The sequence below is a fragment of the Mucilaginibacter sp. 22184 genome (assembly GCF_052045695.1).
Lineage (GTDB): Bacteria > Bacteroidota > Bacteroidia > Sphingobacteriales > Sphingobacteriaceae > Mucilaginibacter.
The window spans coordinates 230,687-288,357 of sequence record NZ_JBQEPI010000002.1 but is presented as its reverse complement, the minus strand read 5'-3'; the positions used below and the strand labels follow the sequence as shown (position 1 = coordinate 288,357).

The window sequence follows — 57,671 nt, the reverse complement described above, 5'->3', positions numbered from 1 at the left end:
ACGCAATGGTCGCTAATCAGGTATGTGGGGCGCTTTAGGTATAACTATGATTCTAAATACCTGTTGGAGCTGGCCTATAGCCGGGATGGTTCGTCAAAATTCGGCCCGAATAACAAGTATGGTAATTTTCCTTCCGTATCAGTAGGTTGGGTTATATCTGACGAGAGCTTTTTGAAAAACATTAAGGACATCAGCTTTTTAAAAGTAAGGGCCAATTATGGTAAAGTAGGTAACAATAACATTGGCGATTACAGTTACCTGGCCTCTGTTAATACCAGTAACTACGTTTTTAGCAACCAGGTGGTACCGGGCAAAACACTTAGCGGTATTGGCAACAATAACCTGACCTGGGAAACCACCACAAGCTACGATCTTGGGCTCGACCTGGAAATGTTTAACAGTCGTCTTACTTTTACTTATGATTATTATTGGAAAAAAACTGATGGTCTGCTATACGGCATTGACATTCCGGTACAATCAGGATTTTCTACCATCACCTCAAACGTTGGGCGATTTGACTTTTGGGGACATGAGTTTACCATTGGCTCCAAAAACCTGGTAGGTGCGTTTAAATGGAATACCAATTTCAATATATCCTTTGATCGAAATATTGTTAAAAGCCTGGGCACCAATAATGCACCCATTGGCGGCTACAACGAATATTGGGATGATAACAGAACCGCGGTAGGGCACCCAATAGGTTTGTTTTACGGTTACATCAACACGGGTGTTTACATGACCCAACAACAGTTTGATACCGAACCGCATGATGCAACCGCTATGGTTGGTACCGCGCGCTTTAAAGATGTAAGCGGCCCAAATGGTGTGCCAGACGGTAAAATTGATAGCTACGACCGTACATTTATAGGCAACCCAAACCCCAAGTTTGTATATGGTATCACCAATAGTTTTTCTTATAAAAGTTTCGATTTAAGTATAGTAGCTGCCGGGTCGGTGGGGAATGATATCGCTGACGATGCGTTTCAATCAACAGAAAACCTGGATGGTGTATTCAACGTAAGGAAAGGAGTGGCTAACCGCTGGCGGTCAGAACAGGATCCAGGCGATGGCGTATATCCCAGAACAAGAGCCGGTACCACTGCCGATTTCAGGAATTTTACCAGTCGCCAAGTATTTAAAGCCGATTATATCGCTATAAAAAATATCACCCTGGGATACACTTTCCCTGTAAAAAGCAACAAATATTTAAAAAGCCTGCGTGCAAATATAAGCGCACAAAACCTATTTATTTTCACCAAATACCCCGGTCTTAACCCGGAAGCAGGTTTTGCGGGTCTGAACGGATTAAACCAAGGCCGCGACTTTACAGGCTACCCAATTCCCAGAACCATATCCTTTGGTTTAAATGCAGGTTTTTGATATTGATTACTTTAATAACAAACAAAATGAAAAAAACAGCTATCATCATATTAAGCGTACTCAGTTTGGCATCCTGTAAAAAAGAAACGCTAAACCTTGTACCTCAAACCAGTCTTAGTTCGGCATCGTTTTTTAAAGATGCTGCCCAGTACAACCAAGCTCTTACCGGCGCATACAACAATTTACGTACGGTAGCATTTACCGGCATTTATATGGACGAAATGCGATCTGACAATACATTTTTTACGCTTTACTCTGCCGATAGAGGAACTTCAACCAGTGCCGAGGCTATGGCCGAGTTTATTGATAATAATATCAGCAGCCAGGAACCCAATAATCCTGGTAACCGCTATGGTAATGATTATTCGGGAATAGCCCAGGTAAATACAATATTGACACGGCTTGATAAATCAACATTAGCAAAAGCCGATAAAGACCAGATCTCGGGCGAAGCTTTGTTTTTAAGGGCCTTTTATTATTACGATCTGGTACAGCATTACGGCGGTGTGCCTTTGCAATTAACAGAGGTAACCGATGTAAGCGGCGCGTTTTTACCCCGCAATACAGCCGATGAGGTTTACAACCAGATTATCACCGACCTTAATACCGCTATACCAGTGCTGCCAATTGCCAAAACTTTTCCGCAAACAGGCAGGGCAACACAAGGTGCGGCAAAAATGTTACTGGCCTACAGCTATATGTCAAAAGCAACCAAAGAGTATGCAAAAGCCGAATCCGCTTTATTGGATATTACAAAAATGAATTATGGTTTATTGAGCGATTATGCCGCTGTATTTGACCCTGCCAATAAAAACAGTAAGGAATCGATCTTTGAGGTACAATATAAAATGGGTAACGACGGGCAGCAAAGCGATTTTATCTGGCGCTTTATTCCTAAAACAACCAACTCCGAGGTGATATTAGGTTTACGTGGCACCAATGCCCGTGGCGGCCTGGCCAGCGGTGGCTGGAATGTACCCACACAGGAAATGGTTGATTCTTACGAAAAAGGCGACCTGAGACTACCTGCATCGATTGCGGTGGCCGAGGGTACGGTTACCAATGAGGTACTAACAACTACTGCCGTAAAAAGCCCGGTTGATTACAAGCCTACCGTTGGTTTAGCGTATTATTACTTCATAAAAAAATACCTGCACCCACCATTCCAGGTAGAGTATAATACCGATGATAACTGGCCGGTTTACCGTTATTCGGGGGCGCTGCTGTTATTGGCAGAGTGCCTTGTTGCCGAAGGTAAAGCTGCTGATGCTTTGCCGTATTTAAACCAGGTGAGACAAAGGGCTGGCTTAGCTAATCTTACCGCCGCAACCAAGCAAAACGTAGCTGATGAAATGCGCCATGAGCTGGCATTTGAAAATCACCGCTGGACAGACCTTATTCGCAATAACATGGCTATTGATGTACTTACTGCTAAAGGTGTACGGCTTAAAGCATTGTACGGTTGGCTATTGCCAAGTACTTTTAACATTACGCAGAACAGGTTTATTTATGCTATACCTTTCCGCGAGTTACAGATAAATACAAAACTTACTCAAAATCCGGGTTATTAAATTGTACTTTTATTTAATAAGGCAGGTAGTTGATACCTGCCTTATTTGATTTTTAAACATGATCATATGATGAATTATCCGCGTACTTTAATACTGTTGTTAACGATTATGATTACGAGTACTTGTACGGTACCGGCGCAAAAAAGATATATAGATGGCCGTCCCAATGCCACATACCGGTTAAGCTGCGTGGATGAAGGCGTGGTACTAAAGCATGGTGACGGAGCAGATAGCTGCGATACTTATGGTGCCCGTGAGGCCATAGTGAACAAAGATAACGGCAATTATTACTTGTTTTATGACGGCGCTGGTAAGACAGGCTGGCTTGCATGCCTGGCTGTAAGTAAAGATTTAAAGATTTGGACAAAAAAAGGCCCGATCTTAACCTTAGGTGATAGCACAAAGCCAGATTCCAAAAGTGCCTCCGCACCGTGGGTAATTAAAGACAATGGCGTGTGGCATATGTTTTACCTGGGAACGCCTCATACATCGCCAGCCCCGGATCGTATTCCGGCCTTTCCTTATCTAACTATGAAAGCTCGCTCGGCGTCATTGTCGGGGCCGTGGAAAAAACAATATGATGTTACCCCTTTTCCGCAAAAAGAGCATAGTTATTATTCTGTAACGTCAAGCCCTGGGTTTATTGTGAAATATAAGGGGCGGTTTTTGCAGTTTTTCAGCGCGGCCACACAGGATAGTTCGGGCACTAAACGTTCATTAGGTTTGGCCAAAACCAGTGATCTGAACGCCACCTGGCAATTGTCGGCCAAGCCGATTTTTCCACTGACAGAGCAGGTCGAAAATTCCTCATTATATTTTGATGATAGCAGTAAAACCTGGTACCTGTTTACCAATCATATCGGTATCAACGATGCTGGTGACGAATATACCGATGCTATCTGGGTTTACTGGTCAAAAGACCTCGAGAAATGGGATACCCATAACAAGGCAATTGTGCTCGATGCTACCAATTGCAGCTGGGCAAAAGGAGCTATTGGGATGCCAACCGTAATAAAAGCAGGGAGCAAATTAGCCATGTTGTATGACGCATCTGCCGGGAACAGCATTGGTCATATGGGGCGCGATATTGGTTTAGCCTGGATATCTTTGCCTATAAAGGTTAATAAAACCAAGAATACTAAATAGGGGGCTGCACTTAATTTAACAGATTTGTAATTGAAAAAGAGTTATTTTAAATACCTGACTATTAATGCTCTTGAAGAGAGATGGGGGATGTATGTTACCACAGCAGGATATTCAAAAGTAGATGCCAATGAGCATTATCCCAACCAGCAGCATCCGCAAAGTCATGAATTAACCTGGAACAGGGGGCGGATACTGAATGATTTTTACCTCGTTTTTATCTCAAAAGGAAAAGGTGTTTATGCATCAGATTCAACCGAACCTTTTGAGGTAGTAGCAGGCACCTGCTTTTTCCTTTTTCCCGGGGTTTTACACCGCTATAAACCCGATCCGAAAGTGGGATGGGAGGAATATTGGGTTGGCTTTAATGGGTACTACATTCAAAACCTAATGCAGCAGGAATTTTTTGATCGGCAAAACCCATTTGTTTTTTTAGGACTGAATAAAGATATTCTTGTTCTTTTTACGACTTTATTGGAAACCATACAAGTGGCTTTGCCTGGCTATCCTCAACAAATTGCCGGGATCACCATGCAGATCTTGGGCTTGATAAACACCATCATGCTTCATCATGAATCTCCTGACGACCGGATAGGCAAACTCATCGCTAAGGCCAAATTTATTATTCAGGAATCGTTTGAAGATAATCTGGATATGGAGAAACTTGCGCGCGAAATACCGATGGGATATTCATCTTTTCGCAAATCATTTAAAAAGCTCACCGGCGAATCGCCCAATCAATATCATCTTAACCTTCGCCTTGAGCGTGCAAAAAATTTGCTGAACACAACGATATTAAATATCAATGAAGTTGCAGAACAAACCGGCTTCGAATCGGTATTTTATTTTTCCAAGCTCTTCAAAAAAAAGAATGGAGTGTCGCCTAAGCATTATCGTAGTAGTGAGGAGAATAATGTTAAGGATAGTGTTAATATGTCAGATAAGTAATTGTAGGAAGTAAAGAAAATATCCAGACTAATTCATCGGCTCACCCATTCTTGTATAGTAGTTTAGGAATGAATAAAAAAAACCTTGTAAATAATTGATTTACAAGGTTTTTTTAGTGGAGCCGGAGGGAACGCGGAAATTCGCGTAAGAGGCTCACTTTCAATATCAATATTCTGAATTCTGACCCTGCTCACTAGGTGCTCACCGATGGCCACTAATTGACCCTAGAATTATGCTACTATTTTTATATAAAGATACAAAGTGATAATAATCTTCGCAAGTTTTAAAGTCTGATTAGTTTCAGAGTATTGTTCAAGTATTTATCTTTCCAATAGGTCTTTATAAAAAACACCCCTTTGTTACTATCGGAATAATCGTTCAACATACAACTAAATTGTAAGGAATTATTTTCAAGATATTGTTGGCGAGCTCGTAATGTTCAATATTCAAATGTAGCATTTCATGAGGTCTTGATAAAACAGGTCTTAGTGTAAGCTGCTTGTATAGAGAATCTGTATATAATGTAATATACGCAATTCATTTATCTCTACGGTTTCCCGTAAAAAAAAGAATGGCATGTATCATACATTTGAATTTTTAATATTTTAAAAAATAATAGCATCTTTAAATACCTAACCGAAATCTATGCCAATTATAAATTTTCCTAGTATCCGTAATCAGATATTTGCCGAACAACGTAATTTCATTCTTCATCATTTTCAAAAAGCAGCCTTTAGTGCCGATGTAACATTGATTAGTGTCACTCCCTTTGTTGTGCAATATGGTGATGAACAGGTGTTAATAACAAACAAACTGGACGATCAATTAATAGATGAATTTGACCGGGTTGTTTTGGCAGGACGAAAGCCGACTAAAAAGGATATTATAACAGGTAATCTAAGACTATCACACTGGCTTAAACATCCATTAATAATTACGGTTACCCCGCAGGAGGTAATTGATTCATGGACGAATCGGTTCTTTTTTTTAAAAGAAGATCCCATCAACACAATCCCTGGTCTTCGGCCTCCTCAACTGGGTGCTTTGCATTCGATACTTGGCCATACTCAAAATGCAGATGACATCGGTATTGTTGTAATGCCAACAGGTACAGGTAAAACAGAAACCATGCTCTGTACTATGGTTTCCAATAAGTGCGAAAAATTATTGGTTACTGTTCCATCGGATTCCTTGCGGGGACAATTAGCCGGAAAATTTCTGACATTGGGTTTATTAAAGGAATTTGGTATTGTTGGCACCGATGCTTTTAATCCTATTATTGGCATAATTGGTAATAAAATACTTGATCCTGGCCAACTCACGGAATTTATAGATAAAGTAAATGTAGTGGTCACAACTATGAGCATTGCAGCGGGCGGAACAAACGAAATTCAGCAATTAATGGCTGACCGTTTTACGCATTTGTTTGTAGATGAGGCTCATCATTCGGAAGCCAGTACCTGGCAGCAGTTTATAAGGAGATTTAAAAAGGAAAAAGTTTTCTTGTTTACTGCTACGCCGTACAGAAATGACGGAAAAAAACTAAAAGGTAAATACATTTTCAATTTCTCTCTTAAAAAAGCCCAGGAGCAGAAGTATTATAAAAAGATTAATTTTTTACCAATTCGTGAATATGATAAAAATAAGGCGGATGAACTTATAGCTGAAAAAGCTATTGAGCAATTAAGAAAAGATAGGGCTGCTGGTTTCCCTCACATTATCATGGCGAGGTGTATGAACAAAGACCGTGCAAACGAAGTGTTTCCGTTTTACGAAAAGCATGTTGATTTAAATCCAGTAGTTGTGTACACAGGCCGACCCGGATTAAGTGATTTAGTCCGCGCTATAAGACGCAAAGAGCACTCAATTATTGTTTGTGTGGATATGCTGGGTGAAGGGTTTGATTTACCAGAGTTAAAGATAGCTGCGATTCACGATGAGAGACAAAGCCTTCCAATAACATTACAGTTCATTGGACGTTTCACGCGTACGGCTTATGATTTGTTGGGCGAAGCAAGTTTTATTACAAATTCCGCATATCCGCCAATTAAGGCAGAGTTGGATCAATTATACGCTAAAGATGCAGACTGGAATCTATTGTTGCCAGTTCTTAGTGAAGCTGCAACTCAAAAAGAGATAAATTTTAAAGATTTTTTATCGGGATTTGAAGATTTAGAAGACTCTAATATACCATTTCAAAATATCAATCCGGCACTGAGTACAGTGATTTTCAGACATGATGGAGATACGTGGCACCCTGACAATTGGCGGGTAGGAATAAGTAATTTGAATGCTTACGAGCATCAGTATAGTAGCGTTAATTCACACGAAAATACACTAGTTATTATCCTTGGTAAAATCAGCAGGGTAGATTGGGGTGATTTTGACACTGTTCAAAATTTAGAATGGGACATGATCACATTATTTTGGGATCTCCGTCCTAATGTGAATCGCATATTTATTAATACTTCGATTAAAGGTTTACAGACGGAAAAATTAGTTCACTCAATCTTTGAAGGAAATACAACCAAAGTTACCGGAATGGAAGTCTTTCGTATTTTTCATGAGGTCCATCGGTTATCATTATTTAATGTAGGTGGCAGACCTGGTATAGGTCAGGATATAAGTTTCCGGTCCTTTTATGGGAAAGGGGTACAGGATGGGTTAGATATGCTGGAACAAGGCACTCTAATTAAAAATAACATATTCGGAGTCGGTTACAAAGATGGGGAGAAAGTATCCTTGGGCTGCTCTGTAAAAGGGAAAATATGGTCCTACTTGCGTGGCAATCTTGATGAATTAACTAAATGGTGCCGAATAGTGGGAGATATAGTTGAAGACCCGACGATTAATCCGAATACGGTATTAGAACACACATTACAAGTTAAGAAAATCTCATCAAGGCCGCCTCAGAAAGCTGTCGCAGTGGACTGGCATCCGGAAATGTATCAGTTTACAGATAGCCGGTATGAGATTTACCTGAACGGAATTCGCTATTATTTGTGGGACATTGATATAGAGACGGTTGACGATCAGAATAACCCTAGTCTGCTTTTTTCAATCAGTACGCAACAATTTGAAGTAACGTTTGAGTTAGTGTTATCAGAGATTATAATTGACGGGAAACCACAACCAACATTTAAGATTAATAAATTGGGACAGACAGACGCCCGAATTGAATTTGGATCAACTAATCAGCCACTGGACGAGTTTTTTCAAAAATATACACCAGTATTTTGGTTCGCAGATGGTTCGCAATTGCTGCAAAATCAGTACATCAAACAGCGTGAGCAAGCAGCCTTATTTCCCCTTGACCGTATTATTAGCCAAACCTGGCCTGGTGTTGCTTTAAATAAAGAATCACAAGGGGTAACACCATATGTTCAGGACTCAATACAGTATACATTTATACAACAAATTCTTAATGATTATCAAATCGTATATGACGGTGACGGTAAAGGAGAAATAGCAGATATTATTTGCATTAATGATTCGGATCAGCAAATAGATGTTCACTTATTTCATTTGAAATATGCAAAAGGTGGAATTGTAGGAAATGACATTGATAATTTTTATCAGGTCTGTGGACAAACTCAAAAATCGGTTAACTGGAAATATAAGCCAGGTAAAGATTTTTTTGAACAGCTATTCAGGAAACTAGACAAAACCGAAAACGGTGTGACTTGCAGCCGTTTGGTAAAGGGTACAACGGATCAGCTTGAAGCACTTTTGACAGCAGCAAAATGGACTAAAAAAATGAAGTTTCATATGTCCATTGTTCAACCGGGAATGGCTAAAGCCAATGTATCTAATGATATTCGCTTGCTTTTGGGAAATACAGCCCACTATCTACATGTGGTTGCGAACATCGACTTAAAGGTTTACTCCAGTTAATAAAACTGTGAAGCCCATCACAAATTCAAAACCAACTAATAGTGAAAAAGGGAAATACAAATAGCTTATCGACACATGAGTGACCTGAAGCCTGAGATGAAAGAATTTATCTGCCGTTGTAAAGCTGTAATGAATGTTCTTCTACAGCCGATAGCCGATAAAAATGAGATGATGTTTTTTTCGTGCCCAAATTGTGCTGAACGGCACTCTTTAGTTAACGGGACTCCCATCCAAACCGAAGCGATAACCATTGTGAAGGACGGTATCAATATACAACCGCATGATTTAGACCCAAGAAAAATTTATGATATTCTTGTAAAAAAGGGAGCTGGTTTTTTATTTCATGCCAATATGGTTAGAACTTCCTGTACTTATATGGAACAAGGTTCGCTGCTGTCACGACAGCAAGTTGAACAAAGGGGCCTTTTTCAAACAAGCCAGTACACTGACTGGCTGGATAAACAATATCACATTTATAATGATGTGTTTTTGGATTTTGTTGATATACATGCCCGCAAAAGAGATATCAATCATTACGGTCCTATTTTGTTTGAATTCCCGTTGACTCTGCTAATAACCCATCCGTTAAGTTTTGTAAGAATCACAAAAGTAAATCCGGACAGATGGTTACCAAACGATAGTTTGGAACGGCGGTACTTCACTTCAGCAGAAGAATTTGAGCAGCATTATCAACTCGGAAACTTCGGGGCCATGATGCTCTTACCTTATATAGAGGGTGAATTGCAGTTAAGCGGTAATTTAAGCAGATTAATTATTGATGCACCAGGACTTTCCTGGAAAGACACCAAAGCGGGATTATACGATGAAGCATTAGTTTATCTGAAAAGTACCAGGGAAAAAGGAGTTCTGGATGCAGTGATCGCGAAGAAAAGAATTTGTAACCGGAAAACATGTAGTTGTTACGACAGTTATAGCGAACATTTATCTATAAAACGTTTATTCAAAGGACACGCAACTAATTAGTGACTATACAACATAACGAATATTATCGCGTAGGGATATTGAAATACAACAAGCCTGTGGCTTTCTATTCATTTTCAGTTCCCCTGTAAGGATTATTCTGGAAGGGTTTTTAATAAAATATTAGGCTTTCCATGGAGATCCGCCTGATAGGCCATCAAATTCAAATTACCAATAATGGCGCATAAGTATTGATGTCATGCCTAGCTTCGTGATTTCACCCTACCCGAATAAATGTCTAAGTGGAAGTTTCGGAAAAACATTTAAGTATTTGCTCCAATACCTTCTTTAATCGCTTAAAGAACTTTCCCTCTGCATTATTGTGGAAAACGGAATTTCTTATTGACTACTATTAATTTTCTAATCTATAACTATTTACTAATATTTTTAGTTTTTGCATTGTTCCTTTAGTTATCTTTGATAAATAAGTCAAAACCTTGCATCATGTTCAACACTCGGGAGATTGCGTACTTAATTTGGGGCACCCTATTTTTAATAGTTTTTCTTTTCTCAGGAAAGAACCGTTCCTCTCTTATCGATCTAGTTAAGGCTTTCTTCTGTAAGCAATTTATTTACGCTTACGCGCTTGCGTTGAGTTATCTTTTTGTATGCGTTTGGGTACTTTTCAAGGTCAAAATATGGGATGCCTCACTGGTTAAAGACACCGTTATGTGGTTTCTGTTCGTTGCTTTGCCATTGATGTATAATGCCGCGAAGATCAATAGCTTTCAAAAATTTGTCAAGCAGGTGGTTCGACCCTTAGTTGCTTTTGCAATCATATTTGAATACATTTTCGGCTTATATACGTTCGACTGGTGGATTGAACTTTTAATGGTTCCTGTGGCGGTCTTTATTGGCGGAATGCTTGCTTTTAGTGAAAAGAAACCAGAACACCGCCAAGTGCATAAACTGATGAATGGTGTATTTATGTTAATCGGACTGATTTCTTTAGCCGTTGTTGTTATCCATTTGTTTCATCATTATACCGACTATCTTAACCGGTTGACCGCAATGCAGTTCATCATGCCACTGTGCTTATCGCTGATGTTCGTCCCATTTTTGTATGGAATAGCGATGTTTACCCATTACGAAACAGCCTTTGTAGCTTTAAAGCGTCAGTTCAAGCTACCTGGCGTTTATAAATATGCTATGCTAAAAGCGATGCTTCGGTTTAATGGTGACCTTGAGGGAATGGAACGCTGGAAAAGAATGGTTTTCACCAAGAATCTGCAAACCCGTGAGGAGGTAGATAAGGCCATTACTTTAGTTAAAACCTTGCAGGATGCAGAGCAAAACCCGCATACCGTTAACGAGGGACTCGGATGGTCGCCCTATCAGGTTAAAGATTTGCTTGCTTCAAAAGGGATTGAGACTCCCGATTACCGAAACACTATGGATGACGAATTCTGCTCGATTTCTTTTCCTTTTAAGCTGACCGATGACCCGATATTTTCAGATACCATTACTTTTATGGTACTTGGCGAGCAATTGATAGCGACCGAATTACATATTGGGTTGAAAGTTTATAACGGAACTATAGATAATTCAGGTTCCCTGACGCAATTAAGTCAATGCTCGGAAATAGTTTATCAAAATGTATTCGGTGAACCTTTACCGCATAAAATCAAAGATGCAATAGTTAAGGAAAAGAATACCACTTCTGAAAATACGCTTGCCAAATTATCTGTCAAAAAAGACATATGGACAAACCAGACAAAAGGTTACAGTGTGGATTTTAAAATTACTCATAACAGGCACCGATTTTAAAAACCAACAATTTTGCACGCTAAAAATGAAATTGAAATATGGATAGTACAATTGATCATTCCAGGCTTATCGATTCAAGAAACGAAGATCTTTTTGAGAAAGTCCAGTCAAAATTTGAGGTAAGTTTCGAACCATCATATAACGGTGAACATTCAGTATATACTATAGGAAATGCGATTACCTTCTATATTCCCGTAGGCGTTTATTCCGTAGATGCGTTCACCCACGAGTTGTTGCATGCTTATATTGATTACCATGAAGCATATATCGCTGGCAATTTCAAAAACACGATGTGGCAGAGCAATATCTTAAAACAATTGCTTGATCTCCCTTTGGCTGAGCACGTTACCAATAGTATCGCCCATACCTTGATGTTACCCTTATATCTTGAAAGAGGATTCGAGAGGAGTCTGTTTTTGTTCGACTACCACGAATATAAAACGGAACCTGGTTTTATTGGTCAGATAGCCCGTTATTATAAACAGGGTGCCTTATATAACCTTTCAGCGATCAGAAATTTCATTGGTAAATACTTCGCGTTTAAATGTGATCCAAACCCAATATTCAACTACGATGCGGAACTGCTTCAACTAAAAAAGATAGACCCTCAGTTGTATCAAATATTGGAAGCTTACTTTACGCGGTGGGCTGGATATGATTTTACCGCCGACCCTTTAAGTGAGTATAGGGAGATTAATGCAGATTTTTATACCAGTTTAAAGCCCTGGATGAATGGAAAACGGTTCGGTTAAGTTTTTTAAACTGATTTACCTGTAAACCCCGGAACACCCATTTTTACAATGAACTCATTAAAGGCTTGATCCAATATAGAATTTCTGTGATCCATATCTTTATGGAAAAGGGTAGCTATAGACCATTGCCGTTCGGCAGGACTTTCCACCTTTTTTTGAATCATTTCTATAATATTCAATTGTTGGTCAATAGCGCTGCCAATGGCTTCGATATCCGAGATTGAGGCAAATTGAAGGTCATCTACCAATGCCCCATTAAGGTTGTCGAGCATAGGTAACAGCGTTGAATTGATTGAAAAAATATCCTCATAGCCGACAATCACACTAACAACTGAAGCTATTTTTGAAAAGCTTGCATCATCTATTTGCGCTGTTAATATTCTTTTCTTGAAATCCGTTAATTGCTTCATTGCCTTTTGAATGTTGCCGGATTTCACTTCCTTTTCCAACATTTGCTTATCGAAATAGGTGCGAGAATCAATATTGAGCAGCGAAGTTTTGACTTCGAATAATATGCATATATCCCCCTGAATAATCGCAAAGTCAGGGAGTTTCCCGGACGTTTGAACAAAATCATTATCGAGATCAATAAAATTATGTTTGCCCGAAATTGACAAATGTTCGCCAACATAGGCGCGATACACCATTCCGAAGGCATTCCTGAACGGATTTTTACCTGTCTTTCCTTCCTTGGCGGCCAATTCCTTTTCCTTATCTCCCAACAAATAAAATATCCCGGAGCTAGCCCTATCAAGCAGGTATTTGGCTTGCGGGACAACATAGGTCGTAGATGATAATTTTGAAGACTTTTCAACTTTAACGGCCGGCATGATCGTTAATGGTTCAAGTGCATACATATCCTTGAGCCTATGTGGAGTTTTCCAATCGGTACCACGAACTAATTCCCTATAGCGTTGCGGCGTCCCGCAGGACAATTTCAAAAATATGCGTTGAGAATCCAAGGTTATGACATGCTTAAGTTCCGCTATTTCGTTTTTTATCTCGTAGTCCAGCGTGCCGTTTGACAGAATCCACATTGCAAAGCCAGTAGACATGAACTCGATAAGGGTCAGTCCAAAATATTCTTTAAACTTCTGATCAAATTCATAATCGGTCGGTGTGGCTAGGATGAGCTTATGAAATAATAAGAAACCTCTGCCGATTATTGTCTTTTTACTGGCCTGTAAAGGGAATTGGATTTGTCCTATTCTGTTAAAGTAAAGAGAAAATCTATTTAACATATCCTCTCCTAAAGATTCTTCCAAGTCTTCTAAATTCACCACCTGATTATAGGCTTTGTGAACCGCAGGGTTATTCAGGTCAAGAAAAACGCCTTTATAATCATTCGCAGACGAAAGGAGCAGAAACCGAGCCATCCTAGAAAGCACAATAGATAGTGAGCGCCTATCGTGTTCTGTTTTGCCCCTGGTCTGCAACCATGCCCATATCCAATCTGGTATATTCTTTCTATCCGCTTTAATGGTACCATATTTTAACGCCGCATTTACTGCACCAATTACATACAACCCATCGGATAAATGGAACTTTTTCAGTTGATCATAAAGTTCGTTCAGAGAATTCTTTTGGGTCATGGAAATAAAGGTGTTTTTTGTATTAGCATATTTTATAAAGGAGTGGATGGGTTGTGAAGACTATTGTAAATATCTTTGTAAGTACGATCGGTCATTAGTGCCGGGTACACCTGGTCGAAACCAAAATTGTACGGGAAGTCATTGATTAGGTTTTTGTCCTTCTTTAATATAAACTTCCCATAATAAGCAATGATAACCTTATAAACTTGTACGGTTTCAAAGATCTCCCGGCTAAGTAATTTAGAGTAACGGGGCTGTGAGTAATGTTGCTTTGTATGAATAGTCTGATCCCTCAGTTCCTGGAGGTCAGCGAGGTTTTGCCACCATGTTTCCTGTTCCGGATTTGGTGTATGATATATGTCCGAGAAAATTACTTTCAGCTTGGTAGTCAAAGGTAGAGATCGTTCGATGTGATTTTTATCCATCACTTTAGTGCCATTCGGTTTGGTGAAAGTGTAACCCTCTGGGATGAAATTATTTATAAACGCTTCTATTGAACTATAGGCGAAAATCAGGGCTGTTGTTATCAGTTCAAAATAGTCGAAATATTCTCTTTGTTGCTCCGGTATAGGAAAATTACCGCTATAATAATGGTGCCTAATCAGAATAGTTTCATCATAAAATTTTCTTGCTGCCTGGAGATTTTTTTCGCAAATACTGGAATATAATCCGACATCATTGGGCCGATCCAGAAATGTAGAAAGCCCGTCGAATTCTAGTACCCAATTATCACCAAAGGTATAACGGCGGTTCAAGTTATCCTCTTGTAAAATAATATCTGGCTTATGAGCCCTTAAATCTGCATGTTGCCTGTATTCAGAATTGATTTGATCTGCCACATATAATAAAGGGTTTATAATAGTCCATGAACTACCTTGATAGCCTACATAATAAACCGTTTCGTTATAGGAATAACTTTCGGTGATGGCATTCACTACTTGAGGAGATCTTTCGGCCAACAGATCAGAAACAAAATCAAGAGCTTGTTTAAACTTGAATGTTAGGATATCACTCACATCGTTATGCAATTGAAAAAGTAATATTTTACCATCATTGCCTTTGTAAAAAAAGGTATAGGTGGCTGCTCTCATTGTTTCCAATGTTGGCCTATCTTCTTTTCTGCCAATCATTTTAAAAATATCTTCAAGCTTGGAAGCAAACTCAAGATAAAATTCCGATTTAGGATTATAGTCGTTTGCAACGAAGGCCTCTGTCAGATAGACGTTAACCCAAGAAGGGAAATATAAAAATCCGTCAGTAGGGACAATATTGTTTTTTTCAACTGCAATTAAGCTAGTGGGAAAACCACTTTCATTAAGAGGCTTATATAACTTTTCTTGCAGAACCAGTTGAAATAACCGATCTGAACCGGTAAAGGCAACCGTTGTAATAAAATCAGGCCAAATCATAGTCTAAGATAGGCTTCTTAGCGTGAATTACCTTAAAAGACGCTGTGCCGAGTTGATTATGCTTTTGTTTTTTTCGAATAGTTCATCTAACATAGCCTTTAATAATGAAGATATCACTTTTAGAAAAATGCGTAGATAGACATTGCGGCACTGGTCGAAAAGAAACCATGTCGAGGTGACGATGTGTTCCCTCTCTCAAAAGAATTAACTGGATGCATTTCTCAAGTACTCAATCAGCGACCATTTTAAGAAAGGATTCTATAGTCATGCCTATAAGACAAAAGATGTGCAAACCTTAACTCAAAGGCATTGATTATTTTCTGAAAACATGCTATGCTTCAAAAAAGCAGTTTCGTGCATTTGAAATGTTCCGTAACAGCTTCAAAGATGTTGAAATTATCACTTCTGACGAGCTACATCGTAAAATTGAAAGCCTTCTTAAAATCATGCACCGTAAAATATAGTCCACCAAGTTGGGCTGTTTAATGGCGTCTGATGGAGGTACGAACTCAACACACTTTTTTGAATCGACCACATGATTGTTTGATGATAACCTTCCATCAGGTCTTTTTTCCAACTTCAGAAATGTTTATTTTTGAGTAAATCACCTATTTATGAGCGTCACCTACTTTAGACCCCGGGACCGCTTTGACTTTTCAATGGATACCTTGGATATCGGTAATCCTGTGCAATGGGACCGATCACAATTTTTAAAGCACTTTTTCAAACGTGTATTTGCAATCCCTGGCGACCGTTTAAAACAATTTTACCAGCGCCACCTTGCTTATTATTTATCGCATCATTCCGATGGTACAGAAGAGATATTCTTTAAATATTTCTGGTCACTCATTGAACGGCAGCTAAATGTATTATTGAATAAGGATGTCTACGACAAGAACCATTTACGCAACGAGCGGGAAATAGCACGTCTACAAAAATTTACAGAGCTGCTGATTTCACTTGATCGTTGGAACATCCATAAATCTAATGATGCAGTAATTGCGCAGCAGGATTCCCAAATCTATGCCCTCAAACAAGAAGTGACCCAGCTTAAATCAGACCTCAAAAAAGCAACCGCGCTGGAAACCGAGGGATATATCAATATTCAAGATGGCTACCGCAATACCGTTTTAAACCTGTATTTGCAAATGCAGGAACTAAAGACCCCTGAAGGGAAAGAACTGATGTTTTCACAAACTCAAAGCGTTTGGACTAAGATGATCTGCAAGTATTTCCGCGAGGGTGATAAGGAGATAAATCACGAAACTATACGCCGGTATTTCCCCAGCGACAAGCGGGAGCCGGGCGATAAACATGCCGATATCCCAGCGAAATCAAAGCTGTTTACGATCAATCCTGCTAAAAAGCGAAGCTGATTTCTTGTTTTGCCAGTCACATAGCCAGTTGTTTTGCAAGTATGTAACTAAACTGATAATCAATTTTTAATAAAGGCATTTAACTTTCCTTAGACACCCCCATTTTGACCACGCAGATTTGCGTGGTCAAGAAATCTACAGGGCATAGCACACATTTGTACCAAAACAAATGCTATGCAGATCATTAACCACGAAGCCCTTAGCCAATGCATCAGGGATGCAGTAAGGGCAGAACTACAAGAATACTTTAAAACAGGCGGCAACCAGCCGCCGGATTCAGAAAGACTTTTATCCAAGCAGGAGCTTGCCGCCGAACTCGGCGTGTCACTGGTAACGCTTACCGACTGGATGAAAAAAGACTTACCCTATTTGCGCCTGCATAAGCGGGTGTACTTCAAAAAGAGTCAGGTACTGGGTGCTATGCAACAAACCATTAAAGATTAAGGAGGATGACAGATGAATGTGGAACTAATCACCCGTGAGGATCTACGGGAATTCAAAAACGAATTACTTAACGATCTAAAACAGATCATGCAGCCAGGGCAAGGGCAATCCAAGAAATGGTTGAAAAGCAGCGAGGTCAGAAAGATGCTGAATATATCACCCGGCACCTTACAGAACCTGCGCATCAACGGTACCCTTCGCTTTACCAAAATAGGCAGTATCATGTATTACAAGTTGGAAGACATTAACAAGGTTTTGGAGGGTAACGGAAAATGATTATCTCAAAAAAGTTAGCAAGCTATAGCGACCTGATCAAACGCATGGGAAGCGATAAAAGGGTACTGGCGACTCATGTAAGCTTATTCACCGCTTTATTTATTTTTTGGCAGCGGGAAGGTTTTATCAGCCCTTTTGCCATCACCCGTAAAACGGTGATGGCTTATGCCAAAATCGCATCCATTGCAACTTACCATAAGTGTATCAGGGAACTGGATGAGTATGGCTATATCCGTTACCAACCATCTTTTCACCCGGCGAAAGGAAGCTTTGTTTATTGGCCGGATTGGAATAAGAGTTAGCAAAACGAGTGTTGCAAATGGCAATAGTACAGATCTGATGCGAAGCATCGGGAAGGGCGACGGGCGAAGCCCGAAAAGAAAAAAGGGAACCAGTTACGCAGTAACTGGCGGTAAAGGAAATCATCCGACAGTAAGGAGCGAGTTAATGTTTTTGCTTTACAAAAACCCGGATACACCCTGTCGGGATGATCCGGAACTCGCTCCCGTTGGTCGGTATTTAAGAAAGATTCAGAAAGGAGTTTAGGTCATGACACCAATAACAGAAAAGAGCAATTTACAAAAGAAACGGACGCCAGGCAGACCCAAAAAAACGATCAGCCGGAGCAGTATTTTGATGGTCCGGTTAACCCCCACCGAACGATTGCTCATCGAGGATCGGGCGAAAAAAGCAGGCATTAAATCGAGCGAATGGTTTCGCAGGGCAGCCAAGAGCGCCAAGGTTTTTCCGCGCTTCACTGCCGAGGAAACGGGTTGGTTTCGAATGCTGTCAGGACTGGCTAACAACTTTAACCAGTATGTGCACCTATCGCACACTAACGGGTTGCTATCGATGGCGATAAAGGGCCAAGCTATAATCAGGCAGATAGAAGAGCTGTTAACCAAATTGAATAAACATGATGGGTAAGCCAATCACCGGCAGAAGCTTTGGCGGTTGTATCCGTTATGTGGTCGAGCGGCAGGAAGCAAAGATCCTGCACGCGGAAGGTTTACGGATGAAAAACCCCAGCCAACTCATTCAGGACTTTAACCTGCAACGGAAGATGCGACCTGAGTTAGGCAAAGCAGTTGGACACCTCATCCTAAGCTGGAGTAAGGAAGACCTAGCTAAACTCAGCGATGCTATCATGGTGGAACGGTCAAAGGAGTACATGGAAAAGGTAGGCATCCGCAACACACAGTTTGTTATAGTCCGTCACACGGATAAAGCACATCCGCACTTGCACCTGATCTATAACCGGGTCGATAACAACGGCAGGACGATCAGTGATCAGAACAACTTTGCCAAAAACGTGAAAGCCTGCAAAGAGATTACGGTAAAGTACGGCTATCACTTAGGCAAAGGTAAGGAACTGGTCAACAGGCAGGCGCTACGTGGCAAAGAAAAGATCAGGTACGAGCTTCACGACGCCATCAAAGCTGCTTTAAAAACAGCCACCAACTGGAAAGAACTAGAAGCACAGCTGTCTAAGCAAAGTATTGCCATAGCCTACAAATATAGAAGCGGCACAAGCGAAGTGCAGGGTATCTCTTTTGAAAAAAGCAACCTGAAAATGAAAGGCTCGGCAATCGACCGCAGCCTAAGTTATGCAAAGATTGATGATGCATTAAACCGGAATATGAAAGTACAGCTTTACCAGGTGACACGGCAAAGTGGTGAACCATTACTTGCCAGCGGGTTAAGAGAGGCTGTACGGAACGACGGACAACATGAACATCACCACTCTGGAGGCGGTAAAAATCTTTTGGATATCCTATTGTCGCCGGAATTTATACCGGCTGGCTCTGGTCCAATGGGAGACGCAGAGGAAGCACACAGAAGGCGAAAGAAACGTAAGGGGCAGCAGCAGACACAAGGGCCACGGCTGTAAATAAATAATGTAGACGATCAGTTTAAAACAGAATGTTATGCAAAAGGAAGAAATTGAAGAAAAAGTAACGATGATGGAAGAGCTGTTCCAAGGAGTTGTGGGGCGGATGGATATATTAGAAACCGGTATGGCGGACTTTCTGAAAGCGTTCATGGAGCAGTATCGTAATGTGTTGGAAAGCATTGCTGCTCGTGTTGAGACCGCCAATAAGCGTTACGACGAAAGTAAGATACAGACCAACATAGATGAGTTGACAAAGGTAGTTGCCAATATGCCTAAGGTGATTACCGTCAGGAATACGCACCATTTCGGTGCCTGGTCAAAGGCCTTGATTATCGGTGTCGTGATTGCCTTCGTTTTAACTGCTGGTTCTGTAGGAACGACGCTTTACTTTAATCATCAGAATAACCGGCTAAACAGTGAAGCTTATAACTTTTATTTAGTTAGGGCATTGTATCCCGAAGTATCGAAAACCATTGAAGGAAAGTTGGCTGAAGATCCAAACGCCTTTATACAACATGCAGAAAAGGCTATGGTGAAACAGCAGGCTATTATCGCAGCAGAAGCCGAGGCAAAGCAGGCGGAGCAGCAGCAAAAAGCGGCTAAACAGAGGTTGGAGAAGGTTAAATCAAGTAAGTAGAGGGGTATGATTGTCCCAATGTGGCTGCGGCAGGTTGCTGCATTGCACCACGCGCTTTGCGCCGGGTTCCATTTCGCAATCAGCCTTGCTCGCCCCACGCAGGCAAGTATTCGTACCACATACACGCCTGCCAGCCCTGCGCACGTATAAGGAAAAAGTCACAGCACCGCCATCACAAAGGTAGCTACGCAGGGAAACCGTCAAGGGTATATAAACAACGGCTATCACCGTTGCCCTTGACAGTTTCCCAGCTTTTAGCTCCGGCTGTTTAAGCGATGCAATGACCTAATGTGTGCAGCACTACTCTTTTGATAATATTTTAACTTACAAAACACTTTACAATTCAACAATTTAAAAGGATAAATTTTATATTTAGAACTCCTTATAAATTTAAACCTGAACTATTGATAAATCCATGGATAAAAATAAAGTTGTTACTTACGCACTTCTTGCTCATATCAATAATACCACAACCTTCTCAACTGGCTTATTAGACATTTTTATCCCAATTGCCAAAAAAGCAATATCAGAACTCAACAAAAAAGGGATTGAGAGAGGCGGAAGTATTATTGAAATTCAAAATATAGTAAACGAATTATATGGATTGGATGTGCCAGTTCCAATTTTAAAGAAGTTATTGGTCAAGATTCAAAAAGAGGTAAATACCGACTCAGTAACTCGATTTATTCTTTATTCAGATGGGGCATATGCAGTTCACGACTACAATTTCGATGACTATGAAGAAGTGATTTTGAAAAAGGAGCTTGAAATAAGCCATTTGGAAGACTTATTTCAAAAATTTTGTGAGGTACATAAAATAACTAAAAATGAATATTCTTCAATTTTTGATTTTATTAATCGCAACAAGCTTTCTATTGCCCGATACTTAGACGATCGAGCGGAAAAAATTTTGGAAGCGCAGACATCCCTGTTGATAGAAGCAAAATTTACTGACTATTTCAGAAACGTTCCAGAAGTTTATAATACTATCAGAAGCATTTATCTTGGTTCCGTAATTTCTACCTATATAGAATTCAAGACGGAAGAAGTTAAATTAAATGTAGAATTACTATATGACACAAATTTTGTTGTTGGTCTTTTAGATTTAAATACCCCTGAATCATCCCACACTTGTAATAAGCTGGTTGACTTAGCTAAAGGGCTGGGGTTCAAGCAATCAATAATGGAGACTACGATAACCGAGATTCAATCTTTATTAAAGGCCAGAGCAGAGAATTTTGAGTCAGCTTATCTCGTACGTCGAGTAAATCGGGAAGATATCTACAACGCATGCGACAGAAAGGGTTTGAACAAAACAGATTTACAAAGAATAGCCGACAATATTGAAGAGTTTTTAATCTCCAAGAACATATTTAAGGTTTCTAACACTGAGAAATATCGCAACCTAGCAAAATTCAGTCGGGAGTTTGAATCTCTTAAGCATTATAGATCTTCTGATTTTTCAGCGCTTCATGATGCGTCTGCAATTTATTATGTTAGGGAGAAGAGAGGGAAAAGGAAATTTGCATTTGAAGACGTCAATTGTTGGTTTGTCCACAACTCTACAAGTACTGTAACCGATCCGAACTTTCAAAATGAGGGAAAAGGTTCAAAGCCACTTCCTGAAAGTATTAAAGTTGATGATTTGTTAAATATTTTATGGCTAACAAATCCTGGATTTGCACAAACTTTAAACTCAACTGAACTCACAAACTTTGGACTTAACGCTTTAATATCTTGCACTTTAAGTGATGCTCTGCCGAAAGCATCATTGATAAGGGATTTAGACTCCAACATAAGCAAATACGTTGCTGACTCAACTCTAAATGAGCAGGATATCATAAGACTTGGTACAAGAATATCGAATCGTGAACTTACAGATATAGATGAACTTAACAATCTCGAAAAAAAGGCGCCAAATGAGTTTATTAAGAAAGTAAAGCAGGCTTCCGAAGCACAAAAAGCTCAGGAAGAAGAACGCGCAAAACGGATAGATAACTTATTTGCGGAAATTACCGAATCGAGTAAGTCGCTTAAACAACAACAAGAAGACTTAATCCTGGAGCGGGATAAATTCACGGTTGCAAGAGAAGAGGCTGCAAATATGGTAGCAAAAAGTGAAGCTGAAAAGGCAGAACTCAGAAATCAACTACAGAAAAACCAATCTCGCACACTACGGCTAGAAAACGAAATAAGACAAGAGAAACGCAAAAAATTCATAAATGGAAAAATCAAAAGATGGCGTTTATTGGGATGGATTGAATTCTCTGTGTGCTTATGCATTTTTACTTCAGTAATCGTTTATTTCTTATATAAGAACAATTGGTCTTTGGAGCAAGCCTCCGTTCAAATAAGTAAGGCAAAGGAAAACATCATTTTCAGCGGATTAGTATTCATAGGAGGTTTGTTTATGAATGGTGTTTCAATTAAATCTTTGGTAGATAAGTATAGAAATCATTCAAATATTAAAGCCTTTAAAGAAGGTATTGAAATCCCAAAAGATTTAATAGAGGTAACATCTTTAAATGAAAAGTGAGTATATTTCATATCATGAAAAGTAAAGAATATCGTTAAATTTTCTTCTTTAGCAACTCAATCTTTTCCCTTTCGCTGGCCAACAAACGTTACCTCTGACATAATATCCTCAAATATAATAAAACGGTTCTTTTACTGAGATTTACTAGCTAAATATATAACTATCAAGGGGTCACAATTTGCGACCCCTTGATAGTATCACGAAATGTGATACCTTATTTTTTAAATTTAAATCCTATGGGCTCCCGTGGCTCATTTTTTTGCGTTATCAGCTGCTTTAAAGCCTGAAATATGGCAGTGATATCATCATCATGCTGAACAACTAACTTTTCCAGCTGTTCGAACTTGAGTAGTAAGTCTTTTTGAGAAATCAGCATCTCTCTGAATTTCACAAAGACTTCAATGATTTTTATACTCATTGCTATTGCTCGCTGACTTTTGATTACATTGGCAAGCATCAAAATTCCGTGTTCACTAAAAGCATAAGGCAAGCTACCACCTAAATGCTTTCTAGAAGGTATCGCATTTTGCGATACCATTAAATCTACCTCTTCGTCTAATAACTGGAACATAAAATGGTCAGGAAAGCGTTCTGAGTTGCGTTTAACTTGTTCACGCAGTCGAATGGGCTTTACATCGTACATCTCTGCGAGATCTCTATCTAGCATTACTTTGATTCCTCTAATGAGATAAATTTTTTCTGCTATCTGTTGATCATTACTATTTAGCTCTTTCATTACTTAAATGTTATGGGCATTTTTAATTGAATTAATTAGACTGTAGTTTTCTCCGTAGCGCTCCCATATCCTCCCCAACTTTGAGATCTAAAATCCGTGCGTAGTGCTGAGTTGTTTTAATATTGGTATGTCCAAGCATTTTAGATACGCTTTCAATAGGCACACCGTTTAATAGAGTGACAGTGGTAGCAAACGTATGTCTGGCAATATGAAAGGTAAGATCTTTCTCTATACCGCATATATCTGCTATTTCCTTTAAGTAAGCATTCATTTTTTGATTGCTCAGTATCGGTAATAGTCGATCTTCATTTTCGCATTGTGGATGATCCCGATATTTCTCAATGACTGATAACGCATACGGCAATAATGGAATGCGGGAGGAAGTGTCCGTTTTCTGGCGGCTGGTAAAAATCCATTGCTCGCCATCAAAACCACGAACAATTTCAGAACGCTTCAACTGTTGAACATCCACATAAGCTAGACCGGTATAACAACTGAATAAGAAAATGTCCCTGACCTGATCTAGCCTGGCACTCACAAACTTTTTAGAAGCCATCAAGTCAAGCTCTTCTTTTGAAAGAAAAGGGCGGTCAACTTTTTTGATTCGAATCTTATAATTTAAGAATGGGTTGACTGTTATCCACCCGTTGGCCAAACAGATACGGACGATCTTCCCAAAGTTTTTGATGTATTTAAATGCCGAATTGTTGTTGCACTTTCTTACAGACCGGAGGTAAAACTCGAACTCAGTAATAAAATGATGGTCAATCTGTTTAACCCGGACGTCTTTTTTATTGTACTTCCATTGCATAAAGTCAATGGTATGCTTTAAGGTGGTTTCGTAGCGAGTTGCTGTTGCCGGAGCAAATTCACGGTTAACGAGGGCCATCACTTTTCGATTATGTTCTTGAAAAACCTCGACTAACATCATCGGCTTTTCGATTTTACCTAGATACCGGTTTTTGATTTTCTCAGCCGTAATTTCTTCATCGTAATCCTTGAGATAACGGGCGGTATCATTAATCTTCATCTCAAGTCTGCGCAGCGTTGAATTAATTTCTTCGATCTCTGGCGTCCTTCCTTTGGCTCGTCCTTCACTTGGATCCCATAACCTGGGCTCAATTCTTTCACCGGTTGCAATTTCAACACGTTGTCCGTCCACAGTTATCCTCATGTAAACCGGAACTTTTTGCTCTTTGGCATTTGCTCTCTTTTTCAGGTAAAAGAGAATAGCGACATTTTTAGTCATAAAAAAGCTGTTAAAAGTTAAACAAAAGTAACTTCGCAGCATAATTCAAACAAGATGTTCACTTGCTGAACATGTTGATAATCAATTAGTTGATTGACCTCTGGTGAGCAGCTTAGTGTAAAGTGACCTGCTCACCAGAATAGTCACCAAAATGGCCGTTCAACGGTGAGCAAATTAAACCAAAATGCAACAAAAAACCCCTCAAACATAGCGTTTGAAGGGTTTTAGTGGTTTTTGATACCTACTTGGTGGAGCCGGAGGGATTCGAACCCTCGTCCAAACATGGTATAAGGTAAGCTTTCTACATGCTTAGCTTCTGTTTAATTGTAGGGAAGGGGAAGGTCAGTCGCTTACCTGTACCGTCTTCCTTAGGTGCTTTATCTCGCCTGCTATGCACACCATTAAGCTGGCCAGTTCCGTTTTTCGATGCCCCTATTGCCGATTCAACAGAACGGAAAACCGGCGGGACAAAAGCTAGTTAATTCTAAATTAAGCAGCTAAGGCGTAGTTATTTTCGCCATTTGTAAGTTTGAGCGTTCTGATTTAAGCGCTAATTCACCCAACGCGCTGCATGCTTACTTACTTATCTCCATCCTGTCAATTCCGGTCGACCCCATTTTATTAGAGCTGCATAAGCCGGTAGCAGTTTGCAGTTAAGGGTTCAAATATACGGAAAATAGTTTGCAGTTAACTAATATCTTCTATCCAACAAGATGTTTTATGAATGGTATTTTGCTCATTATATAAGCTAAAAGCCACGATAGTAAAAAACATGACAAAGCGATAACAGGAATACTAAATATCGGATTAAAAATAGTGTAGTTAATATCTGTCAAATCAAAAAGAGTTAATATCAACGCGTGACTGAAATAGATCCCCAAAGTGAATTTACCAGCATTTTGAGCTATTTTATTCAAAGCAGGACTTAACCTTACCACTGTATGTTTAGCGGTCAAAAATGCGCTTGCCGAAAGCAGAATGATGAACGGGCTTATCGGTTCATAAAAAAAAGTACTTATTTCATGGTTTTTTAATAGCAGGTAATGCGTACCCGCAATAATGATCAGTGCTGTTACCAAAAACGTCGCTGCAGCGATATAAACCAGACCACGAATATGGAAATTTTTGCAAGTCAGATAATAACCTAGAATCAGATAGCCTATATAACCGGTAAAGTTATGCAGGTCGATAGCTGTATCAAAACTGCTTAAGTAGGGTTTGCTGATCAGTACAGTTAAAAACCAGATGCAGAGAAAGTATAAAAGCTCTTTTTCTGATGCATGCCTTACAAATTTACCCAGGATAGGGATGAACAAATACAAGCCTATTAACAAGTATACATACCACAAGTGATAATAGGCGCCCGTTTGAAATTGGAGTAAGATCAGTTTGGTGTTTGCCCAGATATCGCCTGTAAAAGCGAACTCCTCGTTGTAGCATCGGTAAAGGATGTAAACGGTGCTCCAGAAAAGAAAAGGTAATATTAAGCGGCTCAGTCGTTTCTTTAAAAAATCGCCCAGCTCATAATCCCGGTGAAGCAGCAATGCGCCGGTTATCATTACAAAAACGGGTACGGCAAAGCGCACCAGGGCATTGTAAATATCGGCTACGAGCCAATCTTTCATGGAGTTTCCTTTATGATAAAAAAGCAGGGGTGAAGCTGTGTGCAATATCACAACCGCAAACATGGCAATCAGGCGTAAATTATTTATCCAGGTTATGTTTTGTGGCGTATCCTGAGTGTTATCCTGGTTAAATGTCATCTGTCAGCACTGTAGTACCTGGTTTAAGGGCGGGATGTATTATATTTTATAAATACCGGTAAATATAAGAAGGGAAGATTATAAATTGAAGAGCCAGTGTAAAACTAATCTTTCTTTATAAAGCTCCGCTGTTTCCCACCCCAGTCGCTCAGCTGTTTTAGGATAGGGCCCAGTTCCAGCGCCATCTCGGTAAGTTCATATTCAACTCTTGGCGGTACTTCAGCAAAAATGGTTCGTTTAACCAGGCCGTCCTCTTCCAGGGCACGTAATTGCAAGGTTAGCATGCGTTCAGATATATAGGAAAACTCTTTTTTGATTTCGTTAAATCTCATTTTTCTTTTGCATAACTTATCCAGTATCAATAATTTCCACCTGCCCCCAAGCTTATGAACAGCATAGGTAAGGTCACAATCAATAATACACACTTCGTTACGGGTATAGGTTGAACTTTGCTTTCTGCCGGCCATTAGTTACTTTTTTGTTAGTACCATACAATTAATTACTTACCGTGTAAATTTAACGTTGCCAACTAATTTTGCCAAAGAAATTTTTGACAAAAAATAATAGTATAAAAATTATGGATCTGTATTTAACAGGAAAAACCGCGGTAGTAACCGGAGCCAGTCAGGGACTTGGACGAGCTATCACCAAAGAATTAGCTATAGAAGGTGTAAAAGTATTAGCTACCGCCCGCAATGTGGAATTACTAAAAAGCCTGCAGGAAGAAGTAGTAGCTGCAGGAGGTGTAGAGCCGGTTATATTGATACAAGATTTTGTTGCACCAGATGGGCCGCAGAAAATCGCGGCAGCAGCTTTATTAAACCTGGGTCAGGTTGATATCCTGATCAACAATACCGGTCGTAGCCAGCCCCTGGATGTTATTGGAGAGGAGGAGGCCTGGAGCGCGTCGATGACGATGGATTTTGACCGTCACCGGCAATTGACTCAACAATTATTGCCTCATTTTATGGAACGTAAGCAGGGCTCGATCTTAAACATCACCAGTACTTATGAGTTACGCAGCATAAATGTTTCGGCTGTTGCCAAAGCGAGCATTGCTATGTGGTCAAAACAGTTGGCGGGACAATTGGGTAAATATGGTATCAGGATCAACTGTTTACAGCCTGGCCTGCTTGATACAGCCAATGTACGCCGCGGCTTTACTGCCGAAGCCCGTAAGGAATTTGCAGCCCGCGAAATCCCCCTGGGCGATTTTGGCGAACCGCAGGATATAGCCAATATGGCCACTTTCCTGGTATCGCCACGTGCAAAATACATCACCGGTACCGTTGGTGTCGTTGATGGCGGAATGCGCCATTATGCTTTCTGATCTTTTCTTATAAAGAGTATTATCATCACATCTGCGTCAAAGCCAGAAGGTGATGGGTGATGTGGTGATCATACTTGTTGTATGTTAATTTACTTTAATGCTAATCCTCTATTTGGATTTATACTTTTTTCATATCAATGTCAATGATCAAACATTTTTTAATATTCACTTAACTAAAGTGATATCTTTATGCTCATACCAAACCGAATGAGCACTATTGTAAAGAATCGGATAACCTCTATTGATTTCCTTCGTGGCACTATTATGATCATTATGGCGCTTGACCATGTGAGAGATTACTTATACTCAGGTTCATTTTTGTTCGATCCGCTCGACCTTTCAAAAACAAGCGGTATATTATTTTTTACCCGGTGGATCACGCATTTTTGCGCCCCGATATTTATGCTCCTTGCCGGAACGTCGGCCTATCTTATAGGGCAAAAGAAAACCAAAACGGAGCTATCCGTATTCCTCATAAAAAGAGGATTATGGCTCATCTTTCTGGAAATGATAGTGGTTAATTTTGCCTGGAATTTTAATATTACGTTTCCCATGTTTCTTTTTGTAACTATTTGGGCTTTAGGGCTAAGTATGATTATACTGGCTGCGTTTATACACTTGCCCAAGAAGCTGATCCTGGTTATTTGTATTGCGATAGTAGCCGGGCATAACCTGTTGGATAATGTTCATGTGGAGGGTAATACTTTGCAAGGGTTTGGATGGGCGCTGATACATGACCAGCGATTTTTTACCTGGCATCAAGAGATATTTTTAGTAGGTTATCCTATTGTGCCGCTGATGGCGGTAATGCCTTTAGGTTATTGCTTAGGCACATGGTATGCTACTGGTTATGATATCAATAAAAGGCAACGGAATTTATTGATCCTCGGCAGTTTTGCTATTGTTTTATTTATAGCGTTGCGCTATACCAACCTGTACGGCGACCCGGTAAAATGGAGTGTACAAAAAGATGCTTTCTTTACTTTCCTTTCGTTTATTAAAGTAAGTAAATATCCACCATCCTTATTGTATCTTTTGGTGACACTGGGAGGTGCGTTTTTGTTTCTTTCATTTACCGAAAAGCTAAGAGGACGAGTTGTAAACATAGTTTCGGTATATGGCAGGGTACCCATGTTTTATTATCTTATCCATATCTATGTAATACATTTGATAGCCGTTATCGCATCGGTCTTTATCCCCGGCCAAAACTGGAAATTATGGTTCCTCACAAAGCCTATCTGGTTCACTACAGATCTTAAAGGCTATGGATTCTCTTTACCTGTTGCTTACCTCATCTGGATAGCCATTATAGTAGCCCTGTATCCTTTATGTAAACGTTATGATGCATACAAACAGGCCAACAAACAAAAATGGTGGCTAAGTTATTTGTAGTTTTTGATCAATTGCCGATGCTATTCGCTCCTTAAACTTTTTACCGGACTTGCAACTGCTGCTTTGATGGATTGAAAGCTAATGGTAATCAGCGCTATCAATACAGATACAACCGCAACAATAACAAAAGTTATCCAGGTAACATCAATACGGTAAGCAAAACCAGATAGCCACTTGTGCATAGCATACCAGGCTAATGGCCACGCGATGATATTGGCTATTAGAACCAGTTTTAAGAAATTTCCTGAAAGTAGCAGCACAATGCGTTGCACAGATGCCCCAAGCACTTTCCGTACCCCGATCTCTTTCACCCTCTTTTCGGCCGAATGCGACGCCAGGCCAAACAGCCCCAAACAAGAGATGAAAATGGCGAGACCAGCCAGAATACCTACTATCTTGCTTACCTGGTTATCGGCTTTGTAAACCTCGTTAAAGTGGTCGTCCAGAAATTGATATTCAAACGGATAATTGGGGTATAAGCCATCCCATTTTGATTTGATAAATGCTATAGCAGCCGTAGTATTGCTCCCATTTATCTTAACAGAAATATTTCTGAAATCCCAGCTATGTGCGCACACCATAAACATGGGCTCAATTTTGTATTGTAAGGAATTGAAATTGAAGTTTTTGGCAACTCCTTTTATTGTGCCTAATGAATCAAAGCCAAATTGCAAGCCTATCAGCGAAGATAGAGGGGCCTTAGGATGATCTTTTAACAGCGATTTTGCCAGGGCTTCATTAACAATATATTCACGTCCGTTGAGTTTTTTATCCGGAGAAAAATTACTACCGGCAGCCAGTTTTATTTTATACAGATCAAGGTAATTGTCATCTACCACCAAAAGGGTTGTGCCAAAATCTTGCTTTGGTCCATCCGCAGGTTTAAAAGATACCCCTGTCTGATCCAAATGACTCCCTAAAATATCCTGCGAGGCAGTTACCCCCGATACTAAAGTACTGTTCAATAATTGATCCTTAAAAAGTTCATATTTTTTGGTGGTGATCCTATCCAGGGGGATATTGACTATTTGTTCCCGATTGTACCCTGGATCCTGCTTTTGCATAAACCTGAGCTGCCTTAACACAAATACGGTGGCTATCATCAAAAAGATGGCACTGCTAAACTGGATAACAACCAATATGTTCCGGAGCAGGCCTTTATCTTTCCCAACTTGTATAGATCCCTTCAAAACCTTGGCGGCCTGGAACGAAGATAGGTAAATAGCAGGGTAGATGCCCGATAGGAGACCGATAAGAACCGTTCCTCCGAATATAAAGGCTATGGTGCCCAAACTGCCAAATACATTGAAGTTGATGTTTCGGTCGCTTAGGTTATTAATATAAGGAAGGGCCAGTTCAACCAGGCCAATGGCCAAAACTAAGGCGATAAAAGAAATTAGAATCGTTTCGCCCAAAAATTGGAAAGCCAGTTGAAAACGATGGGCTCCGATGGATTTACGAATACCCACTTCTTTGGCTCTTTCTGCAGAGCGCGCTGTTGAAAGATTAATAAAATTAACACAAGCTATGATCAGTACTATCAGCGCGATAATAGCAAACAGGTTGGTCGATTTTTTATCAAATTTTTGATAATTGATATAATCTAAACCAATATCCGCCGAGTTGGCATGCACGTCCTTCAAAGGCAGAAGAAACAGCTTCATATATTTGGTACCATCTTTGCCGAGATGCTCTGTAATAAAGGCAGGGAATTTCTTTTCCAACAATGCCTGGTTGGTGCCGGGCGCAAGTTCAAGATAGGTATTTAACCAGTTGCCGCCCCAGTTTTTAAACATCCAGGGTTTATAAATACTGCTGAATGAGAACAGGGCATCAAATTGTAATTGTGAGTTTTGGGGCACATTGGCAAGTACTCCCGTAACAGCGAAGGAAACAGTATCGCTGCCATAATGGGTTATTGTTTTCCCGATAGGGTTGGCATCGCCAAATAGTTTTTTGGCCGTTTTTTCGGTAAGTAAGATACTATTGGGCTTGCTGAGTGCTGTTCTTTTATCGCCACTGATTAGTTTAAAATCAAACATCTGGAAAAAGGTGGAGTCGACAGCAAATGCTTGTGGCAAAAATATGCGCTCGTTGTTATAGGTCATCTGGTATTTTTCATTCCACTTTATCTTCGTGAAATTTTTTATTTCCGGGTACTTCATTTTTAAGGCCTGCCCCATCGGAAACATGGATAAAGCAACCTTTTGCGTTGTTCCTTCCTGACCAACTGTCTGCACCTCATTTAACCGGTAAATGTTTTTGGTATGAAAATTATCAAAGCTTTTTTCATAGGCAACAAACATCATGATTACCATAAATGCGGCCATACCCACAGCCAGGCCTACAATGTTGATGGCTGAGAAAGCTTTATTTTTCCAGATGTTGCGCCAGGCTATTTTAAAGTAGTTCTTGATCATCGGTTTAAAGTTCTAATGGATTAGGGAAACTAAAATGATTCGTTAAAATATATGCCATGTTTTTAAATATTTGATTTTTAATTAGTTAAATATATAATGCGCCATCCTGCTGTATCAAAAACGTACATGATATTGTTTGCTGTGTATCAAAAACGGATAGGTCGGGCACAAAAAATATTATGTTATTTAAAAACATTTTGGCTGGTTTTTATTTACCTGTAAGAGATGTTGCATGAATGCCAATCGGTTACATTTGTGTATAACTAAAAAAATATGAAAGCAATTCAAATGACAGGATACGGAGATTCGTCCGTTTTGAAAATAGAAAACATAGCTCAGCCTGTACCTGCTACCGGCCAGGTGCTTATCAAAATAGCGGCTACAACCATTAATCCGTTCGATATGAAAATTCGCTCAGGTGCAATGAAGCAATTTATACCCATTCCAATTCCATTCGTTCCCGGTACTGATTTCTCCGGAACGGTAGAAGAGACCGGCGAGAATGTAACCCGCTTAAAAAAAGGGGACAAGGTTTTTGCCACCACATTTGGCGGTACCTATGCTGAATATATCGTGATGGATGAAAAAAATGTTTCTTTGATTCCGAATAATGTTAGCCTGAATGAAGCCGCAGCCCTTGCTGTTCCGCTGAATACCGCTTACAGTGTGTTGATAGAAGGCGCGAATTTGCAAGCTGGTCAAAAGGTATTGATTCATGGAGCAGCGGGTGCTGTTGGTATCGCGCTGGTTCAGATGGCCAAAGCATTGGGCGCTTATGTTATCGGCACAGCTTCGGCGAAGGGCAAGGATCTTATCAAATCATTAGGCGCTGATGAGGCGATCGACTATAAAACACAAGATTTTGGCCAATTGGTACATGATGTTGACCTGGTTATAGATGGAGTAGGGGGTGAAACGCAGCAGAAATCATACGCGGTAGTAAAAAAAGGCGGTAAATTAATTAGCATAGTTATGCCTACTTCAAATGAAGAAGCGGAAAAATATGGTATCAGTGCCGAATTTATCAATTCGGCCCCAAAATTGGAGAAATTGGCATTTGGCAAAAAATTAGTTGAGGAAAATAAAATTACCCCACATATAGCCAAAGTATTGAATCTGGAAGCCGCCGCCGAGGCACAGGACCTGGTTACAGCCGGTGGCCTTAATGGAAAAGTGATTTTACAGATAGCTTAATAATTCCGGGCCAGATTTAAAGATTTAGCTTAATCAGATCTATAAAACAAGAAAACCCGGCTCAAAGTCGGGTTTCCTTGTTTATGCAATAGTTGTGTTTTGATTACCTGCTTTCGGCAAGCTGTTCATTGTTTACCACACGACCCGGGTAAACTTTCAAAGCTTCCTCCAGACATATCATAGCGTTTTGCAGGTCTTCATTTTTTAATACATAGGCCATACGCACCTCGTTATATCCTGCGCCGGGAGTGCTGTAAAAACCGGTTGCAGGTGCCATCATCACTGTTTGGTTATCATGACTGAATACTTCCAACATCCATTGGCAGAATTTATCGGCGTTATCAATAGGTAATTTAGCTACCACATAGAAAGCGCCACCTGGATTTGGACAGTAAACGCCATCTATTTTGTTCAGTTTGCTCACCAGGGTATCCCGGCGACTGGTATATTCTTTATTTACGGCTTCAAAATAGCTGTCGGGAGTATCAACGGCAGCAGTGCCTGCAATCTGTTCAACCATACCTGCGCTCAGGCGGGCCTGGGCAAATTTTAAACCAGCAGTTAAAACCGCTTTGTTTTTGGTGATTAAACAACCCAAACGGGCGCCACAGGCACTATAGCGCTTACTTACGGTGTCCATCACAATCACATTTTCGTCTAATCCTTCCAGGTGCATAGGCGAAATAAAGGTGCGGCCATCATAGCAAAACTCCCGGTATGCTTCGTCCGAAAACAGGTACAGATCATACTTAAGGGCCAGTTCTTTCAAGGCTTCCAGTTCTTCTTTAGAATATAAGTACCCTGTAGGATTGTTGGGGTTACAGATGATGATAGCCTTGGTTTTATCAGTTATCAGCTTTTCAAACTCGCTGATCGGAGGTAGTGCGAAACCATTGTCGATAAAAGAAAGTATGGGTTTTACCACTATGTCGCTCTGGCTGGCAAAGCCGTTGTAATTGGCATAAAAAGGCTCTGGGATAATTACCTCATCACCCGGATCGAGACAGGCCATCATGGATATGGTGATAGCTTCTGAACCACCGGTGGTTACAATGATGTTATCGGGTGTGATGTTGTAACCCAGTTTGTTGTAATATTCTGTAAGCTTTTTGCGATAAACCAGCGTTCCTTCAGACGGGGTATAGGCCCAAACTTTAAAATCAATATTTTTAATGGCATTCAGCATGCCTTCAGGGGTTTCAATATCAGGCTGGCCGATGTTCAGGTGATACACTTTTTTGCCATCCAGCTTAGCTTTATCAGCAAAGGGAGTTAGCTTGCGTATAGGCGATGCGGGCATTCGCTGCCCTTTTTGAGATATTTTTGGCATGTGCAAAATTAATAAAAAAGAAAGTATTGTTGTTATATACCTCCTCAAACGAAAAAAGACCCTCAAAAAGGGTCTTTTATTTTATATTTTTTAATCAGCCCCTGCTCAGCAAGGGCTATGGCAACTTGCTGTAATTATTTGCTCGATGCAGGCTTGGCTACAACTTCGCCAACAATATTCAGGTACTTTTCTGGCGTAACCGCGTTTGATTTTACAACAATGGTTTTGTTGAAAGGAGCAGCGGCAGCAGCATTATAAGTAATTTTGATTGTGCCTTTTTCACCACCTTTTACAGGAGTTTTGGTGTAATCGGCAATGGTGCAACCGCAGGTTGGTCTTACTTCTGTCAAAATAAGAGGCTCTTTACCAACGTTGGTAAATTCAAAAACGGTAGTTACAGGAGTACCCTGAGGTATCTTGCCAAAGTCGTGTTTTTCTTCATTGAATTTAAACTCCGCTTTTTGGCTATCCTGTGCCGATGCAGTAAAGGCAAATCCTAAAACTACTGCGCAAATCATTAATATTTTTTTCATACTTTGTTTGATTAATACAAATATATAAGGTTTAACGTAAAACAAATATATAAGGTTTAACCCAAATTAAAAACTATTAGTTAAACTCCATGTTTTATTGTCAGTATGCAAAATACAGAATAGAATTTTATAATTTTACCGTCTAAACGAAATTATATATGCCCGAATCTACCTTACGTGCAACCAGTAAATTTAATACTGCAGAACTGAGTTTTGATGATTTCAAAAAAATTGTGATTGACGATTATCGTATTGGTTACGAAAGTCGTCAGGCAAGTTTAATAGGCAGGAGAGAGGTTTTAACGGGCAAAGCTAAGTTTGGCATCTTTGGCGATGGTAAGGAAGTTGCCCAATTGGCCATGGCCAAAGCTTTCCGCGCCGGCGACTGGCGTGCAGGATACTACCGCGACCAAACTTTTATGTTTGCTACCGGTATGAGCAACCTCAAGGAGTTTTTTGCACAGCTTTATGCCAACCCCGATATCGAAAAAGATCCTGCATCTGGTGGCAGGCAGATGAACTGTCACTATGCCACCCGCTTTGTGAACCCCGACGGCAGCTGGGTTGACCAGGCCGAAACCATGAACTGCTCCTCAGATATATCAACCACGGGCGGCCACATGCCCCGTTTACTGGGTTTGGCCTATGCTTCCAAACTATATCGTCAAAATAAAGAGCTGGAATACCTGAAACAGTTTTCGCTGGGTGGTAACGAGGTTGCCTTTGGTTCTATAGGCAACGGTTCCACATCCGAAGGTTTGTTTTTTGAAACCTTTAACGCGGCAGGTGTACTGCAGGTGCCCATGGCCATCTCGGTTTGGGATGATGCCTACGCTATATCCGTACCAGCAAAACTGCAAACCACCAAAGAAGATATTTCTGAGATACTTAAAGGCTTTCAACGTGAAAATGGCTCCAATGGCTATGAAATATTTAAAGTAAGGGGCTGGGATTATATCGCTCTTTGCGAAACTTATGAACGCGCTATAACGATATGTCGCGAGCAGCATGTGCCGGTACTCATCCATGTGGTGGAAATGACACAGCCTCAGGGCCACTCTACCTCGGGTTCACATGAACGTTACAAATCAAAAGACCGCCTGGCCTGGGAAGATGAGCATGATTGCCTGTTGAAAATGCGCGAGTGGATGCTTTCTTCAGCAATTGCCACGGAAGCAGAGCTCGATGAATTGGAAACAGCAGCCAAAAAATATGTACGGGAATGCCAGCGCGAAGCCGCCGCCGAACTGGGGGATATCATTAAAGTTGAAGTTGAAGAAACCGCGCGCTTAATTGACAACCTGGCCTATACCGTAGCTGCTAAAGAAGAGCTGACCGGTATCGCTACCGAACTGCGTTCAAGTTATGATGCCGGCCGGAAAGATACCGTAGGTTCCGTGCGTAAAGCCCTCCGCCTTACAGTACATGAAACGGTAACTGAAAGACAGGTATTGTTAGATTGGCTAAAAGCAGAGACCATTAAAAATAAGGAGCGTTACGATTCTAAGTTATTTTCAGAAACACCACAATCTCCTTTAAATGTGCCTGTTGTGCCGATTATCTACAGTGAAGAAGCACGCCTTTTAGATGGTCGCGAAATATTGAACGCCTGTTTTGATGCCAACTTTGAGCGCGACAAAAGCATTGTTGCCTTTGGCGAAGATGTAGGCGCTATTGGCGATGTGAACCAGGGTTTTGCCGGTTTGCAAAACAAATACGGCGATCTGCGCATTACCGATACCGGTATCCGCGAAACTACCATCATAGGCCAAGGCATGGGCCTGGCTATGCGTGGTTTACGCCCTATTGCCGAGATCCAATACCTCGATTATCTCATCTACGCCATGACCGTTTTGTGCGATGATATAGCCAGTTTAAGTTACCGCACTAAAGGTGGTCAAAAAGCGCCGCTCATTATCCGCACACGTGGCCACAGGCTCGAAGGGATCTGGCATTCAGGTTCACCGATGGGCATGATCGTTAACTCCATGCGTGGTTTCCATCTTTGTGTGCCCCGTAACATGACTCAGGCCGCAGGTTTGTATAATACCCTGTTAAGGGGTGATGAACCGGCTATCGTGATCGAAAGTTTGAACGGCTACCGCCTGAAAGAAAAGCTTCCGGAAAATGTGGGAGAATTTACCGTTCCGCTGGGTAAGGCCGAGATATTGAAAGAAGGCGGCGATCTTACCGTTGTTTCTTATGGATCAACCCTGCGTATTGTGCAGGAAGCTGCCGCAGAGCTCGATAAAATGGGTATCAATATCGAAATTATCGATCCGCAAACCCTGTATCCTTTTGATATTGATAATGTTTGTGGTACTTCCTTAAAAAAGACCAGCAAATTATTGGTTGTTGATGAAGACGTACCGGGAGCGGCATCAGCCTACATTGTTCAAAAGATTGTAGAAACCGAAAATGGTTACTATTCGCTTGACGCACAACCCAGAACATTAACCGCTAAAGAACACCGTCCGCCGTATGGTTCCGATGGTGATTATTTCAGCAAACCATCTGTTGATGATGTGATCGAAGCGGTTTACGCCATGATGAATGAAGCTAATCCCGCTAAATATCCACCGATATTTTAATTGGTGGATTAGTGAATTAGTGAATAAAAACGTTGTCATTTCGACGAGGAACGAGGAGAAATCTTGTACGTGAAGCTATCCAATTGTATAAGATCCCTCTTCGTTCCTCATTCGGGATGACATTTTTTAATAATCTCTTTCAGCTCGTGAGTCACATGGTTTCAGCTTTCAGCTGAATATTATTTTTGCTGCCCATACATTTCTAATGTTCAATTTCGCGCTTAAATATTTAAGTTTGCGGGCATTCTATTCTACAACACACACATTATGGATTCAACAACATTCACCACCATATCAAACATCATCAAAACGCGCCGTTCGATTAAACCGGTCACCATGAACGGACAAAAAATACCTAATGCGCAGGTTGCCGCCTTGCTGGAACTGGCCGACTGGGCGCCAACCCATGGCTATACCGAACCATGGCGCTTTATTGTATATGAAAATCCTGCTGACTTTTGCCGTGAGCATGCCGAAATATATAAACAAGGAGTTAAGTTAGAAGATTTTAACGAGTTGACTTACAATAATCTGCAACACCAGGGCGATAAGGTATCACACGTGATCATTGTAACCATGAAACGTGGCGACCTGCCAAAAATACCTCCCTTTGAAGAGATCGCAGCGGTTTCAAGCGCTATCCAAAACATATTGCTTGGCGCTACTTCTTTAAATATCGCCTCGTTTTGGAGTACCGGCGGCGCTATTTTAAAGCCCGGTATGAAAGAGTTTTTGCAACTCCGCGAAGAAGATAACGTGCTTGGCGTACTATATCTGGGTTACGCCGATCAATACCCTGAAGGCCGGAGAAATACACCGCTCGAAGAAAAGATCAACTGGGTGAAGTAACTCTTTTTTAGATATTAAAACGCATTGTCATTTCGACGAGGAACGAGGAGAAACTATCTCTTGAGCGGAGCGAAAAATCTTTTACGCGGGATATATTAGGCGCAGAAGATTTCTCTCTTCGTTCGAAATGACAAATATGGGAGAGGCTCCGGTGGATATCTCAAATGCGTCCTTGTGGTTACAATAGCAAACTTCATTATTCAAAATTCATTGTTGGATATTTTCAACCCTCCTTCATCCAATCACTTATTTTCCTCCCTCATTACAATAATCCTTAACCTTTTACCGTTTTTCTCCGTATAAATTAGTGTTTAATTGCTTTATCTTAAATTTATTTTCATTTTAGTAAATAAAAAATACCCTGAAATGATTTTGACTTAAGTAAAAAATTATACATTTGTAATTGGCCGGCTCCTAATTCTGGTCAGTTACCGACTTAACCTGTTGCTAATTTAAATTATTGTTTAAAATTAAACTCAACACAAAAAGTATGAGGAAACACTTATGGTGTGTCACATTCGCGGTTTTATTTTTAGCTACAACTGTTATCAGCTGGAGATCCGCAGGTGCAAACAAATCAGACGGAAAAGTAAATTCTACTCTAAATGCAAAAGAATTATTTAATCAGTATGTAAATAGTTTATACCAAACGGCCAGCCTACAGCAAACCGGTTTGGCATTTGATGTATTTGAAAAAGCGGTTACTGGTTATACCAATTTAAAGCTCAATCATTTATTGCCACAAAGCAGTTCTGTACTAACAGTGGTCGATTTTACCAAATCGAGCCGGGAAAAACGTATGTGGATCATTGATCTTTTCAGTAAGCAATTGTTACTTAACACATGGGTGGCCCACGGACAGGGTAGTGGCGAAGAAATGGCTACCAATTTTTCTGACAGGAACGACTCGCATCAAAGCAGTTTGGGTTTTTACCTTACCGACAATGTGTATATGGGCAAACATGGCCGTTCTTTACATTTGGATGGTCTTGACGAAGGTTTTAACGGCAATGCCCGTATGCGTGATATTGTAATTCATGGTGCCAGCTACGTAAGCCAGGCCGCCATCAACCACCAGGGATACCTTGGGCGTAGCTTCGGCTGCCCTGCTGTACCGGCCCGGCTTGCCAACACCGTGATCAATACCATCAAAGGCAAAACGGTAATATTTATCAATGGCAATGATGACAGGTATACTTCCAAGTATCTTGACGAGGCCGGTCCGCTCAATTTTATAGCGGCCGATACATCCGCTTTTGATTTAGCAAGACTATAAGTTTAGTATCAAGTAGCTACTTGATACTAATTAACGCCCATCAACGGTTTTAAATGATCGTACAGTACAATGTCCAGTCCGTACACGTCCTGGCGCGATTGTAATACGCCTGCGTCATCTGCCCAGCAGGTAACATAAGTAATGTATATTGGTGTTTTTTTAGGCAGACCGATATTGGTAGGTTCGGGGTTATCCTCGCTCATATCTTTGGCTATGGTATCATAATTTTCCCCTTCGCCAAAAAGGTTTTTAGCAAGTCCTTGTGGGTCGCCCAGGCGTACACAACCATGGCTTACTGCACGCATAGATTTTCTGAAAGCCGATTTCGCAGGTGTATCATGCAGGTAAACGCTGCTTTTATTTTTGAACAGAAATTTTATTTTTCCTAATGAATTATCTTCTCCCGGGCGCTGTTTGAAATCATATTGCAGGTTATCCGCTGTAACCGTCGACCAGTCTATCGTCTCCGGGTCTTCAATTTTTCTCCCGTCTTTATAAACGTCTATATTTTTATTCGATAAATAGTAAGGATCTTCGGCTGCCTCAATAATAATTTCTTTGGTGGCTATGCTTCGTGGTATGTTCCAGGTAGGGTTTACTTCAACGCTATGGATCACGCTGCTCAATTGCGGTGTTTCGCGTGGGAAGGGTTTGTCATATCGGTCGCTGTCTACATAGGATATCAGGCTGGCATGCCCGTCCATGTTGCGCCCCTGGCCAACACAAACCTTCATGTTTAAAACCGATTTACCATCTTCTATCACATCCAGTTTAAAATCGGGAATGTTCACGATAACGTATTTCTGCTCGGTAGGTTTATTCTTCCAGCGCAAGCGCTCCATATTCACCAAAAAATACCGTTTGGATTCTTCGGCAGATAAACCATCTATTACGGTATTATTCACGAAAGCTTTTTGCAGTATCTTGTATTGCGGATCGGCCGGTTGTATACTATCCAGGTAGCTTTTTAAATCTTTTACCAACAGTACATTTCTCATGCTGATGCTATCTGGTCGCTTGGTGGCTGTAAAATAGCGGGAAAATATTTTCCGGGGATTCACCACCCCATATTGCAATGCATTGGAATATTTAATGAGCGAGCTTGCGGTAAGCAATTCAAGCCGGGCCAGTTCATGATAGGCTTCGTCGGTTGTCAGGATGCCATTTTTGTCATGAAATTTAGCCACAAGCGTTCTGATGGCCCTGATATGATAGGGAGCTTTGCTCAGTCCATGTTCGGTGATCTTGTCATAATAATCGGGCAGTATATCCAAATCGCCATTAAATAAATGGTTCATCACCAGAACGGGCTGGTAGTCATTTTTTCTGATAAAGGAATCGATTACCGATTCATTAGCGATCTTTGATTTTTGACTTTCTAATTCTTTTTTCAGTGTAGCAGCCAGCGTATCAGGGTCAATGTCCTGGTAAATTTTATTCTGGGTTACTTTAAAAAGTTGATCGGCTATGGCTGAATGCTTTTTCTTGCAGCTTTGCAAAGCAAACAGGGATACAAAAAGACCCAATATAAACAGTGGAACGGAGGTCTTTTTTGAAGAGGCAAAAATCATGATAAAAGTATAGTTAATATTCCTTGTGTTAGCAATAGCCATACCACAAAGCAAAATGACAACGATTATTTTTTAAAACCGCTGTTTTATATCAAAACTGCAGAAAGTTAATCAGGATATGCTTATACATAACCCATAAGGTGTACCATTTAAACCTGCCGTTTCTATATTTTCATACAAAGATACGGTAAAGGACGGGAAGTTCCTGTGCAAAGCTAAATGGCCTTTTGACTGTAACGTTTTATAACTGGGTGTAGTCTTACCAGTAGCTGCTACCTTAATGTTAGCTTTTATTATATCCGTATGAAAAAAACTTTCACCCAGATCGTTACCCTGTTAGTTTGTTTAATAAGCAGCGCTTTTGCGCAAGTGAAACCGTTAAATATTATTCGCGATAGTATTTACTCCAATATACTCAAAGAAAAGCGATCGATCGAGATTGTTCTGCCGGTGGGATATAGTGATACTACCGCTGCCAAATATGATGTTATCTATATTACAGATGGTGAATGGAATACGCAGATCGTAGCTAATATCGAGCGGTTTCTGGAGATCCAGTTTATCCCGGCAAATATTATGGTGAGCCTGCCCAATACTATGCTGCAAGGGCAAAACATGCGCGGGCGCGATCTTACGCCCACCCGCACTGGGGGTGACCCTCAATCTGGTGGGGCTGCCAATTATATCGCTTTTATAAAGAATGAGCTGATGCCTTACATCAACAAAAAATACCACACTACGGGCATGAATACTTATCACGGTGGCTCGTTGGGCGGATTGTTTGGCATGTATACGCTGATGAAGGAACCCCGGCTCTTTCAATCGTACCTGCTGGCCGATCCGAGCTTTTGGTGGGATAAGGATTATCTGCCCAAACTGGTAAGGGATAGCATAGGCAAGATCGACTTAAACAATACCACTTTGCTTGTGACCGGACGGGAGGGAGAGCCCGCAAAAGAACAGCGGGTAATCGTCATGGATTCGATAATCCGACAGGCGGCTCCGGCAGGTTTTCATTATAAGCTGATGTTGTATAACGACGAAACACATAATAGCATGATCTTCCGTACGGTATATGATGGCTTAAAGTTAACCTACCATGGATACAACAAACCGGGTTTGAATTTTTACCCGATGAACGGTGTATTATTGAAGGACAAGCCTTTGAAGATGCATTTTCTGGGCGATTTTGTAAAAGAGCTGCATTATACCACCGATGGGAGTGAGCCAACGATGGCATCTCCGAGAATAGAAGGCAATGAATTTACACTTCTTAATACAAAGCAATTGAATTTGAAAGAGCTTACCTATCGTCCGGGATACGAGCAGCAGGTGAGCGCGAATTTTACTATAGGCAGTACCCTGCCGGCCGGTTCTCAAATCAAAAATTTTACCCCTGGTGGTTGGAATTATACTTACTATGAGGGTAGCTGGAACTCGCTACCCGATTTTAAAAAGCTAAAGCCTTTAAAAAAGGGTTGGGCCGATAAAGACTTCGACCTGGGCAAGTTACCCAAACAGCAAAACTTTGCCTGTGTGTTCAACGGGCAGTTGGAGATAAAACAAACGGGCTATTACATTTTTGGCTTACGCAGCGATGGCGTGTCGACCATGTATATCAACAATCAATTAATACTTAACCAGCAAACAGTGGGTATTCAATCGTACGTATTGCCTCTGCAAAAAGGATTTTACAGCATGAAGGTGGAGTACCTGGCGAAGCAGAACAAGCCAGCACTCGACATCCTCTACGCTCCTGAAAATAGCGACGGTGGCATTATACCTCTGGAACTGCGCTACGGGGATGCGAAATAATTGCCCGTAGGAGAAAAGATCTAAGTCTTGAATCTCAAGTTCTGAGCAGGATCTGAAACTTAAGACTTAGAGCTTATGACTGTCGACTTAAATTATCGCCCACAGTCAGATGAATTCAGGGCAACAACGTTGTGGTTTTCGTCATACGAGATACAGGTACAATATAAATTGCATGACCCGAAAGAATAATTACCTTGATTGTCGGTACCCTCACACATCGTGCGCTGACAGTACACCTGGGCACTTGCGCCCCCCTTTACATTTTTCATCTGGTCGCGATTGAGCAATTTGCCCAATGACGAAGTTAAATTTGATTTTCTCATTGTTTTAATAATATATAATTGGTTCAGTTTATGATGCCTGTTGAGGTATATAATAAATTGGGGTTTTATTATATGGTTTTATTTATCAGGTAATTATGTTTTATATATCACTAATATAAATATTTTTTATAAGTTTTATATTTTTTAACCTCGATAAATAATGTATTATATAGATCTGTTGTTCGCTCTGTTTATTAATACCGCGGTTTGCCGTGAGATGACAAAACCGTTGTTTTATCCTGAAGATTTAAGGTTATACCGAACTCGAACTTACCACACCGGGCTTTATACTCCCGGCTTAAATTCGTATATTTGTATATATCGGCAGCCCGGTTTTTTTTGTAAAAGAAAACCGGGCTGTTTGGTTAAAAGAAATTAGACACGAATATCGATCGTTTGATATTTAGTTATTTTGAATATCAATTATTTAATACTTTTTAAATCTTTAAAAACCCCTCTAAAATTTGTTAAAAAGTGTTAAAATGGCGTTAAAATTTAGTTAAAGCGGCCAAAAGTGAGGCGTTTTTGTCCTGTTTTTAACTAAAAAAGTGTTAAAATTTAAGGTTTAAAAAGTTTTAAGGACACAAAATCAAGCCAATTTTTTAAAAACGATGACAGCAAAAAATAAAACTGAAGTTTGGCTCCGCGGGCCTATGGATGATGTGCCGGCACTCCTCCAACCGGTAGCCCACGCCTTGCTCCAAGCCAGAGAGGAGCTAAACGAATTAATGGCTGATTTCCCGGATGGACTTTTATGGCAAAAGATAGCAGGGATGGCATCCCCTGGCTTCCATCTGCAACATTTAACGGGTGTACTTAACCGGCTGTTTACTTATGCCAGGGGAGAAGCACTTACAGCAGAACAGCTTAACTATCTGTCGGGTGAAGGAAAAGCAGCTGAAAATATAACCATAGCCGACCTTCTACAACGATTTGATAGTGAGGTTGATAAAGCTATTGCCCAGTTGATAACAACTGATGAGCAGACCTTGAAGCAATTCCGCGGAGTAGGGCGGGCGCAACTACCCTCAACCGTAATGGGCCTGTACGTGCATTCGGCCGAGCATACCATGAGGCATCTGGGGCAGCTTTTAGTAACAGTTAAGGTGCTGAAAAACAGCGTTTAGTTTGCATTTTCAATAATAATTGGTTTAGCGTGCGGGCTCAATTTTTTCAGCACAAAAAAGCCCGTAGAGGACAGCAGGCATACCGAAGCTAAAACCCACCATAGCATCGAAAAACCGCCATGAGCGATGATCTGACTGCCAACCGCAGGGGCAATGATCTGCGCCGCCGACCAAGACATACTATAGAGTGCAGCATATTCGCCGCGATTACCATTAGTGGTTCGATTTATCCAGTAGGCGTTCATGAATGGCATACTCATAATTTCGCCCAGGGTGATCATTGCCACCACCAAAATGGCTACCCATGCGGCATGTGGCAATAAATTTAACATAGCAAAGCTGGCGCCTGCTATAATAATACCCATGCAGATATACGTAAGTGGGTTTCTCTTGCCCTCCAGTTTGTGAATCAGGATCATCTCTACCAATACGATAAGGATGCCATTCAGTGCTAATAGAAAGCCTATAAAGCGTTCGTTGAAATGCCACTGGATATTATAGAATACCGGTTGCATAATAAAGAATTGGAAAAAGCAGGTGGCAAACAAGGTGCTCAATAAGATAAATATCAGGTAAACGCCATCCTTATAGGCTGATGTTGATGCTATGGCTTTATCGGCCAGGTCTTTAACTGTTTTCCTGATAGTTGAGCGCGGCATCAATTTCAATAGTAAAAGTGCGGCAAAAATATTGGTGCAACCATCCACCCAGAACAGTAAATGGTAATTGAACGAGGCCAGGAAACCACCTAAGCCGCCTCCAAAGGCCCATCCCAGGTTGGTGGCCAGGCGGTTGAGCGAATAGGAGCGAGTCTTATTCTCGTCGTTGCTGTAATGAGCTATAGCTGTGGAGTTTGCCGGACGAAATGATTCGTTGCAGATACTGAGTATGAAAGTACCTATACTCACGCTTAAAAAGGTACGCTGATAGCCCAACACCAGGAATAATATACCGCCAATAAACAATGCGCCCACCTGAATGTCGTAAAAACCGATCTTGTCGGTTAGTTTACCGCCGATAAAGGCGCCCGATATAGCTCCAATGCCAAAAAACGCCATCACCCAGCCAGATTGCACAATGGTAAAATGCAGCTGCTGAATGGTATAAATACTCATAAAAGGTACCACCATAGTGCCGCTCCGGTTAATGAGCATTACGATGCTCAGGTACCAGCTGTTTTTTGATAGTCCGCTATAAGCTTGTTTGTATAATTGGATGACAGAGGTTAACATAGGTTTGTATGGTTTGCAAAGGTAATTATAAGCAGAAAGCTAAAATGGAAAAGCCCGAAGCTTTTTATGGCTTCGGGCTTTCGAACTATTTAAATGGCTTCAGGACTTTGTGCCCTGAGCTTTTAGCTTAAAATAGAATTTCGGTTCCGGAGCCAATGATCAGCCAGGACCAGTGCGGCCATGGCTTCAACAATAGGGACGGCACGAGGGACGACGCAAGGATCATGACGACCTTTACCTGATATTTCGGCCGCATTGCCTTCGCTATCGATAGTGGCCTGATTTTTCATGATGGTAGCTACCGGTTTAAAGGCTACTTTAAACTCAATAGGCATACCATTACTGATACCGCCTTGTATACCACCAGAAAAATTGGTAATGGTGCTAATATCGCCTAAATGTGATTTTACAAAGATGTCGTTATGTTCCGATCCGCGCATCTCGCTGCCGGCAAAGCCCGAGCCAAATTCAAAGCCATGAACGGCGTTGATGCTTAGCATCGCCTTCCCCAGATCGGCATGAAGCTTATCAAATACAGGCTCACCGAGACCTACAGGGCAATTTTTTACATGGCAGCTTATCTTACCGCCAACAGTATCGCCGTCTTTACGCACACTGTCAATAAAGGCGATCATTTCCTCGGCAGTGGCCGGATCGGCACAGCGTACGATGTTTTTTTCACGTTCGTCAATAAACTCCTGTACGTTGTTGATACTTACGTTAGGGGCGTTAATAGTACCTACACTGCTTACATGGGCCGCTATCTCGATACCCTGGCTTTTGAGCAAAAGCTTGGCCAAAGCACCCGCAGCAACACGTGCCGCGGTTTCCCGGGCTGATGACCGGCCCCCACCGCGATGGTCGCGTATACCATATTTAGTTTGATAAGTATAGTCGGCATGGGAGGGGCGGAATACGTCCACATTATGACTGTAATCTTTGGAGCGCTGATCTTCGTTGGGGATCAGCATAGCTATAGGCGTTCCTGTAGTTTTACCTTCAAATACACCTGATAGGATCTTTACGGTATCACTTTCTTTACGTTGTGTAGTTATTTTTGACTGACCGGGTTTGCGTTTATCCAGTTCGCCCTGAATGTAATCCAGATCAACGGTTAATTGCGCTGGGCAACCGTCAATAATAACCCCTATTGCTTCGCCATGCGATTCGCCAAAGGTGGTTATTCTGAATATTTGCCCGAATGAGTTGCCTGCCATTATTTTAGATATGAGATGTTAGATATGAGATTTGAGACGGCTCACCACAAATCTATTTATTTAAATCGTCATTGCGAGGTACGAAGTAATCTTTATGATGTACAGAACGGCTTCGCAATGACGCTTGGTGGTTATTTTTAGTGCTATGCCTCTATTTCCTGAACCTTGAAGCCAAGTTTAGCCAGATCGGTCCAGAATGCAGGATACGATTTATCAACCACAGGCCCGTTCTCAAACTCCAATTCCGGAACGATAAGCGCGAGTGGGGCAAATGCCATAGCCATACGGTGATCGTGATAGGTATTGATAAACATGCGCTCCGGAATAAACTTGCCACTGCAATCCAGTTGGTATACCTCGTTATTCTCGATGAGTTTTACGCCCATTTTGGCCAGCTCGGTCTGTAATGCTAAAATACGGTCAGTTTCTTTAATTTTTAACGTTTCCAAACCGGTAAAAGCTGCTTCATGCCCTAAAGCCGCACATACCACAACAATGGTTTGAGCCAGATCGGGACACTCTTTCAGATCGAACACCTTGTGATTAAAAGGCTTGTTTTCTTTGGTTAGCTGAACACCGCCATCTTTGAACTGCGAGGTGATGCCAAAATTGGCCATGATCTCGGTGATCACGCTGTCGCCCTGTAAGCTGTACGGGGTAAGGCCGGTCAGGAATAACTCTGCTTTATCCGCAAGTGCTGCTATGGCATACCAGTATGATGCCGCGCTCCAATCCGGTTCAACATGTATGGAGGTAGTGGAAAATTCCTGGTTTGCAATGGAGATCACATTATCCTCCCATCGGTGCTGAATGCCTGTTGAGGTCAACATAGCCAGCGTCATTTCGACGTAAGGCCGAGAGGTTAACTCTCCTTGTATGTGCAGCTCCAAACCAAAAGGCAGCCGTGCAGCGATGAGCAACAAGGCAGTAATATACTGACTACTAATGTTACCTTTAATACTGATCTTACTAGTTAGCTGTGCGAAACTGCCTTTTAGTTTTATAGGGGGATAGCCCTCTTTTTCTTCGTAATCAATATGGGCACCTAACTCTCTCAGCGCATCGACCAATATACCTATCGGTCTTTCTTTCATCCTCTGGCTGCCGGTTAATATGACTTCATTATCCTGTATGGCAAAGTAGGCGGTTAAAAAACGCATGGCCGTACCGGCAGGGCCGATGTCGACGGTAGTGAGTTGTGAGTCGTGAGTGGTGAATGGTTCGCCGCCTGCAAGAATTTCTTGATTCTTGATTCTTGGCTCCTGATTCTTTCTCAATATACCCGCCAGCAACACCGCATCAGCGGCATCGGATACGTTCTCTACCTTAACCTTACCATTGCTTAAAGCCTCGATCACTAATGCACGATTGCACTCGCTTTTTGAGCCTGTGAGATTTACCGTGCCGTTTACTTGCTTATTATTCCTTGTCAGGATGACGTTTTGCATCAGGATATTCTATTATACGTGGGTAAGTTTTTCTGCAGCTTGTCCGGCTTCATTGGTGTTCATGATCTCGGTTTGTCTGCGGATCGACTCGCTGTGTAAAAGCTCCAATAATTTCTCTGTAAATTCAGAACCTAATTTTAAGGCTTTCGCATAGTTGGTACGTTTTTGAACAATCTCATCCCAACGGCCTACCTGCAAAATGGTAATGTTGTTGTCTTTTTTGTAGTTACCGATCTTCTCGGCAATTTGCATACGCTCGGCAATTTTCTGGATAACCAGGTCATCAATTTTATCAATCTGGCTGCGTAATTCAGCAAGCTTGTCATTCAACTCTGCATTGCGGATCTCGGGTTTACGTAAAGCCAGGTGGTCAATAATATCAGCTAAGGCAGCAGGGGTAACCTGTTGTTTGGCATCTGTCCAGGCTACGCTTGGATCGATATGCGATTCGATCATTAAGCCCTGCATGTCAAGGTCTAATGCTTTTTGTGAGATGTAACCGATCAGGTCGCGGTTACCCGAAATGTGGCTTGGATCGTTAATGATAGGCAATTCAGGGGCCAATGTTTTTAAGTTGATGGCAATATCCCACATTGGCTCATTACGAAAAGCTGATTTCTCGTAAGATGAAAAACCACGGTGTATAGCTGCCAGTTTAGTAATACCAGCATTGTTGATACGTTCCAAAGCACCTATCCATAAAGAAAGATCTGGATTTACCGGGTTTTTAACCATCACTGGTACATCAACACCTTGTAAAGCATCAGCAATTTCCTGTACGGTGAAAGGGTTAACGGTTGAACGTGCGCCAACCCATAAAATGTCAACACCTGCTTTTAATGCTTCTTCCACATGTTTTGCAGTTGCTACTTCAACAGCGGTCGGTAAGCCAGTTTCTTCTTTTGCGCGTTTAAGCCATTCTAAACCTATGCTGCCAATACCTTCAAACTCACCTGGACGGGTACGTGGTTTCCATATACCTGCACGTAATGCAGAAATGCGACCGGTTTGAGCTAATAAATGAGCCGTAGCTACTAATTGATCTTCGGTTTCTGCACTGCAGGGGCCTGCTATTACCAATGGTTCTTTTCCGGTTTTGATCCAGGTGTGAAGCGGCTGTATGTTCAAATTCAATTTCATCGTTTTTGTTGTTTGTCCGGTATTTTGTTTTGCCGGTGTGTTTTATATTTTGTTTAAATCTTCAGTTGTTAATTAAGAGGGTCAAATATTCCTGCGAATATTGATGTACTTCCTTATGCGGTCGTTTTTTTGGGGTTTGGGGGGTGTGGTTGTTAATTCATCATCATGTCTTTCATATTCACCAAGTATGTTAAAGTTATGCGTGTATTTAAGTATTTGCCTTATCGATATATCGTATTGTTTTGGCTCATCCCATTCAATGTCTACGTAAAAGTTATATTCGTTACGTTTACCCAGGATAGGCATAGATTGTATTTTGCTCATATTCACGCCCTCCTCGGCAAAAATATTAAGTACTTTGGCTAATGCTCCAACCTTATTGCTTACCTGGAAACAAAGCGAAGCCTTATTAGAGTTCTTTTTTTCCACATTATCATGATGGGTAAGGATCAGGAAACGGGTAAAGTTCTTTTTGTTTGATTCTATGCGGCGTTCCAACACATCCAATCCGTAAAGTTTAGCGGCAAGGGCATTAGCAATAGCAACGGTATCGGTTAATTGTTCCTCTCTGATACGTTTGGCACAGGCCGCGGTATCATTACTTTCTACAATTTTAAGGTGAGGGTATTCATCAAAAAAATCAACACACTGACGTAGGGCGATAGGGTGAGAGGTTACATATTTGATATCCTCGAACTTTACACCGGGCAATGCCATTAAATGCAGTTGAATAGGCAGGTAAATTTCGCCAACTACCGGGAAGCCATAATCAAGCAACAGGGTATAATTAGGCAATATACTTCCGGCGATGCTATTCTCAATAGCCATCACCACATAATCGGCCTCCCTGTTTTTTAGGGTCTCAAAAGTTTGTTTGAATGTGTTGCATTCAATGGTTTGCGTGTTTTCTCCAAAATACTTTAAGGCAGCTTCTTCGTGAAAAGAAGCACGTATTCCCTGGATTGCAACTCTTGGTCTTTCTATTTTCATAACCCCTGTTAAAGCAAAAAGTCCCGGCATTTTGTGCCGGGACTTTTTAAGTTCTTTATGTGTGTGTTAAGTACATATTAGTCCCGGCTCATACTGTTAAAGTAAAAGTAGTAACCGAAGTAATATGCGCTTGTAAATTTCATTTGTTTTTTATTACGCTGTAAATGTACGGTAAAAAATGTTTTTGTCAATAGAAAATTTTATTTTTTGTAAAATAAACAGGCTGAACAAAACTTTATTCTGTTTGAATTGATTTTACGGCTATTTGAACAAGTTTTTGGTTTTAAAATTAACAGGCACGGTATAATTATCTGCCGGGTCTTTGAATTTTGCTAGCAGATCGATAGCCGAAATGAGCATATTTGAAATTTTAATAGCGCTGCCATCTTTAAAATACACTTCTACATCGTCACTTAAATTACGGCTGCTGTTGCCCTTGCCAGCATAATATATGATTTGTTGAACGTCGCTTTTATTATAGGTTACAATTTGCTGGTCATTGTACCCAAAAGAAAACCGGTTGTTGCCTTTGGATATTTGCAGGTATTGTTGCCGGTTTTTAAAATATCGGGATGATGCATATAGCAGGAATGATCCAAATATGAATAGCGTTAAGCAGAGGAGGAATAATGAGCCACTATTATTTTTATTAATAGAGGATAGTAAAATTATGCACAGGTAAATAAAAAAGAGGGACATCAATGTAAGGAAATACCAGGTGCTTAGTCTGTAAATGAAATTTTTAGTTATAAAATGCGCCCGGTTACCTACATTAAAGAAATGTTTTTCAAATAATTTCAGATCCAATTTTTGAGTAAAGAAATCGCTGACCAAAGTACTCACTGAATCAAGATCAGGAGTGTGGTATTCATATAGGTGATTGCCTTTATCCAGGTAATACACACAGAATTTACCGCCAAAATATAAGCCTAGTTTTAAATAGTTCAGATCATTATCCTGAATGGTTACAGAGGGGCCTGTTAACTGTATATCGGTTAATGAACGTTCCTGATCCCAGGGGAAGTTTTTAATGAGGTCTATCGTATTATCAAAGTTTCTTGGCTGCTCATCAGAAAACTCACCTTTTTCGTAGGTATTATGCTGAAGTTTTGATACAAATTGTGGCATAGGGTATAAGTACAGGCATTAGTTTGCCTGCATTCAAATATACTACCCTAAATAGATAGTATACTCCTAATTAAGCAGAATGTTTCTGTTCTTCAGGTAAGGTAAGTTGCTGGTTTTCGTATTCCCGCTGCAGTACACGCGCGGTTTGCGAACTACCATCATGGCTCCATCCGGGTGGATTTAGCAAATACCCCAACTTGTTTTTGAAACCCGGAGCAAGTTTAACATCATGGATCAGAGCTTTCCACTCGTGAAAGATAATATTCACAGGGCCCATATCTTCGGGCTGCTTGGTGAGGCCATATTTAACTGGTTCGGGCAGATTTTCATCGCGGAAAGTACCGAACATCCTGTCCCAGATGATCAATACCATGCCCATATTTTTATCCAAATATGGAATATTGGAGGCGTGGTGTACCCGGTGATGTGCTGGTGTTACAAACAGCCATCCATACCATTTGGGCAGTGACACTTTATACTGCGTATGTACAATATTGCCGTAAAGTTGGGTAATGAGATAGGCATATAAAATATCAAGAGCATTAAAGCCCATCAATGCCAGTGGCAGATAAAAGAAAGTGCGATAAAAAGGCTCAAAAACTGTCGATCTAAATCCTGTGGTTAGATTAAAATGCTCAGACGAGTGGTGCGTTACATGCATGGCCCAAAAAAGCCTGCAGTAATGCCCTGTGTAGTGCAGCACCCAGTATAAAAAATCCTGCACCACAACCAATATAATCCAATACAGATAAACGTTGTGGATCTGAAAAAGCCTGAACTGATAGACAAAACTCAGCATAAAAAATGTGCTGGCCTTAACTATAAGGTTAGTAACTACGGCTAATGATGTAAGGTAAATATTATTAAAGGTATCGCGCTTTTCATAATATTTGCGGTTTTCCCAGTAGCTTAAACCCATCTCCACAATGGTTAATACCACCAGCAAACCCATCAGCACCAGGGCGGCCTTATTCCGGGGATCTAAAGCAGACATTTTACAAATTAATGTAATACATTAAACTTTCACGAAGTTCGGCTTCTGTACAGATATTATCAATATTGCATTCCCCGATTTTATTCAGCAGCGTGCAATTTATTTTATTATCCTGGTTCTTTTTATCCTTTTGCATAATGGCAAACAGGGTATCAAAACTATCCTCTTTGATCGTGTATCTTGGATAAAGATCGTTGAACACGCGGGTTATTTCGCTTAATTCTTCTGCGCTTAAACCTGTTTTTTTGTATGCAAGATATGATTCGCAGATCATGCCGATGGCTATGGCCTCGCCGTGTGATAGTGGGTCAGTATCATTGATCAACGAATTGGTTTCAATAGCGTGACCAATGGTGTGGCCAAAATTTAATGCTTTCCTGATACCCTTTTCTGTAGGATCTTCAATGGTGATCACGTTTTTTATCTCTACAGAACGATAAACCAACTGCACCGAAGGGTTTTTCAGATCGCTTGATTTTAGCTCTTCCCAATATGCGGCGTCGGCAATAAGGCCATGCTTAAGCATTTCTGCTAAACCCGAAAGTATTTGTCGAGGCGGCAGGGTCTTTAAAAAATCATACTCAATAAATACAGCTTTGGGCTGAGTAAAAGTACCCACAATGTTTTTGATACTATCAATATCGATACCTGTTTTACCGCCAACGGAGGCATCTACCTGTGATAACAGGGTAGTAGGTACATGTACAAAATCAATCCCTCTTTTGAATGTCGAAGCAGCAAAACCACCCAGATCGGTCACAACGCCACCTCCAAGGTTTATCATTAAACTTTTGCGGTCGGCACTAAAATCTATCAACATTTTCCATACGCCGATGCAAAAATCAATATCCTTGCTTTCCTCGCCAGCGTTTATTTCGATAAGATCGTAATCACCAAGTACGTCTAATTTACTTTTTACAAGAGGCAAACAGTGAACGCCGGTATTTTCGTCGGTTAAAATAAAAAATTTAGAATAGGCGCCTTTTTTTACAAAATCGGCTAACTCATCAATACTGTTATTGAAATATATAGGGTAATTGTCGCTTTGGATGGTATTCATTGTCATATTACCAGGATTTTATTTCCCCTAAATTCAACGGTATCACCACGCTTAACTTTAAGGCGTTTTCGATAATCAACCTCGCCATTATATTTCACTTCGCCCTCACTTACAACTATTTGAGCCTCTCCGCCGGTTGATACCAGATTGGTAGCTTTTAGCAGTTGTATCATCGGAATATAATTGCCTGTTAATTTAAATTCTGTCATGGAGCGGCAAAAATAAACTATTCATGGAATATTGAGATATCATTTTATAATTTTGCAGATGCTTTCTAACGAAACGAACAACAAATCCAAACAGGTTAAGCCCTCTTTTGAAAATACAGAAATCGCTTTCCGTCACTCATCCAATGCTGATCTTAACCGGGCTTACTGGTTATTCAGGATAATCAATGTTAACTTTTTAGTAAAGATAGGTCCCCCGGTAACTAATTTTGCTATCAAGATAGGTTTACCTATTAAAAGCCTGATCAAGGCTACCATATTTAAACACTTTTGCGGCGGTGAAACTATTAACGAGTGTAATAATACCATTAAAAATTTAAACAGCGGCGGAGTAGGTACCATACTGGATTACTCGATAGAAGGAGAGGATGACGAGGCTGTTTTTGACAGCACACGTGATGAGATCATCCGTACTATAGAACGGGCAACTTCAGATAAGGCTGTACCACTTACTGTTTTCAAGGTAACCGGTGTTGGCCGTTTTGCATTACTGGAAAAACTGGATGCTAAATTGGCTCTTAATGCCGAAGAAGAAAAAGAATGGCAAAGGGTACAAAATAGGGTATTGGCTATATGTGATAAAGCTCATGTTAACAATGTACCCGTGATGATTGATGCCGAAGAGAGCTGGATACAAGAAACCATTGATCTTTTGGCTTTAACCATGATGAGCCGTTTTAATACCAAAACTGCCATAGTTTATAATACTTACCAAATGTACAGGCATGATAAGCTGGCATCTATATTGAACGATCATGAAATAGCCGTTAGTGAAGGCTTTATTTTGGGAGCTAAGATTGTGCGTGGTGCTTACATGGAAAAAGAGCGTAAACGTGCCGAGGAAAATGGTTATCCATCACCTATTCAGCCTGATAAAAAATCTACCGACCTGGATTATGATTCCGCGTTGGATTACTGCACCACCCATATCGATAAAATTGCCTTTATTGCCGGTACCCACAATGAGGAGAGCTGCCGTTTACTGGCCGAGCTTTTAGACAGTAAAGGTATCGACCACAAACACCCGCATGTATACTTTTCGCAGCTGTTAGGGATGAGCGATAATTTGAGCTTTAACCTGGCCGATGCTCAATATAATGTAGCCAAATATGTTCCGTATGGCCCGATTAAAGCTGTATTGCCGTACTTATTCAGAAGGGCCCAGGAAAATACAGCTATAGCCGGTCAAATGAGCCGCGAGCTTAGCCTGATTGTGAAAGAACGGAAAAGACGGAAACAGTAACTACGTTTACGACAATATCAAAAAGGCCATTTCTTTAAAAGGGAATGGCTTTTTTATTGTCATTAAAAATAGCGTCATCAATACTCCATTAACAAAAAAGTGGGTTTACATGGTTTACACTTTTTATGGTCAACGTGATGTTAAATTTCTATCAATCAATTGTTTATGTTTTATTTCCTTGGAAAAGTGTAAACCGTGTTTTTGGGTATATAAGCGCCTGTTGAATCGGAGATAATTTTATTGAGATGTCATCTCGTTTTCTTAATAATTAAAGAACAATCATTTAATCAAGGGCTAATATTGCCGGGCTTAAATTTATTGCATTATAAACTAAATTTAATATTATGCAATTAAAACGGTCCTCATTTGTTCTCCTTATCTCATCATTGCTACTGATATCCTGCCAGAAATCATTAGTAAGCCCAATTCCAACGGATCCTGCAACGATCGGTACCAAAGCAAAAACTCAGGCTGTGGTACAAACTTTTGATGAAGATTTTGAGTCCGGATCAAAGACCGGGTATGCGGCGGCTGATGTTTCATTGAATAGCGGTTCCTGGAATCTTGACGATGCATTGATCGGAACCAGTACCTCTGATCGGAAAAACGGTAGCCGCTCTGTTCGCATCCGTAACACAGGTACTTTAAGTATGAGTTTTGATGTGAGTACTGGTGCCTCGACCGTTACCATGAATTACGGGGTTTATGGCACCGATGGCTCTTCTGCATTTCAATTGTGGGTTTCGGCTAACGGGGGAAGCAGTTATACACAGGTTGGCTCTATTGAGATAACCGCATCAAGCACCACTTTAAATACTGTCACTTTTACTGTTAACCAATCTGGTTCTTTACGTTTTCAATTGAGAAAGACCTCAGGCGGCGTTAACCGGATCAACATTGACGACTTTATTATTAACAGCTTTGATTCTGGTTCTGGCGGTGGAACAGGTGGCGGATCGGGAAGTTCAACCGCTGATAATACAAATTTATTGTTAGGTAACCCGACGGGTGCTACAAACAATACTGCTAACGCGGATAATTACCTGATCGATCAGACTTATTATACAGAAAGTTATAATCGGGATAAAGGTGTACCCAATTGGGTAAGCTGGTATGTAGGTAGTACCTCTCTGGGTGCTATAGATCGTTCGAATGATTTTCGTGCAGATACCAATTTACCAGCCGGTTGGTATGAAGTTTCCAATACCAGCTATTCCGGTTCGGGTTTTGACCGTGGGCATAATTGCCCGAGTGCCGACCGTACGTCTTCTACGGCGGCTAACCAATCTACCTTTTTAATGGATAATATGATTCCACAAGCCCCGAATAATAATGAGCACACCTGGGCTAATCTGGAAGCTTACGGCCGATCGCTGGTCAATGCAGGTAACGAGATCTATGTAGTGATGGGCAGTTATGGTTCGGGTGGTACGGGTTCCAGTGGTTCTGCTACCACCGTTGATGGCGGCCATGTGGTTGTGCCTTCCAATATCTGGAAAGTGATTGTGGTTATACCTAATGGCAATAACGACCTGAGCCGTATTACCACTGATACCCGCGTGATAGCCGTAAATACGCCAAACATCAATTCGATCAGTTCCGACTGGAGTCAGTATATTACTACGGTAAAAGATATTGAGAATGCTACTGGTTACACTTTGTTCTCTAATTTACCGGCCAGTATACGTACCGCGCTTGAAACAAAACGGGATGCCGGTACGGCTAACTAATAAGCTGCATTAATCAGAAATAATCCCCTGATTAATGCAGGTGCTGCCATATGATATCAAAAACATCAGCAGCATTGATGTTTTTGATATCATTTTCCTTGTCGGTAATAATAACGGGTTTATAAGCTTCTGGAATACCAATTCGGCCATGTGAGCCTTTTATTAAAGTGGCATCAAGCGGTATTACATCCATTACATATCTTAAGCCTGCTTTTTTTCTTAAAAGTTTATATCCGGCTCTTAGCTTTGAGGTCATAAACATCTCTACCGGATCATAGCCCGGTTTTTTGTGGATATCGACCACCCGTGCGTAATCGGGTGCTTTGGCATCATCGAACCAGAAATAGTAGGTGAACCAACTGTTCTCGGCAGCCATCAGTACCAGATCTCCTGAACGCTCGTGTTGAATATGATGATCAACCTGTGCAGATTTGTCTAGCACCAACTCTACACCGGATATGTTTTGCAATAATGTTTTTACCTGTTCGGTTACTGTTTTGTCATTGATATAAATATGTGCTACCTGGTGATCGGCCACGGCAAATGCTTTGGATGCGCCGGCGTCCAATAACTCTAAACCCCGTTCTGTTCTGATCTGTAAAAGGCCATGTTTCCGCAATATGCGGTTAAGGTGAATGGGATTATTTACCGGGGCAACGCCATACTCAGAAAGCAGGATAATACGGGCTCCTTTATTCTGATAAAAGGTTACCAGTTGCTCAACTACCGCGTCAATTTCTTGCAGCTCTTTACCGATCATAGAAAGATCAGGCCCAAATTTCTGGAGGCAATAATCAAGGTGGGGGAGATAGATCAATGTAAGTGTAGGGTTGTTCAACTCTTCATTCATCATGGCCGCATCCGCTATCCACTGGGTTGATTTAATGTTGGCACCGGGTCCCCAAAATTGGAATAAGGGGAATTGTCCCAGTTTATTTTGTAATTGGTCGCGTAGTTCAGCGGGATGGGAATAACAATCAGGTATTTTACGTCCATCTGCCAGGTAATTAGGGCGTGGGGTTACCGAATAATCGGCCGACGAATACATATTGTACCACCAAAACATATTGGCACAGGTAAAAGACGGATCTTCTTTTTTGGCTTTATCCCATATTTTTTCGCCATGAACAAGTTTGTTGGATTGTTTCCAGAATTTTACCTCA

General features: G+C 40.9%; 46 protein-coding genes and 1 other RNA gene (2 of these 47 running past the window's edge). 26 read left to right on the top strand and 21 right to left on the bottom strand.

Features of this window, described 5'->3' with window-relative positions; translation table 11 throughout:
* The 8 genes from ACTJKG_RS06345 to ACTJKG_RS06310 all read left to right on the top strand — a co-directional run.
* Positions 1-1,380: the end of a SusC/RagA family TonB-linked outer membrane protein gene (locus ACTJKG_RS06345; protein WP_440738672.1), read on the top strand. 1,707 nt of this gene lie to the left of the window's left edge; only the last 1,380 of its 3,087 coding nucleotides appear in the window; the start codon falls outside the window, past its left edge; the stop codon is at positions 1,378-1,380.
* 26 nt (positions 1,381-1,406) lie between these two features.
* Positions 1,407-2,951, top strand: a complete 1,545-nt coding sequence (locus ACTJKG_RS06340) for a RagB/SusD family nutrient uptake outer membrane protein (RefSeq protein ID WP_440738671.1) — start codon at positions 1,407-1,409, stop codon at positions 2,949-2,951.
* A gap of 66 nt (positions 2,952-3,017) precedes the next feature.
* Positions 3,018-4,097, top strand: a complete 1,080-nt coding sequence (locus ACTJKG_RS06335) for a hypothetical protein (protein WP_440738670.1) — start codon at positions 3,018-3,020, stop codon at positions 4,095-4,097.
* Between the two features lie 30 nt (positions 4,098-4,127).
* Positions 4,128-5,042 carry a helix-turn-helix domain-containing protein gene (locus ACTJKG_RS06330; RefSeq protein WP_440738669.1) on the top strand — a complete coding sequence of 305 codons (915 nt, stop codon included), beginning with the start codon at positions 4,128-4,130 and terminating at the stop codon, positions 5,040-5,042.
* 645 nt (positions 5,043-5,687) lie between these two features.
* On the top strand, positions 5,688-8,936 hold the full coding sequence (locus ACTJKG_RS06325; protein ID WP_440738668.1) for a DEAD/DEAH box helicase: 3,249 nt from the start codon (positions 5,688-5,690) through the stop codon (positions 8,934-8,936).
* 75 nt (positions 8,937-9,011) lie between these two features.
* The gene (locus ACTJKG_RS06320; RefSeq protein ID WP_440738667.1) at positions 9,012-9,920 is read left to right on the top strand and encodes a hypothetical protein; all 909 of its coding nucleotides are present in this window, start codon (positions 9,012-9,014) and stop codon (positions 9,918-9,920) included.
* Between the two features lie 441 nt (positions 9,921-10,361).
* A complete protein-coding gene (locus tag ACTJKG_RS06315; protein ID WP_440738666.1) occupies positions 10,362-11,684 on the top strand; it encodes a hypothetical protein in 1,323 nt (440 codons plus the stop codon).
* A 38-nt stretch (positions 11,685-11,722) separates the two neighbouring features.
* Positions 11,723-12,436: a hypothetical protein gene (locus tag ACTJKG_RS06310; RefSeq protein WP_440738665.1), complete on the top strand. Its 714-nt coding sequence runs from the start codon at positions 11,723-11,725 to the stop codon at positions 12,434-12,436.
* Between the two features lie 5 nt (positions 12,437-12,441).
* On the opposite strand, the gene ACTJKG_RS06305 is transcribed toward ACTJKG_RS06310, so the two are convergent.
* Both ACTJKG_RS06305 and ACTJKG_RS06300 read right to left on the bottom strand, forming a co-directional pair.
* On the bottom strand, positions 12,442-14,028 hold the full coding sequence (locus ACTJKG_RS06305) for a hypothetical protein (protein ID WP_440738664.1): 1,587 nt from the start codon (positions 14,026-14,028) through the stop codon (positions 12,442-12,444).
* Positions 14,029-14,060: 32 nt separating this feature from the next.
* Positions 14,061-15,437, bottom strand: a complete 1,377-nt coding sequence (locus ACTJKG_RS06300) for a hypothetical protein (RefSeq protein WP_440738663.1) — start codon at positions 15,435-15,437, stop codon at positions 14,061-14,063.
* A 614-nt stretch (positions 15,438-16,051) separates the two neighbouring features.
* Here ACTJKG_RS06300 and ACTJKG_RS06295 point away from each other — a divergent pair.
* The 8 genes from ACTJKG_RS06295 (at position 16,052) to ACTJKG_RS06260 (ending at position 22,600) form a co-directional block, all read left to right on the top strand.
* Positions 16,052-16,813 carry a hypothetical protein gene (locus ACTJKG_RS06295; protein WP_440738662.1) on the top strand — a complete coding sequence of 254 codons (762 nt, stop codon included), beginning with the start codon at positions 16,052-16,054 and terminating at the stop codon, positions 16,811-16,813.
* Between the two features lie 174 nt (positions 16,814-16,987).
* Positions 16,988-17,257: a helix-turn-helix transcriptional regulator gene (locus ACTJKG_RS06290; protein ID WP_440738661.1), complete on the top strand. Its 270-nt coding sequence runs from the start codon at positions 16,988-16,990 to the stop codon at positions 17,255-17,257.
* 12 nt (positions 17,258-17,269) lie between these two features.
* Positions 17,270-17,533: a helix-turn-helix domain-containing protein gene (locus ACTJKG_RS06285; protein WP_440738660.1), complete on the top strand. Its 264-nt coding sequence runs from the start codon at positions 17,270-17,272 to the stop codon at positions 17,531-17,533.
* A gap of 44 nt (positions 17,534-17,577) precedes the next feature.
* Positions 17,578-17,835: a hypothetical protein gene (locus tag ACTJKG_RS06280; RefSeq protein ID WP_440738659.1), complete on the top strand. Its 258-nt coding sequence runs from the start codon at positions 17,578-17,580 to the stop codon at positions 17,833-17,835.
* Positions 17,836-18,082: 247 nt separating this feature from the next.
* Complete coding sequence (locus tag ACTJKG_RS06275) at positions 18,083-18,460, top strand: plasmid mobilization protein (RefSeq protein ID WP_440738658.1); 378 nt, start codon at positions 18,083-18,085, stop codon at positions 18,458-18,460.
* On the top strand, positions 18,450-19,424 hold the full coding sequence (locus tag ACTJKG_RS06270) for a relaxase/mobilization nuclease domain-containing protein (RefSeq protein WP_440738657.1): 975 nt from the start codon (positions 18,450-18,452) through the stop codon (positions 19,422-19,424). Before ACTJKG_RS06275 ends, ACTJKG_RS06270 begins: the two co-directional genes overlap by 11 nt.
* A gap of 37 nt (positions 19,425-19,461) precedes the next feature.
* A complete protein-coding gene (locus ACTJKG_RS06265; protein ID WP_440738656.1) occupies positions 19,462-20,064 on the top strand; it encodes a hypothetical protein in 603 nt (200 codons plus the stop codon).
* A 415-nt stretch (positions 20,065-20,479) separates the two neighbouring features.
* On the top strand, positions 20,480-22,600 hold the full coding sequence (locus tag ACTJKG_RS06260; RefSeq protein WP_440738655.1) for a hypothetical protein: 2,121 nt from the start codon (positions 20,480-20,482) through the stop codon (positions 22,598-22,600).
* 214 nt (positions 22,601-22,814) lie between these two features.
* On the opposite strand, the gene ACTJKG_RS06255 is transcribed toward ACTJKG_RS06260, so the two are convergent.
* The 5 genes from ACTJKG_RS06255 to ACTJKG_RS06235 all read right to left on the bottom strand — a co-directional run bounded on the left by ACTJKG_RS06255 (position 22,815) and on the right by ACTJKG_RS06235 (position 26,815).
* A complete protein-coding gene (locus ACTJKG_RS06255; protein ID WP_440738654.1) occupies positions 22,815-23,336 on the bottom strand; it encodes an ORF6N domain-containing protein in 522 nt (173 codons plus the stop codon).
* 31 nt (positions 23,337-23,367) lie between these two features.
* The gene (locus tag ACTJKG_RS06250; protein WP_440738653.1) at positions 23,368-24,585 is read right to left on the bottom strand and encodes a site-specific integrase; all 1,218 of its coding nucleotides are present in this window, start codon (positions 24,583-24,585) and stop codon (positions 23,368-23,370) included.
* A gap of 246 nt (positions 24,586-24,831) precedes the next feature.
* Positions 24,832-25,200, bottom strand: a transfer-messenger RNA (tmRNA) gene (ssrA, locus tag ACTJKG_RS06245).
* A gap of 86 nt (positions 25,201-25,286) precedes the next feature.
* Complete coding sequence (locus ACTJKG_RS06240) at positions 25,287-26,348, bottom strand: acyltransferase (protein WP_440738652.1); 1,062 nt, start codon at positions 26,346-26,348, stop codon at positions 25,287-25,289.
* 104 nt (positions 26,349-26,452) lie between these two features.
* Positions 26,453-26,815: a winged helix-turn-helix transcriptional regulator gene (locus ACTJKG_RS06235; protein WP_440738651.1), complete on the bottom strand. Its 363-nt coding sequence runs from the start codon at positions 26,813-26,815 to the stop codon at positions 26,453-26,455.
* 110 nt (positions 26,816-26,925) lie between these two features.
* On the opposite strand from ACTJKG_RS06235, the gene ACTJKG_RS06230 reads away from it, so the two are divergent.
* The gene (locus tag ACTJKG_RS06230) at positions 26,926-27,678 is read left to right on the top strand and encodes an SDR family NAD(P)-dependent oxidoreductase (RefSeq protein ID WP_440738650.1); all 753 of its coding nucleotides are present in this window, start codon (positions 26,926-26,928) and stop codon (positions 27,676-27,678) included.
* 207 nt (positions 27,679-27,885) lie between these two features.
* A complete protein-coding gene (locus tag ACTJKG_RS06225; RefSeq protein WP_172333177.1) occupies positions 27,886-29,070 on the top strand; it encodes a DUF1624 domain-containing protein in 1,185 nt (394 codons plus the stop codon).
* A gap of 20 nt (positions 29,071-29,090) precedes the next feature.
* Here ACTJKG_RS06225 and ACTJKG_RS06220 read toward each other — a convergent pair whose 3' ends face one another.
* Positions 29,091-31,490, bottom strand: coding sequence for an ABC transporter permease (locus tag ACTJKG_RS06220; protein WP_440738649.1), 2,400 nt, complete (start codon positions 31,488-31,490; stop codon positions 29,091-29,093).
* A gap of 273 nt (positions 31,491-31,763) precedes the next feature.
* Between ACTJKG_RS06220 and ACTJKG_RS06215 the strand changes: the two genes are divergently transcribed.
* The gene (locus ACTJKG_RS06215) at positions 31,764-32,684 is read left to right on the top strand and encodes an NADP-dependent oxidoreductase (RefSeq protein WP_440738648.1); all 921 of its coding nucleotides are present in this window, start codon (positions 31,764-31,766) and stop codon (positions 32,682-32,684) included.
* A gap of 103 nt (positions 32,685-32,787) precedes the next feature.
* Here the strand turns inward: ACTJKG_RS06215 and ACTJKG_RS06210 are convergent, their stop codons facing one another.
* Positions 32,788-34,014: a pyridoxal phosphate-dependent aminotransferase gene (locus ACTJKG_RS06210; protein ID WP_440738647.1), complete on the bottom strand. Its 1,227-nt coding sequence runs from the start codon at positions 34,012-34,014 to the stop codon at positions 32,788-32,790.
* 134 nt (positions 34,015-34,148) lie between these two features.
* Complete coding sequence (locus tag ACTJKG_RS06205) at positions 34,149-34,547, bottom strand: DUF1573 domain-containing protein (RefSeq protein ID WP_172333181.1); 399 nt, start codon at positions 34,545-34,547, stop codon at positions 34,149-34,151.
* Positions 34,548-34,705: 158 nt separating this feature from the next.
* Here ACTJKG_RS06205 and ACTJKG_RS06200 point away from each other — a divergent pair, with 158 nt between their 5' ends.
* The 3 genes from ACTJKG_RS06200 (at position 34,706) to ACTJKG_RS06190 (ending at position 39,263) form a co-directional block, all read left to right on the top strand.
* Entirely contained in the window at positions 34,706-37,138 is a 2,433-nt protein-coding gene (locus tag ACTJKG_RS06200) for an alpha-ketoacid dehydrogenase subunit alpha/beta (protein ID WP_172333182.1), read from the top strand.
* Between the two features lie 267 nt (positions 37,139-37,405).
* Positions 37,406-37,987, top strand: coding sequence for a nitroreductase family protein (locus tag ACTJKG_RS06195; RefSeq protein ID WP_172333183.1), 582 nt, complete (start codon positions 37,406-37,408; stop codon positions 37,985-37,987).
* Positions 37,988-38,477: 490 nt separating this feature from the next.
* Positions 38,478-39,263, top strand: a complete 786-nt coding sequence (locus tag ACTJKG_RS06190) for a murein L,D-transpeptidase catalytic domain family protein (RefSeq protein ID WP_172333184.1) — start codon at positions 38,478-38,480, stop codon at positions 39,261-39,263.
* A gap of 26 nt (positions 39,264-39,289) precedes the next feature.
* Here ACTJKG_RS06190 and ACTJKG_RS06185 read toward each other — a convergent pair whose 3' ends face one another.
* On the bottom strand, positions 39,290-40,834 hold the full coding sequence (locus ACTJKG_RS06185) for a L,D-transpeptidase family protein (protein ID WP_440738646.1): 1,545 nt from the start codon (positions 40,832-40,834) through the stop codon (positions 39,290-39,292).
* 303 nt (positions 40,835-41,137) lie between these two features.
* Between ACTJKG_RS06185 and ACTJKG_RS06180 the strand changes: the two genes are divergently transcribed.
* Both ACTJKG_RS06180 and ACTJKG_RS06175 read left to right on the top strand, forming a co-directional pair.
* Positions 41,138-42,649, top strand: coding sequence for an alpha/beta hydrolase-fold protein (locus tag ACTJKG_RS06180; RefSeq protein WP_440738645.1), 1,512 nt, complete (start codon positions 41,138-41,140; stop codon positions 42,647-42,649).
* A gap of 934 nt (positions 42,650-43,583) precedes the next feature.
* A complete protein-coding gene (locus ACTJKG_RS06175; RefSeq protein ID WP_440738644.1) occupies positions 43,584-44,099 on the top strand; it encodes a DinB family protein in 516 nt (171 codons plus the stop codon).
* On the opposite strand, the gene ACTJKG_RS06170 is transcribed toward ACTJKG_RS06175, so the two are convergent.
* From ACTJKG_RS06170 to ACTJKG_RS06130, 9 genes are all read right to left on the bottom strand, one after another.
* A complete protein-coding gene (locus tag ACTJKG_RS06170) occupies positions 44,096-45,331 on the bottom strand; it encodes an MFS transporter (RefSeq protein ID WP_440738643.1) in 1,236 nt (411 codons plus the stop codon). The two genes, ACTJKG_RS06175 and ACTJKG_RS06170, sit on opposite strands and share 4 nt — an antisense overlap.
* 122 nt (positions 45,332-45,453) lie before the next feature.
* Complete coding sequence (aroC, locus tag ACTJKG_RS06165; RefSeq protein WP_440738642.1) at positions 45,454-46,548, bottom strand: chorismate synthase; 1,095 nt, start codon at positions 46,546-46,548, stop codon at positions 45,454-45,456.
* Between the two features lie 143 nt (positions 46,549-46,691).
* Complete coding sequence (aroA, locus tag ACTJKG_RS06160; RefSeq protein WP_440738641.1) at positions 46,692-47,996, bottom strand: 3-phosphoshikimate 1-carboxyvinyltransferase; 1,305 nt, start codon at positions 47,994-47,996, stop codon at positions 46,692-46,694.
* A gap of 12 nt (positions 47,997-48,008) precedes the next feature.
* Positions 48,009-49,136 carry a chorismate mutase gene (locus ACTJKG_RS06155; protein WP_172333190.1) on the bottom strand — a complete coding sequence of 376 codons (1,128 nt, stop codon included), beginning with the start codon at positions 49,134-49,136 and terminating at the stop codon, positions 48,009-48,011.
* Between the two features lie 81 nt (positions 49,137-49,217).
* Positions 49,218-50,126 (bottom strand): prephenate dehydratase, encoded by a 909-nt coding sequence (locus ACTJKG_RS06150; RefSeq protein ID WP_172333191.1) that lies wholly within the window; start codon positions 50,124-50,126, stop codon positions 49,218-49,220.
* Between the two features lie 261 nt (positions 50,127-50,387).
* Positions 50,388-51,254, bottom strand: a complete 867-nt coding sequence (locus ACTJKG_RS06145; RefSeq protein ID WP_172333192.1) for a hypothetical protein — start codon at positions 51,252-51,254, stop codon at positions 50,388-50,390.
* A 70-nt stretch (positions 51,255-51,324) separates the two neighbouring features.
* Entirely contained in the window at positions 51,325-52,248 is a 924-nt protein-coding gene (locus ACTJKG_RS06140; protein WP_172333193.1) for a sterol desaturase family protein, read from the bottom strand.
* Between the two features lies 1 nt (position 52,249).
* Complete coding sequence (gene aroB / locus ACTJKG_RS06135; protein WP_172333194.1) at positions 52,250-53,308, bottom strand: 3-dehydroquinate synthase; 1,059 nt, start codon at positions 53,306-53,308, stop codon at positions 52,250-52,252.
* Between the two features lie 2 nt (positions 53,309-53,310).
* Positions 53,311-53,517 (bottom strand): RNA-binding S4 domain-containing protein, encoded by a 207-nt coding sequence (locus ACTJKG_RS06130; protein WP_440738640.1) that lies wholly within the window; start codon positions 53,515-53,517, stop codon positions 53,311-53,313.
* Between the two features lie 58 nt (positions 53,518-53,575).
* On the opposite strand from ACTJKG_RS06130, the gene ACTJKG_RS06125 reads away from it, so the two are divergent.
* Together ACTJKG_RS06125 and ACTJKG_RS06120 are read left to right on the top strand one after the other, a co-directional pair.
* Positions 53,576-54,778: a proline dehydrogenase family protein gene (locus tag ACTJKG_RS06125; RefSeq protein WP_172333196.1), complete on the top strand. Its 1,203-nt coding sequence runs from the start codon at positions 53,576-53,578 to the stop codon at positions 54,776-54,778.
* A gap of 344 nt (positions 54,779-55,122) precedes the next feature.
* Positions 55,123-56,508 (top strand): DNA/RNA non-specific endonuclease, encoded by a 1,386-nt coding sequence (locus tag ACTJKG_RS06120; RefSeq protein ID WP_172333197.1) that lies wholly within the window; start codon positions 55,123-55,125, stop codon positions 56,506-56,508.
* A 31-nt stretch (positions 56,509-56,539) separates the two neighbouring features.
* Here ACTJKG_RS06120 and ACTJKG_RS06115 read toward each other — a convergent pair whose 3' ends face one another.
* Positions 56,540-57,671, bottom strand: partial view of an alkaline phosphatase family protein gene (locus ACTJKG_RS06115; protein WP_172333198.1) — the 3' portion only. It continues 218 nt past the right edge of the window; only the last 1,132 of its 1,350 coding nucleotides appear in the window; its start codon lies beyond the right edge, outside the window; it ends in the stop codon at positions 56,540-56,542.

Bases quoted from the DNA above. Each gene is read 5' to 3' on its own strand.
- ACTJKG_RS06340 (WP_440738671.1), top strand. From the start codon at position 1,407: ATGAAAAAAACAGCTATCATCATATTAAGCGTACTCAGTTTGGCATCC.
- ACTJKG_RS06335 (WP_440738670.1), top strand. From the start codon at position 3,018: ATGATGAATTATCCGCGTACTTTAATACTGTTGTTAACGATTATGATT.
- ACTJKG_RS06325 (WP_440738668.1), top strand. From the start codon at position 5,688: ATGCCAATTATAAATTTTCCTAGTATCCGTAATCAGATATTTGCCGAA.
- ACTJKG_RS06320 (WP_440738667.1), top strand. From the start codon at position 9,012: ATGAGTGACCTGAAGCCTGAGATGAAAGAATTTATCTGCCGTTGTAAA.
- ACTJKG_RS06315 (WP_440738666.1), top strand. From the start codon at position 10,362: ATGTTCAACACTCGGGAGATTGCGTACTTAATTTGGGGCACCCTATTT.
- ACTJKG_RS06310 (WP_440738665.1), top strand. From the start codon at position 11,723: ATGGATAGTACAATTGATCATTCCAGGCTTATCGATTCAAGAAACGAA.
- ACTJKG_RS06305 (WP_440738664.1), bottom strand. From the start codon at position 14,028: ATGACCCAAAAGAATTCTCTGAACGAACTTTATGATCAACTGAAAAAG.
- ACTJKG_RS06300 (WP_440738663.1), bottom strand. From the start codon at position 15,437: ATGATTTGGCCTGATTTTATTACAACGGTTGCCTTTACCGGTTCAGAT.
- ACTJKG_RS06295 (WP_440738662.1), top strand. From the start codon at position 16,052: ATGAGCGTCACCTACTTTAGACCCCGGGACCGCTTTGACTTTTCAATG.
- ACTJKG_RS06290 (WP_440738661.1), top strand. From the start codon at position 16,988: ATGCAGATCATTAACCACGAAGCCCTTAGCCAATGCATCAGGGATGCA.
- ACTJKG_RS06285 (WP_440738660.1), top strand. From the start codon at position 17,270: ATGAATGTGGAACTAATCACCCGTGAGGATCTACGGGAATTCAAAAAC.
- ACTJKG_RS06280 (WP_440738659.1), top strand. From the start codon at position 17,578: ATGGGAAGCGATAAAAGGGTACTGGCGACTCATGTAAGCTTATTCACC.
- ACTJKG_RS06275 (WP_440738658.1), top strand. From the start codon at position 18,083: ATGACACCAATAACAGAAAAGAGCAATTTACAAAAGAAACGGACGCCA.
- ACTJKG_RS06270 (WP_440738657.1), top strand. From the start codon at position 18,450: ATGATGGGTAAGCCAATCACCGGCAGAAGCTTTGGCGGTTGTATCCGT.
- ACTJKG_RS06265 (WP_440738656.1), top strand. From the start codon at position 19,462: ATGCAAAAGGAAGAAATTGAAGAAAAAGTAACGATGATGGAAGAGCTG.
- ACTJKG_RS06260 (WP_440738655.1), top strand. From the start codon at position 20,480: ATGGATAAAAATAAAGTTGTTACTTACGCACTTCTTGCTCATATCAAT.
- ACTJKG_RS06255 (WP_440738654.1), bottom strand. From the start codon at position 23,336: ATGAAAGAGCTAAATAGTAATGATCAACAGATAGCAGAAAAAATTTAT.
- ACTJKG_RS06250 (WP_440738653.1), bottom strand. From the start codon at position 24,585: ATGACTAAAAATGTCGCTATTCTCTTTTACCTGAAAAAGAGAGCAAAT.
- ACTJKG_RS06240 (WP_440738652.1), bottom strand. From the start codon at position 26,348: ATGACATTTAACCAGGATAACACTCAGGATACGCCACAAAACATAACC.
- ACTJKG_RS06235 (WP_440738651.1), bottom strand. From the start codon at position 26,815: ATGGCCGGCAGAAAGCAAAGTTCAACCTATACCCGTAACGAAGTGTGT.
- ACTJKG_RS06230 (WP_440738650.1), top strand. From the start codon at position 26,926: ATGGATCTGTATTTAACAGGAAAAACCGCGGTAGTAACCGGAGCCAGT.
- ACTJKG_RS06225 (WP_172333177.1), top strand. From the start codon at position 27,886: ATGAGCACTATTGTAAAGAATCGGATAACCTCTATTGATTTCCTTCGT.
- ACTJKG_RS06220 (WP_440738649.1), bottom strand. From the start codon at position 31,490: ATGATCAAGAACTACTTTAAAATAGCCTGGCGCAACATCTGGAAAAAT.
- ACTJKG_RS06215 (WP_440738648.1), top strand. From the start codon at position 31,764: ATGAAAGCAATTCAAATGACAGGATACGGAGATTCGTCCGTTTTGAAA.
- ACTJKG_RS06210 (WP_440738647.1), bottom strand. From the start codon at position 34,014: ATGCCAAAAATATCTCAAAAAGGGCAGCGAATGCCCGCATCGCCTATA.
- ACTJKG_RS06205 (WP_172333181.1), bottom strand. From the start codon at position 34,547: ATGAAAAAAATATTAATGATTTGCGCAGTAGTTTTAGGATTTGCCTTT.
- ACTJKG_RS06200 (WP_172333182.1), top strand. From the start codon at position 34,706: ATGCCCGAATCTACCTTACGTGCAACCAGTAAATTTAATACTGCAGAA.
- ACTJKG_RS06195 (WP_172333183.1), top strand. From the start codon at position 37,406: ATGGATTCAACAACATTCACCACCATATCAAACATCATCAAAACGCGC.
- ACTJKG_RS06190 (WP_172333184.1), top strand. From the start codon at position 38,478: ATGAGGAAACACTTATGGTGTGTCACATTCGCGGTTTTATTTTTAGCT.
- ACTJKG_RS06185 (WP_440738646.1), bottom strand. From the start codon at position 40,834: ATGATTTTTGCCTCTTCAAAAAAGACCTCCGTTCCACTGTTTATATTG.
- ACTJKG_RS06180 (WP_440738645.1), top strand. From the start codon at position 41,138: ATGAAAAAAACTTTCACCCAGATCGTTACCCTGTTAGTTTGTTTAATA.
- ACTJKG_RS06175 (WP_440738644.1), top strand. From the start codon at position 43,584: ATGACAGCAAAAAATAAAACTGAAGTTTGGCTCCGCGGGCCTATGGAT.
- ACTJKG_RS06170 (WP_440738643.1), bottom strand. From the start codon at position 45,331: ATGTTAACCTCTGTCATCCAATTATACAAACAAGCTTATAGCGGACTA.
- aroC (WP_440738642.1), bottom strand. From the start codon at position 46,548: ATGGCAGGCAACTCATTCGGGCAAATATTCAGAATAACCACCTTTGGC.
- aroA (WP_440738641.1), bottom strand. From the start codon at position 47,996: ATGCAAAACGTCATCCTGACAAGGAATAATAAGCAAGTAAACGGCACG.
- ACTJKG_RS06155 (WP_172333190.1), bottom strand. From the start codon at position 49,136: ATGAAATTGAATTTGAACATACAGCCGCTTCACACCTGGATCAAAACC.
- ACTJKG_RS06150 (WP_172333191.1), bottom strand. From the start codon at position 50,126: ATGAAAATAGAAAGACCAAGAGTTGCAATCCAGGGAATACGTGCTTCT.
- ACTJKG_RS06145 (WP_172333192.1), bottom strand. From the start codon at position 51,254: ATGCCACAATTTGTATCAAAACTTCAGCATAATACCTACGAAAAAGGT.
- ACTJKG_RS06140 (WP_172333193.1), bottom strand. From the start codon at position 52,248: ATGTCTGCTTTAGATCCCCGGAATAAGGCCGCCCTGGTGCTGATGGGT.
- aroB (WP_172333194.1), bottom strand. From the start codon at position 53,308: ATGAATACCATCCAAAGCGACAATTACCCTATATATTTCAATAACAGT.
- ACTJKG_RS06130 (WP_440738640.1), bottom strand. From the start codon at position 53,517: ATGACAGAATTTAAATTAACAGGCAATTATATTCCGATGATACAACTG.
- ACTJKG_RS06125 (WP_172333196.1), top strand. From the start codon at position 53,576: ATGCTTTCTAACGAAACGAACAACAAATCCAAACAGGTTAAGCCCTCT.
- ACTJKG_RS06120 (WP_172333197.1), top strand. From the start codon at position 55,123: ATGCAATTAAAACGGTCCTCATTTGTTCTCCTTATCTCATCATTGCTA.